53 protein-coding genes, 1 tRNA gene and 2 pseudogenes (2 of these 56 running past the window's edge) are annotated in these 57,671 nt (G+C 49.1%); 23 read left to right on the top strand and 33 right to left on the bottom strand.

Annotated elements, in window-relative coordinates; all coding sequences use genetic code 11:
- The 6 genes from tyrR to pspA all read right to left on the bottom strand — a co-directional run.
- Positions 1 to 27 carry the 5' portion of a transcriptional regulator TyrR gene (gene tyrR / locus AYY17_RS01525; RefSeq protein ID WP_067420712.1) on the bottom strand. It extends 1,569 nt beyond the left edge of the window, so only the first 27 of its 1,596 coding nucleotides appear in the window; the start codon lies at positions 25 to 27; the stop codon falls past the left edge of the window.
- Positions 28 to 448: 421 nt separating this feature from the next.
- The gene (locus tag AYY17_RS01530; RefSeq protein WP_067420714.1) at positions 449 to 1,516 is read right to left on the bottom strand and encodes a YcjF family protein; all 1,068 of its coding nucleotides are present in this window, start codon (positions 1,514 to 1,516) and stop codon (positions 449 to 451) included.
- Complete coding sequence (locus AYY17_RS01535) at positions 1,513 to 2,910, bottom strand: YcjX family GTP-binding protein (protein WP_067420716.1); 1,398 nt, start codon at positions 2,908 to 2,910, stop codon at positions 1,513 to 1,515. Before AYY17_RS01535 ends, AYY17_RS01530 begins: the two co-directional genes overlap by 4 nt.
- 265 nt (positions 2,911 to 3,175) lie before the next feature.
- Positions 3,176 to 3,529, bottom strand: a complete 354-nt coding sequence (gene pspC, locus AYY17_RS01540; RefSeq protein WP_067420718.1) for an envelope stress response membrane protein PspC — start codon at positions 3,527 to 3,529, stop codon at positions 3,176 to 3,178.
- Entirely contained in the window at positions 3,529 to 3,750 is a 222-nt protein-coding gene (gene pspB, locus AYY17_RS01545; RefSeq protein ID WP_067398078.1) for an envelope stress response membrane protein PspB, read from the bottom strand. Before pspB ends, pspC begins: the two co-directional genes overlap by 1 nt.
- A gap of 46 nt (positions 3,751 to 3,796) precedes the next feature.
- Positions 3,797 to 4,471, bottom strand: a complete 675-nt coding sequence (gene pspA / locus AYY17_RS01550; protein ID WP_067420720.1) for a phage shock protein PspA — start codon at positions 4,469 to 4,471, stop codon at positions 3,797 to 3,799.
- Positions 4,472 to 4,705: 234 nt separating this feature from the next.
- Here pspA and pspF point away from each other — a divergent pair, with 234 nt between their 5' ends.
- The 7 genes from pspF (at position 4,706) to fabI (ending at position 12,076) form a co-directional block, all read left to right on the top strand.
- A complete protein-coding gene (gene pspF, locus AYY17_RS01555; RefSeq protein ID WP_067420722.1) occupies positions 4,706 to 5,722 on the top strand; it encodes a phage shock protein operon transcriptional activator in 1,017 nt (338 codons plus the stop codon).
- A gap of 71 nt (positions 5,723 to 5,793) precedes the next feature.
- Positions 5,794 to 7,506, top strand: coding sequence for an ABC transporter substrate-binding protein SapA (gene sapA, locus AYY17_RS01560; RefSeq protein WP_067420724.1), 1,713 nt, complete (start codon positions 5,794 to 5,796; stop codon positions 7,504 to 7,506).
- Positions 7,503 to 8,468, top strand: a complete 966-nt coding sequence (gene sapB / locus AYY17_RS01565; protein ID WP_067420728.1) for a putrescine export ABC transporter permease SapB — start codon at positions 7,503 to 7,505, stop codon at positions 8,466 to 8,468. The genes sapA and sapB overlap by 4 nt, the downstream gene beginning before the upstream one ends.
- Complete coding sequence (gene sapC, locus AYY17_RS01570) at positions 8,455 to 9,345, top strand: putrescine export ABC transporter permease SapC (protein ID WP_067420734.1); 891 nt, start codon at positions 8,455 to 8,457, stop codon at positions 9,343 to 9,345. The genes sapB and sapC overlap by 14 nt, the downstream gene beginning before the upstream one ends.
- Positions 9,345 to 10,337, top strand: coding sequence for a putrescine export ABC transporter ATP-binding protein SapD (sapD, locus tag AYY17_RS01575; RefSeq protein WP_067420736.1), 993 nt, complete (start codon positions 9,345 to 9,347; stop codon positions 10,335 to 10,337). Before sapC ends, sapD begins: the two co-directional genes overlap by 1 nt.
- On the top strand, positions 10,338 to 11,147 hold the full coding sequence (gene sapF, locus AYY17_RS01580; RefSeq protein WP_067398092.1) for a putrescine export ABC transporter ATP-binding protein SapF: 810 nt from the start codon (positions 10,338 to 10,340) through the stop codon (positions 11,145 to 11,147).
- A 140-nt stretch (positions 11,148 to 11,287) separates the two neighbouring features.
- Positions 11,288 to 12,076 (top strand): enoyl-ACP reductase FabI, encoded by a 789-nt coding sequence (gene fabI / locus AYY17_RS01585; RefSeq protein WP_067398687.1) that lies wholly within the window; start codon positions 11,288 to 11,290, stop codon positions 12,074 to 12,076.
- A gap of 218 nt (positions 12,077 to 12,294) precedes the next feature.
- On the opposite strand, the gene AYY17_RS01590 is transcribed toward fabI, so the two are convergent.
- The gene (locus tag AYY17_RS01590; RefSeq protein ID WP_067420738.1) at positions 12,295 to 13,215 is read right to left on the bottom strand and encodes a Gfo/Idh/MocA family protein; all 921 of its coding nucleotides are present in this window, start codon (positions 13,213 to 13,215) and stop codon (positions 12,295 to 12,297) included.
- Between the two features lie 196 nt (positions 13,216 to 13,411).
- On the opposite strand from AYY17_RS01590, the gene gstA reads away from it, so the two are divergent.
- A complete protein-coding gene (gstA, locus tag AYY17_RS01595; RefSeq protein WP_067420739.1) occupies positions 13,412 to 14,017 on the top strand; it encodes a glutathione transferase GstA in 606 nt (201 codons plus the stop codon).
- A 75-nt stretch (positions 14,018 to 14,092) separates the two neighbouring features.
- Here the strand turns inward: gstA and pdxY are convergent, their stop codons facing one another.
- The 4 genes from pdxY to anmK form a co-directional block, all read right to left on the bottom strand.
- On the bottom strand, positions 14,093 to 14,959 hold the full coding sequence (pdxY, locus tag AYY17_RS01600; protein ID WP_067363018.1) for a pyridoxal kinase PdxY: 867 nt from the start codon (positions 14,957 to 14,959) through the stop codon (positions 14,093 to 14,095).
- Positions 14,960 to 15,130: 171 nt separating this feature from the next.
- Entirely contained in the window at positions 15,131 to 16,405 is a 1,275-nt protein-coding gene (tyrS, locus tag AYY17_RS01605; RefSeq protein WP_067420741.1) for a tyrosine--tRNA ligase, read from the bottom strand.
- A gap of 145 nt (positions 16,406 to 16,550) precedes the next feature.
- Positions 16,551 to 17,201, bottom strand: coding sequence for a pyridoxamine 5'-phosphate oxidase (pdxH, locus tag AYY17_RS01610; protein ID WP_067420743.1), 651 nt, complete (start codon positions 17,199 to 17,201; stop codon positions 16,551 to 16,553).
- Between the two features lie 183 nt (positions 17,202 to 17,384).
- Positions 17,385 to 18,500, bottom strand: a complete 1,116-nt coding sequence (anmK, locus tag AYY17_RS01615) for an anhydro-N-acetylmuramic acid kinase (RefSeq protein ID WP_067420744.1) — start codon at positions 18,498 to 18,500, stop codon at positions 17,385 to 17,387.
- Positions 18,501 to 18,826: 326 nt separating this feature from the next.
- Between anmK and AYY17_RS01620 the strand changes: the two genes are divergently transcribed.
- A complete protein-coding gene (locus AYY17_RS01620) occupies positions 18,827 to 19,297 on the top strand; it encodes an outer membrane lipoprotein (protein ID WP_067420746.1) in 471 nt (156 codons plus the stop codon).
- A 60-nt stretch (positions 19,298 to 19,357) separates the two neighbouring features.
- Here AYY17_RS01620 and slyA read toward each other — a convergent pair whose 3' ends face one another.
- Positions 19,358 to 19,792 carry a transcriptional regulator SlyA gene (gene slyA, locus AYY17_RS01625; RefSeq protein WP_067363030.1) on the bottom strand — a complete coding sequence of 145 codons (435 nt, stop codon included), beginning with the start codon at positions 19,790 to 19,792 and terminating at the stop codon, positions 19,358 to 19,360.
- 521 nt (positions 19,793 to 20,313) lie between these two features.
- Positions 20,314 to 20,550, bottom strand: a complete 237-nt coding sequence (locus AYY17_RS01630; protein ID WP_067421293.1) for a DUF1289 domain-containing protein — start codon at positions 20,548 to 20,550, stop codon at positions 20,314 to 20,316.
- A 277-nt stretch (positions 20,551 to 20,827) separates the two neighbouring features.
- Here AYY17_RS01630 and gloA point away from each other — a divergent pair, with 277 nt between their 5' ends.
- A complete protein-coding gene (gene gloA, locus AYY17_RS01635; RefSeq protein WP_067398690.1) occupies positions 20,828 to 21,235 on the top strand; it encodes a lactoylglutathione lyase in 408 nt (135 codons plus the stop codon).
- Positions 21,236 to 21,356: 121 nt separating this feature from the next.
- Positions 21,357 to 21,998, top strand: coding sequence for a ribonuclease T (rnt, locus tag AYY17_RS01640; RefSeq protein ID WP_067398106.1), 642 nt, complete (start codon positions 21,357 to 21,359; stop codon positions 21,996 to 21,998).
- Positions 21,999 to 22,030: 32 nt separating this feature from the next.
- Here rnt and AYY17_RS21415 read toward each other — a convergent pair whose 3' ends face one another.
- The 3 genes from AYY17_RS21415 to AYY17_RS01655 form a co-directional block, all read right to left on the bottom strand.
- Positions 22,031 to 22,423 (bottom strand): hypothetical protein, encoded by a 393-nt coding sequence (locus AYY17_RS21415; protein ID WP_156656606.1) that lies wholly within the window; start codon positions 22,421 to 22,423, stop codon positions 22,031 to 22,033.
- Positions 22,424 to 22,905: 482 nt separating this feature from the next.
- Positions 22,906 to 23,244, bottom strand: coding sequence for a Grx4 family monothiol glutaredoxin (locus AYY17_RS01650; RefSeq protein ID WP_067398110.1), 339 nt, complete (start codon positions 23,242 to 23,244; stop codon positions 22,906 to 22,908).
- Between the two features lie 84 nt (positions 23,245 to 23,328).
- Positions 23,329 to 23,592, bottom strand: coding sequence for a hypothetical protein (locus AYY17_RS01655; protein WP_235845245.1), 264 nt, complete (start codon positions 23,590 to 23,592; stop codon positions 23,329 to 23,331).
- A gap of 222 nt (positions 23,593 to 23,814) precedes the next feature.
- On the opposite strand from AYY17_RS01655, the gene sodB reads away from it, so the two are divergent.
- A complete protein-coding gene (sodB, locus tag AYY17_RS01660) occupies positions 23,815 to 24,393 on the top strand; it encodes a superoxide dismutase [Fe] (protein ID WP_067398114.1) in 579 nt (192 codons plus the stop codon).
- A 73-nt stretch (positions 24,394 to 24,466) separates the two neighbouring features.
- Here sodB and cydH read toward each other — a convergent pair whose 3' ends face one another.
- Complete coding sequence (gene cydH / locus AYY17_RS22665; protein ID WP_412779003.1) at positions 24,467 to 24,550, bottom strand: cytochrome bd-I oxidase subunit CydH; 84 nt, start codon at positions 24,548 to 24,550, stop codon at positions 24,467 to 24,469.
- Between the two features lie 276 nt (positions 24,551 to 24,826).
- Between cydH and purR the strand changes: the two genes are divergently transcribed.
- Complete coding sequence (gene purR / locus AYY17_RS01665) at positions 24,827 to 25,852, top strand: HTH-type transcriptional repressor PurR (RefSeq protein ID WP_067420752.1); 1,026 nt, start codon at positions 24,827 to 24,829, stop codon at positions 25,850 to 25,852.
- Positions 25,853 to 25,854: 2 nt separating this feature from the next.
- Here the strand turns inward: purR and punR are convergent, their stop codons facing one another.
- Entirely contained in the window at positions 25,855 to 26,757 is a 903-nt protein-coding gene (gene punR / locus AYY17_RS01670) for a DNA-binding transcriptional activator PunR (RefSeq protein ID WP_067420754.1), read from the bottom strand.
- 134 nt (positions 26,758 to 26,891) lie between these two features.
- On the opposite strand from punR, the gene punC reads away from it, so the two are divergent.
- Together punC and cfa are read left to right on the top strand one after the other, a co-directional pair.
- Positions 26,892 to 28,106 carry a purine nucleoside transporter PunC gene (gene punC, locus AYY17_RS01675; protein ID WP_082981218.1) on the top strand — a complete coding sequence of 405 codons (1,215 nt, stop codon included), beginning with the start codon at positions 26,892 to 26,894 and terminating at the stop codon, positions 28,104 to 28,106.
- A 268-nt stretch (positions 28,107 to 28,374) separates the two neighbouring features.
- On the top strand, positions 28,375 to 29,538 hold the full coding sequence (cfa, locus tag AYY17_RS01680) for a cyclopropane fatty acyl phospholipid synthase (protein WP_067420756.1): 1,164 nt from the start codon (positions 28,375 to 28,377) through the stop codon (positions 29,536 to 29,538).
- 174 nt (positions 29,539 to 29,712) lie between these two features.
- Here the strand turns inward: cfa and AYY17_RS01685 are convergent, their stop codons facing one another.
- Positions 29,713 to 30,372 (bottom strand): riboflavin synthase, encoded by a 660-nt coding sequence (locus tag AYY17_RS01685; RefSeq protein ID WP_067420759.1) that lies wholly within the window; start codon positions 30,370 to 30,372, stop codon positions 29,713 to 29,715.
- Positions 30,373 to 30,581: 209 nt separating this feature from the next.
- On the opposite strand from AYY17_RS01685, the gene AYY17_RS01690 reads away from it, so the two are divergent.
- The 4 genes from AYY17_RS01690 (at position 30,582) to AYY17_RS01705 (ending at position 34,574) form a co-directional block, all read left to right on the top strand.
- On the top strand, positions 30,582 to 31,955 hold the full coding sequence (locus AYY17_RS01690; RefSeq protein ID WP_067420761.1) for an MATE family efflux transporter: 1,374 nt from the start codon (positions 30,582 to 30,584) through the stop codon (positions 31,953 to 31,955).
- 155 nt (positions 31,956 to 32,110) lie between these two features.
- Positions 32,111 to 32,187: transfer RNA gene (locus AYY17_RS01695), tRNA-Val, on the top strand.
- Positions 32,188 to 32,600: 413 nt separating this feature from the next.
- On the top strand, positions 32,601 to 34,013 hold the full coding sequence (gene pykF / locus AYY17_RS01700) for a pyruvate kinase PykF (protein ID WP_067420763.1): 1,413 nt from the start codon (positions 32,601 to 32,603) through the stop codon (positions 34,011 to 34,013).
- Positions 34,014 to 34,337: 324 nt separating this feature from the next.
- Positions 34,338 to 34,574: a major outer membrane lipoprotein gene (locus tag AYY17_RS01705; protein WP_067398128.1), complete on the top strand. Its 237-nt coding sequence runs from the start codon at positions 34,338 to 34,340 to the stop codon at positions 34,572 to 34,574.
- A gap of 171 nt (positions 34,575 to 34,745) precedes the next feature.
- On the opposite strand, the gene AYY17_RS01710 is transcribed toward AYY17_RS01705, so the two are convergent.
- The 9 genes from AYY17_RS01710 to ydiJ form a co-directional block, all read right to left on the bottom strand.
- Positions 34,746 to 35,831, bottom strand: a complete 1,086-nt coding sequence (locus tag AYY17_RS01710) for a L,D-transpeptidase family protein (RefSeq protein WP_067420765.1) — start codon at positions 35,829 to 35,831, stop codon at positions 34,746 to 34,748.
- A gap of 101 nt (positions 35,832 to 35,932) precedes the next feature.
- Positions 35,933 to 36,352 (bottom strand): cysteine desulfuration protein SufE, encoded by a 420-nt coding sequence (gene sufE, locus AYY17_RS01715; protein WP_067420767.1) that lies wholly within the window; start codon positions 36,350 to 36,352, stop codon positions 35,933 to 35,935.
- Positions 36,353 to 36,364: 12 nt separating this feature from the next.
- Positions 36,365 to 37,603, bottom strand: a complete 1,239-nt coding sequence (gene sufS, locus AYY17_RS01720) for a cysteine desulfurase SufS (RefSeq protein WP_067420769.1) — start codon at positions 37,601 to 37,603, stop codon at positions 36,365 to 36,367.
- Positions 37,600 to 38,916, bottom strand: a complete 1,317-nt coding sequence (gene sufD, locus AYY17_RS01725; RefSeq protein WP_067420771.1) for a Fe-S cluster assembly protein SufD — start codon at positions 38,914 to 38,916, stop codon at positions 37,600 to 37,602. The genes sufS and sufD overlap by 4 nt, the downstream gene beginning before the upstream one ends.
- Positions 38,891 to 39,637 (bottom strand): Fe-S cluster assembly ATPase SufC, encoded by a 747-nt coding sequence (gene sufC / locus AYY17_RS01730; protein WP_067420774.1) that lies wholly within the window; start codon positions 39,635 to 39,637, stop codon positions 38,891 to 38,893. Before sufC ends, sufD begins: the two co-directional genes overlap by 26 nt.
- Positions 39,638 to 39,689: 52 nt before the next feature.
- Entirely contained in the window at positions 39,690 to 41,174 is a 1,485-nt protein-coding gene (gene sufB, locus AYY17_RS01735) for a Fe-S cluster assembly protein SufB (RefSeq protein ID WP_067420776.1), read from the bottom strand.
- Positions 41,175 to 41,189: 15 nt separating this feature from the next.
- On the bottom strand, positions 41,190 to 41,570 hold the full coding sequence (gene sufA, locus AYY17_RS01740; RefSeq protein ID WP_067364760.1) for a Fe-S cluster assembly scaffold SufA: 381 nt from the start codon (positions 41,568 to 41,570) through the stop codon (positions 41,190 to 41,192).
- A 405-nt stretch (positions 41,571 to 41,975) separates the two neighbouring features.
- Positions 41,976 to 42,401 carry a hotdog fold thioesterase gene (locus tag AYY17_RS01750; protein ID WP_067420780.1) on the bottom strand — a complete coding sequence of 142 codons (426 nt, stop codon included), beginning with the start codon at positions 42,399 to 42,401 and terminating at the stop codon, positions 41,976 to 41,978.
- A gap of 47 nt (positions 42,402 to 42,448) precedes the next feature.
- A complete protein-coding gene (ydiJ, locus tag AYY17_RS01755) occupies positions 42,449 to 45,517 on the bottom strand; it encodes a D-2-hydroxyglutarate dehydrogenase YdiJ (protein ID WP_067421295.1) in 3,069 nt (1,022 codons plus the stop codon).
- Positions 45,518 to 45,725: 208 nt separating this feature from the next.
- Here ydiJ and ydiK point away from each other — a divergent pair, with 208 nt between their 5' ends.
- Positions 45,726 to 46,850, top strand: coding sequence for an AI-2E family transporter YdiK (ydiK, locus tag AYY17_RS01760; RefSeq protein WP_067420782.1), 1,125 nt, complete (start codon positions 45,726 to 45,728; stop codon positions 46,848 to 46,850).
- A gap of 512 nt (positions 46,851 to 47,362) precedes the next feature.
- Here the strand turns inward: ydiK and ppsA are convergent.
- Positions 47,363 to 49,761, bottom strand: a pseudogene (gene ppsA / locus AYY17_RS01765) (phosphoenolpyruvate synthase).
- Positions 49,762 to 49,960: 199 nt separating this feature from the next.
- Between ppsA and ppsR the strand changes: the two are divergent.
- The 3 genes and pseudogenes from ppsR to AYY17_RS01785 all read left to right on the top strand — a co-directional run bounded on the left by ppsR (position 49,961) and on the right by AYY17_RS01785 (position 52,844).
- Positions 49,961 to 50,824 carry a posphoenolpyruvate synthetase regulatory kinase/phosphorylase PpsR gene (gene ppsR, locus AYY17_RS01770; protein WP_067398142.1) on the top strand — a complete coding sequence of 288 codons (864 nt, stop codon included), beginning with the start codon at positions 49,961 to 49,963 and terminating at the stop codon, positions 50,822 to 50,824.
- Between the two features lie 183 nt (positions 50,825 to 51,007).
- Positions 51,008 to 52,056: pseudogene (locus tag AYY17_RS01780) on the top strand (3-deoxy-7-phosphoheptulonate synthase).
- A gap of 542 nt (positions 52,057 to 52,598) precedes the next feature.
- On the top strand, positions 52,599 to 52,844 hold the full coding sequence (locus AYY17_RS01785; protein ID WP_082981219.1) for a DinI-like family protein: 246 nt from the start codon (positions 52,599 to 52,601) through the stop codon (positions 52,842 to 52,844).
- Between the two features lie 77 nt (positions 52,845 to 52,921).
- On the opposite strand, the gene AYY17_RS22030 is transcribed toward AYY17_RS01785, so the two are convergent.
- The 4 genes in view from AYY17_RS22030 to AYY17_RS01805 are tightly spaced (at most 52 nt apart) and all read right to left on the bottom strand, a layout consistent with a single transcriptional unit that may run on beyond the window.
- The gene (locus AYY17_RS22030) at positions 52,922 to 54,340 is read right to left on the bottom strand and encodes a phage tail fiber protein (RefSeq protein ID WP_067420785.1); all 1,419 of its coding nucleotides are present in this window, start codon (positions 54,338 to 54,340) and stop codon (positions 52,922 to 52,924) included.
- 52 nt (positions 54,341 to 54,392) lie between these two features.
- Positions 54,393 to 55,061, bottom strand: coding sequence for a hypothetical protein (locus AYY17_RS01795; RefSeq protein WP_067420787.1), 669 nt, complete (start codon positions 55,059 to 55,061; stop codon positions 54,393 to 54,395).
- Positions 55,062 to 55,063: 2 nt separating this feature from the next.
- Positions 55,064 to 55,387, bottom strand: a complete 324-nt coding sequence (locus tag AYY17_RS01800) for a hypothetical protein (RefSeq protein WP_067420789.1) — start codon at positions 55,385 to 55,387, stop codon at positions 55,064 to 55,066.
- A gap of 19 nt (positions 55,388 to 55,406) precedes the next feature.
- Positions 55,407 to 57,671, bottom strand: partial view of a TipJ family phage tail tip protein gene (locus tag AYY17_RS01805; protein WP_067421296.1) — the 3' portion only. It continues 906 nt past the right edge of the window; 2,265 of the gene's 3,171 nt are visible here — the last part of the coding sequence; the start codon falls outside the window, past its right edge; the stop codon is at positions 55,407 to 55,409.

Below are 57,671 nucleotides of genomic sequence, written 5' to 3' on the forward strand. Positions count from 1 at the left end.
GTCCTGGCAAATTACTTCCAATCGCATCATTACGATCCTATTTATACCCAACGTCATTCAAGATGCAGGAAGGCGGCAAGGGAAAACAGACGGGGAGCATACATTGGTATGTGACCCGGCTGGTTGAGTGCAGCCAACACACCTGCAGTTTGAATGAATAGGGGTATACACTTAAGTTATTATTTTCCGGCTAATTGAAACCGATTTTACGGTATAAAATGAAAACTGTCACGATTAGTTGACACAATTAACGCGCCTCTGTGATCGCAGTTCCATATACGTACATACGCTTATACCCAACGTCATTCAAGATGCAGGCAAGCGGCAAGGAAAGATAGACGGGGAGCATAGTGAGGTCACAGTAAAAAAAACAGTGACAGAGCACGGATTTCTGCATAATAAGACCGGATGACATCACAAAATGCACATCCGGTCTGTAAACCTGCGGTCAGATAGTTTTTTCCGGTGTTTTACCTTTCGGAATTGCCTGTTTAAGCTGTTGCAACAACTGTTTGCGAAAATCGGTCAGTTTCGGTTTATCATTTTCAATCCAGGGAAGCGGGCGGCACAATTCCATCGCTTTGATGCCCAGGCGCGCAGTCAGTAACCCTGCCCCCATGCCTTGCGCCGCGCGGGCAGAGAGCCGTGCGGTAATATCCTGGGAGAGCCAGTCCATGCCCACTTCGCGGATAAGCTCTGACGCACCCGCAAAGGCAATATTCAGTAACACCAGTTTAAACAAACGTAAGCGGCTGTAATAACCCAGTTCGATGCCGTAAATCGCCGCGACCCGGTTTATCAGACGGATATTACGCCAGGCAATAAACGCCATATCCACCAGCGCCAGAGGACTGACCGCGATCATCAGCGCAGATTCTGCCGCAAACCGGCTGATTGCCCGGCGTGCCTGTTCATCTAATACCGGCTGGACAATCTGACTGTACAATGTCACCACTTCGCGATCGTTATGAGTGCTCTGTAACAGACTCTGCCACTGCTGCAATGCCGGATGATGCGCCGGAATATTCGCCTGCTCAGCCAGTTTCTCACAAAATGCACGCCCCTCTCCGATACGGTGACTTTGTAGCAACGCGCAAGCGGCTTCCCGCTCGCTGGCGCGCTGACGCAAACGGTACAGGCGCCGCCATTCTGTCAGCACCGAGCCGACCCCCGCAATCAGGATCAAAAATGTTGCCGCAATACCGCCGAGGGCGGTCCAGTCATTACCTGTCCATGCATCATTCACCCACTGAATAAGTTGTGCGACCGCACTGATCCCCAGCAATCCGCCTGCCACAAAAATCAGTTTACGCCAGAGACTGCGGCGCGGTTTCAGAACCTGATTCAGCAAGGCTTCCGCATCCCCTTCCGCGTCCTGTTCTGACTGCATCGCAATTGATTGCTCAAAGATAACATCAGAGGCCTCAAACTGACGGGCAGGTTTGAGTTCTTCCTGTACCTCTGTTGACAACGGGGCTTCATCAAAGTCTATCCGTGATTTTACCGGCTCATTCATGACAATTTATCTCCCAGTAAAAATTCCATCGCACTGTCCATACGGATATGCGGCAATGGTGTATCCATCCGCATCGGCAGCGGGCGGAACGATTCAAACTGAAATCCCTGCTGCTGCCAGAACTGCGCATCCGGCAGGCGTTTAGGGACTTCGCCCGGATAGAATGTCAGCGGCGTGTTATCCGCCAGGCGCATGCCTTTCAGGGCCGGTATTTTTTCCCCCTGATGCATCACCATGCCGTTTTCTGTCGCCTGCACAGACGCCAGCCCGATACAATCCATTTTGATCCCTTCAAATGCGGCCTGCTGCCAGGCGGACTGCGTCAGTTGCTGCAGCAGTGCGACCAGATTGGCATGCTGATCTGCCGTGATATGGTCAGCTTTACTTGCCGCAAACAGCAGTTTGTCGATGCAGGGCGAAAACAGGCGGCGCAACAGTGTGCGCTTGCCATAGTGAAAGCTCTGCATCAGTTGTGTCAGCGCAAGGCGCATATCATTAAACGCCTGCGGCCCGCTGTTCAGCGGAGTCAGGCAATCCACCAGCACTATCTGGCGATCAAAATGCTGAAAATAGTGCTTATAAAATCCTTTGACCACATGGTCACAATAGTATTGATAGCGGTCACGCAGCATGCCTAGCACACTGTTTTTTGCCGCTTTATTCAGCCGGGTCTGATCCGGCATCTGCTCGGTGATAAACGGGAAAAACTGTAAACCGGGGGCTCCCGCCATATCACCGGGCAGCACAAAGCGTCCGGGCTGGATAAAATGAAACCCCGCCGCTTTGCAGCGGTGCAGATAATCCGTATACGCCTGCGCTATCGCGGCAAGTGCCTGTTCATCTGCCGGTGCATAAGGATCCAACTGACGGCACAGCGCCAGCCAGGGCTCTGCCCACTGTCCCCGCTCCCCTTTGAGCAGCGTTTTCATCTGTGCAGACCAGGTCAGATAATCCTGCTCCAGCATCGGTAAATCCAGCAACCATTCGCCCGGGTAATCCACAATCTCCAGATAGAGCGTGGAGGTCTCTTTAAAATGGCGCAGCAGACTGTCTTGTGTGCGGTAGCGCAGTTTCAGACGGATTTCGCTGACACCGCGCGTCGGCACCGGCCAGTCCGGTGGTGAGCCATACAGTGATGCCAGCCCTTCGTCATAGGCAAAACGCGGCACACCGAGATCCCGCTGCGGGATCCGTTTTACACCGTGAATACGTCCGTCACGGGCGGCAGAGAACAGCGGCAGCCGCGCACCGCTCTGAACATTGAGCAACTGATTAACAAACGAGGTAATAAATGCGGTTTTCCCGCTGCGGCTCAGCCCGGTAACCGCCAGACGCAGATGACGATCCAACCCCCGGTTTACCAGGGCGTTCAGCTCATTTTGCAGTCGTTTCATGTTTCTCCCACGGTAAGTGACGGGTCTTTTTGTTCTTTAATTTCATAGCATTATCACTTTGATAAGTACCCTGAATAATTCCGGATACCGGCGGGCTGAGCGCAGTCAACACCCAGGCATCCTGAAGTATGACGAGTATATACCCAACGTCATTCAGGGTGCAGGAAGGCGGCAAGGGAAGACAGACGGAGAGCATACATTAGTATGTGACCCGGCTGGCTGAGTGCAGCCAACGCACCTGCAGTTTGAATGAATAAGGGTATAATTAAAGATCACGAAAGCGGCGGTTAAGCGTAAACCTCTCCGACGTCACATAGCGCTCAATATCGCGGATCCGCTTTTCTGTCCGCACCTGACTGCGCTCCACCTGCTCCAGAAGCTCTGCGGCACGTTGTCCGCCCGAATCGCGGTTACTACCCTGCGGGGCAACCGGTAATACCATGCCGAACAGGATATACATAGTGATGGTCAGCCAGAAAAACCCGGTAAAGGTGGCGACAACCGCGATAACACGGATAAGCCAGACCGGTACATCAAAATAGTTAGCAATACCGGCACAGACTCCCCGAAACATACCCTCATCCGGATACCGGTACAGTTTACGTGACTGAAATTCCATTATGATTGCCTCCAGCCCGGATTTTCCGCATCCAGAATCGCTTCCAGTGTTTTGATCCGCGCTTCCATTTGCTGTGAATTTTCAGCCAGCGCCGTGAGACGCCGGGTTTCAAATGCATCGGGCCGGCTTCCCCGCTGACTGTTGTAGTGCAGCCATAACCAGATCGGCAGCACAAACAATACAAAGATAGTCAGTGGTATACCTAAAAATACAAATGCCATGTTGTTGTCCTTAATGGTATTAATTCAGGAAAGCCTTTTACTGACCTTATTCGCCCTTTTCGTCTTTTTCAAGTCGTGCTTTGATAGCGGCTATCTGCGCGCTTATCTCATCTTCCGCTTTCAGCTCGGCAAACTGCTGCTCCAGGGATTTTTCTTTTCCCAGACCATAACTTGCCGCTTCGCCTTCCATATGGTCGATGCGGGCTTCAAATTGATCAAAACGCGCCATTGCCTGATCCATCTTGCCGCTGTCCAGTTGGCGGCGTACCGCGCGGGAGGATTTAGCCGCATCATGGCGTACTACCATAGATTGCTGTTTGGCGCGGGTTTCGGTCAGTTTCTGCTCCAGCTCGTTAATTTCAGTTTTCAGTCGTGCAATTGTTTCATCAAGAATAATCAATTCGTGACGTAATGTATCCACATGCCCTGCAACACGCTGTTTTTCCAGCAGTGCAGCGCGTGCCAAATCTTCTTTGCCTTTGGTTATCGCCAGCTCTGCTTTTTCCTGCCACTCATTAACCTGACGATCACCGTTTTCTATCTGACGCGACAGGTTTTTGCGCTCCGCCAGGGTACGGGCAGAGGTTGAGCGGATTTCCACCAGCATATCTTCCATTTCCTGGATCATCAGGCGGATCATTTTCTGCGGATCTTCGGCTTTATCCAGCAGTGATGCGACGTTAGCATTAATGATATCGGCAAAACGTGAAAAAATTCCCATAATGTGTATCCTTTTTTATCCGTAATAACTGCCCCGCAGGGCTGAATGTTGTTGTCATGATTAATTGACTAACTAAATTAATTGACAAACTAAGTATTACAAGATGCGTGCCAACTCTGAGATTTTTTTAATCTGCTGTTTTTACTAAATTTTATTAATTTCACTTTTGTCACGACCTGCGTTAAAGTGGTCTTATTCACTACTAAGTGGTCAGATTAACCATGAAAAAATACGATGAATGAGACCCCTGATACGCTGATTGGTATTGATAATACCTTTATAGATGCACTTGAGAGCATCTCGCGGCTGGCAAAAATTGCCCGCCCGGTGCTGATTTGCGGCGAACGCGGCACCGGCAAAGAGTTGTTCGCGCATCGTCTGCATTATCTCTCTCCCCGCTGGAATGAGCCATTTATTACCCTCAATTGTGCGGCACTGAACGATAATCTGCTCGATTCCGAACTGTTCGGACACGAGTCCGGGGCGTTTACCGGGGCTCAGCGCCGTCATCGGGGGCGTTTTGAACGTGCGGACGGCGGCACACTGTTTCTCGATGAATTAGGCACCGCGCCGCTGAATGTGCAGGAAAAATTACTGCGCGTCATTGAGTACGGCGAGTATGAACGGGTCGGCGGGCAACAGACACTGAAGGCGGATGTGCGGATAGTGTGTGCGACCAATGCCGATTTACCGGCACTCGCGGCAGAGGGACACTTTCGCGCGGACTTGCTCGACCGGCTGGCGTTTGATGTGGTGACTATTCCGCCACTGCGCTGCCGTCCGCGTGATTTGTCAGAACTGGCAAACCACTTTGCCGTGCAGATGTGTCAGGAAATGGGCACGTCGTTTTTTGCCGGGTTTTCACCGCACGCTGTGCAACAGATGCAGAATTATGCCTGGCCGGGCAATATCCGCGAGCTGAAAAATGTGGTAGAGCGCTCACTTTATCGTCAGGGCGATACCACAGTGCCGCTGGCGGCACTTATTATTAATCCGTTTATCACCACTGTTACTGCACAAAGCGGGCAGTCCGGCGCAGAAAATCCCCTGCCGTCGCTGCCGTTTTCCCTGAAGCAGTGGCAACATACACAGGAGACTGATGCGCTGAATGCCGCATTGCATCAGGCGCAGTTTAATCAGCGGGAGGCTGCCCGGCTGCTGGATCTGACTTATCATCAGTTCCGCGGATTGCTGAAAAAACACGCATTGACCGGGACGGATCGCAGTGAAAATGCCCTTTTGCCCGATTAAATGCTTCCGTTTTTGGTTAGTCGCACAAATTGCGATATAATACAGCGTTCATTATTAACGGTAATTTATTTATGCGCCATTGGATTATCCGGGCATGCGCGGTGCTGTTGCCCGTAACAGGTTTTGCCGCCGCACCTGCGCAGCATACGCCCCGCCCGGCTGAACCGGCAGTGGTGAAGACCGCACCACTGACACCTGTCCGGGATACCGGCTTTGTCTATTGTGTCAATGGTAACATCAGTACCTTTAACCCGCAGCTGGTCAGCAGCGGGCTGATTGTCGAGCCGCTGGCAGCACAGTTATATGACCGCCTGCTGGATGTTGACCCTTATACTTACCGGCTGATCCCCGAACTCGCCGCCCGCTGGACAGTGTTTGATAACGGTGCGACTTACCGCTTTTACCTGCGCCGCGATGTGGAGTTTCAGACCACAGACTGGTTTACCCCGACACGGAAATTAACCGCCGATGATGTGGTGTTCAGTTTTTCCCGCATAGTCGATAAGCAAAATCCGTATCATTATGTGAACGGCGGGCGCTATCCCTATTTTGACAGTCTCCGGTTTGCCTCCAATGTGAAATCTATCCGCAAAATTAATAACCATACGGTGGAAATCAAACTGAATACGCCGGATGCCTCTTTTCTGTGGCATTTAGCTACCCATTACGCCCCGGTGCTTTCAAAAGAGTATGCGGATAATCTGCAAAAAGTGCGGCGTCAGGAGCAGATTGACTGGAAACCGGTCGGCTCCGGGCCATACTATCTGGATGATTATCAGAGCGGACAATTTGTCCGGATGCAGCGCCATGAAAATTACTGGAAAGGTAAGCCGCGTATGCAGGAAGTGGTGGTGGATGTCGGCGCCGGCGGTGCCGGTCGAATGTCAAAGCTTATCACCGGCGAGTGCGATGTGCTGGCGTATCCCGCTGCCAGCCAGTTACAGGTGCTGCGTGATGATCCGCGCCTGCGTCTTATGCTGCGCCCGGGCATGAATATCGCCTATCTGGCGTTTAATACCAGTAAACCGCCGTTTAATAAACTGGAAGCGCGCCAGGCAATTGCTTATGCCATCAATAATGAACGGCTGATGAAATCTATTTATTACGGCACGGCAGAAACGGCAGCATCCATTCTGCCCCGTGTGTCCTGGGCCTATGATAATCAGGCGCGGGTGACGGAGTACAATCCGGAAAAATCAAAAGCCATGCTGGAACAGCTTGGTCTGAGTGGTATTACACTGAATTTGTGGGTACCGACCGCCTCGCAATCTTATAATCCCAGCCCGCTGAAAATGGCAGAGCTTATTCAGGCGGATCTGGCGCAGGTTGGTATTACGATGAATATCCGCCCGGTCGAGGGACGCTTTCAGGAGAATACCCTGATGGATCGCAGCCATGATATTACACTCGCCGGCTGGTCAACCGACAGTAATGACCCGGACAGTTTTTTCCGCCCTTTACTCAGTTGTGCCGCGATTGGCTCGCAGACCAACCTCAGCCACTGGTGTTCACCTGAATTTGATGATGTTATCCATCAGGCACTGCTGGCACAGCAGCTGGGCAGCCGGATTGAGTATTATCATCAGGCGCAGCAGATACTGGCGCAGGATCTGCCGGTGCTGCCGCTGGCGTATTCCCTGCGCTTACAGGCATTCCGCTATGATATCAAAGGGCTGGTGCTCAGTACTTTCGGAAATACCTCGTTTGCGGGTGTCTACCGGGAAGAGTCAAAACCTGAACCGGTGAGCACAGATAAACCTGTGACGCAGAAGGAAACACCATGATCATCTTTATTCTGCGCCGCCTGTTGCTGATGCTGATAACGCTTTTCTTTCTGTCGATGCTCAGTTTCAGCCTGAGCTATTTACCGGCGAATGCGCCCCTGAGCGGAGCCACACTGACAGATGCACTGGTATTTTATTACAACGGGCTATTGTCCTGGGATTTCGGTAGTTCGGTGATTAACGGCGAGCCGGTCAGTCAGCAGTTATGGTCCGCCCTGCCGCCGACTCTGGAGTTGTGCGGTCTGGCTTTTCTGCTGGCGCTGGTGATCGGCATTCCTGCCGGTATTATTGCCGGTGTCTGGCGTAATAAAGCCGCCGATGTTGTTATCAGTACCTTTGCGCTGGTCGGGTTTTCAATCCCGGTGTTTGGTCTGGCGCTGCTGCTTACCCTGCTTTTCTCACTGAGACTGGATTGGCTGCCGGTCTCAGGACGGATTGATTTATTGTATGATTTAACACCGGTTACCGGTTTTGCTATTGTCGATGCCTGGCTGTCTGATTCACCTTACCGTCAGGAGATGATAGTTAATGTCCTGTCCCACATGGTGCTGCCGGTGCTGACGCTTTCTATCGCGCCGATGACTGAAGTTATCCGCCTGATGCGCACCAGTACCGAAGATGTTATCAATGAAAACTATATCAAAGCCGCCGCTATCCGCGGATTATCCCGCCTGACCATTATCCGCCGTCATCTGCTGCACAATGCGCTGCCTCCGGTTATCCCTAAACTCGGGCTGCAATTTTCCACCATGCTGACACTGGCGATGGTAACAGAAGTGGTGTTTAACTGGCCGGGTATCGGGCGCTGGCTGATAACCGCTATCCGCCAGCAGGATTTTTCCGCGATTTCAGCCGGTGTGATGCTGGTAGGATCAATGGTCATTATTATCAATATGTTATCGGATATCCTGGGTGCTATATCCAACCCGCTGAAACATAAGGAATGGTATGCATTCAGATAAACTCTACCGCGAAGATCAGATGCCGTCGCCGGGACGGGTTATCTGGCAAAAATTTACGGCGGATATTCCGGCTATGATCGGGTTTTACGGCGTACTGTTTCTTCTGGCGCTGACTATCAGCGGCCCCTATATCGCACCGTATGCGCTCGACCAGCAGTTTATCGGCTATCAGTTGCTGCCGCCGTCCTGGTCACACTATGGTAATGTCGCCTTTTTCCTGGGGACTGACGACCTCGGGCGCGATATTTTAAGTCGCATACTGATAGGAACTCAGTCCACGTTCGGCGGTGCGCTGCTCGTCACCATTACCGCAGCGGTGTCCGGTATCATTATCGGCTGTCTGGCGGGGATGACCCACGGCCTGCGCTCCGCGGTATTTAATCACATGTTTGATACTCTGCTCGCTCTTCCGTCGCTGCTGCTGGCGATTATTGTGGTGGCTTTTTTCGGTGCGAGCCTGGGTAATGCGATGATTGCTGTGGCGCTGGCACTGTTGCCGCGTATTGTGCGCATGATCTATATTGCAGTGCATGATGAACTGGATAAAGAGTATGTGATTGCCGCGCGCCTGGATGGTGCATCCAATCTGAATATTTTTATCCGTACTGTCCTGCCGAATATCAGTGCGGTCACAGTAACGGAACTGACGCGCGCCCTCTCCATTGCTATCCTGGATATTGCCGCACTCGGTTTTCTGGAGCTGGGAGCACAACTGCCGTCGCCGGAATGGGGAGCTATGCTCGGGGATTCGCTGGAGCTTATCTATGTTGCGCCCTGGTCAGTGATCCTGCCGGGAACGGCAATCCTCGTCAGTGTGCTGCTGGTCAATCTGCTCGGCACCGGGTTACAGCGCGCGATTAATGCGGGGGTGGAATAATGCCGTTACTGGATATCCGCAATTTAACCATCGAATTTATGACTGCCGCCGGTCCGGTAAAAGCGGTGGATCGCGTGACATTATCCCTGACCGAGGGCGAATTCCGCGGGCTGGCGGGTGAATCCGGATCAGGTAAAAGCCTGATTGCCAAAGCAATTTCCGGTGTTACTAAAGATAACCTGCGCGTCACGGCAGATCGTTTCCGTTTTAATGATATTGACCTGCTTAAATTATCGCCCCGCCAGCGCCGCAAGGTGATAGGACACAATGTGTCGATGATTTTTCAGGAGCCGCAGTCTTGTCTTGATCCGTCCGAAAATATCGGCAAACAGCTGATTCAGGCAATTCCGGGCTGGACTTACAAAGGCCGCTGGTGGCAGCGGTTTAACTGGCGTAAGCGCCGTGCCATTGAGTTGCTGCACCGCGTCGGCATTAAAGATCATAAAGATGTCATGGGCAGTTATCCCTATGAACTGACGGAAGGTGAATGTCAGAAAGTGATGATTGCCATCGCGCTGGCAAATCAGCCACGCCTGTTGATCGCCGATGAGCCGACCAACGCCATGGAGCCGGATACCCAGGCACAGATTTTCCGCCTGCTCACCCGCCTGAATCAGAATAATAATATGACCATTTTGCTTATCAGCCATGATTTACAGATGATGAGCCAGCTGGTTGATCGTATCAATGTACTCTATTGCGGACAAACAGTGGAAAGCGCCGAGCCGAAAGATTTACTGCTCAAGCCACACCATCCGTATACCCAGGCACTGATGCGGGCAATTCCTGATTTTGAAAAAGCCCTCGCGCACAAATGCCGGCTGAATACATTACCCGGCGCTATTCCGTCACTGGAACATCTGCCGGTCGGCTGCCGTCTGGGGCCGCGCTGTCCGTATGCACAAAAAGTGTGCATTGAAGCGCCGCGTCTGCGCACCATAAAAAACCGCAGCTTTGCCTGCCACTTCCCGCTGAATATGGAGGATGTGTAAATGCCTGGTCCTCTGCTGGAAGTCAAAAATCTGAGTAAAACCTTTCATTATCGCGACGGACTTTTCCGCCGCCATTACCGGCAGGCCGTCAAACCTGTCAGTTTTACCCTGCAACCGGGGCAGACACTTGCTATCACCGGTGCGAATGGTTCGGGTAAATCAACACTCGCGCGGATGTTATCCGGCATGATAGAACCGAGCGGCGGGGAGATCCTGATAGACAAACACAAGCTGACTTACGGTGATTACAGCTACCGGAGCCAGCGTATCCGTATGATTTTTCAGGATCCGGCCACCTCGCTGAATCCGCGTCAGCGTACCGGGAAGATACTGGAACTGCCGCTGATCCTTAATACTGACCTTGATGCCGCCCAGCGCCGTCTGCGTATTCACGCCACACTGCGTCAGGTGGGTCTGTTGCCTGATCATGCTGATTATTATCCGCATATGCTGGCGTCCGGGCAAAAACAGCGCGTGGCACTCGCCCGTGCGCTTATCCTGCAACCGGAAGTGATTGTTGCCGATGAAGCGCTGGCCTCTCTGGATATGTCATTGCGCTCGCAGATAATCAATCTGATCCTGGAACTTCAGGAAACACAAAAAATTGCCTATATTTATGTGACACAACATCTGGGCATGGCGAAACACATCAGTGACCAAATCATGGTGATGCATAACGGGGAAGTGGTTGAGCGCGGAAATACCGCCGAAGTACTGGCCTCGCCGCTGCATGATGTGACGCGTAAACTTATTACCAGCCATTTCGGTGAGGCGTTGTCTGCCGAAGCCTGGCGCCGGGACGTGGAGTAATCACCACTGCTCTGATGAGTCAGGCAAAATACACCACAATTTCCGGTTACGTGATAGAATCACCCGGATTTTTAACAACCTCATCACCTGCCCGGTTTCCGGAGACAGCGGATGACATGAAAAAACACAAGGAAACTGCTATGGGTTTTATGACCGGTAAACGCATCCTGATCACAGGTGTTGCGAGCAAATTATCAATTGCTTACGGTATTGCCAAAGCGATGCACGACCAGGGCGCAGAGCTTGCGTTCACCTACCAGAATGACAAGCTGAAAACCCGCGTTGAAGAGTTCGCGCAATCCCTGGATTCCTCCATCATCCTGCCTTGTGATGTTGCTGAAGATGAAAGCATTGACAGCCTGTTCACTGAGTTAGCCAAAGTCTGGCCGAAATTTGATGGCTTTGTTCACTCTATTGGTTTCGCGCCTGCTGACCAGTTAGACGGCGACTATGTGGATGCGGTCACCCGTGAAGGTTTCCGTATTGCACACGACATCAGCGCTTACAGCTTTGTGGCAATGGCAAAAGCCTGCCGCAGCATGCTGAACCCGCATTCTGCTCTGCTGACCCTCTCTTACCTGGGTGCTGAGCGCGCAATTCCTAACTACAATACTATGGGTCTGGCAAAAGCCTCTCTGGAAGCTAACGTCCGTTATATGGCAAATGCGATGGGTAAAGAAACTATCCGCGTTAACGCCGTATCTGCCGGTCCTATCCGTACTCTGGCCGCATCCGGTATCAAAGATTTCCGTAAAATGCTGTCCCACTGTGAAGCCGTGACACCACTGCGCCGCACTGTAACCACTGAAGATGTGGGTAATGCTGCGGCATTCCTGTGCTCTGATCTGGCGGGCGGGATCACCGGTGAAGTTCTGCACGTTGACGGCGGTTTCAGTATCGCGGCAATGAATGAGCTGGAACTGAAATAAGATAACCGGCCTCTGCAATGCAGAGGCTGTGTTTTCTGAGCGTTCCGTGCCACAGCGGTCACATGCAAAACGAAAAGACGCTGTAAATACATCCGTGTACGCTCAGGCGCGTCATCCATGACGCGCATGCTTTTCGTTTATTTGCCTGCTTCCCGCTGACGCCTGCTGATATCGGTATCATCTGTCTTAAAAATCACTGAATTTCAGCCTTCAGAGTTCTATTCTGCCAATAATTTCTCTGTCAGCCGCTGAGCATAAAGCGCTTCTTCGCCACACACTGACGGCATTGTCTGATTAGCCACTGAATCAATAAAATGGCGTACCGCTCCATCAAAACCACGCTGAACCAGTACCGGCTCCCATGCCGCCGGGTGCTGCTCCTGAATGCCTGCCGCTGTTTCACTGCGAAAGTGGTTCATATCTGTCACCTGATAGCAACCGTCACGCCCGGTTACACTCACCTGCTCCCGCTGACTTGCAGCGCACCGGTGCATTGATGCTGTCAGCCAGGCACCTTCTGCGGTCTGCAAATGATGTTCTGCATACAGCAGCTGATTTTGTTCATTAACCTGCATGCTCCCGCTCTTCAGGCGGGCCTGTCCGTCGCGCCCCAGCCAGAGCAGGGTATCGGCAATATGCAGATAATCATCCGTCACTGTAAAATTCACATCATGCGGGCCGACGCTGTTGCTGCGGTGCTTATCCATACGGACAGAGGCTGCTTTTCCGGCAGTGCACTCTCTGAGTTGCAGATAAAAAGGCGAAAATCGCCGGTTGAACCCCACCATCAGCGCCCGCTGCTTTTTGTCTGCCAGACTGACCAGGGCTTCTGATTGCTCATAAGTTGCGGCAAGTGGTTTATCAACATACACATGACAACCTGCATTGAGTAACTCACTGACAACAGCAAAGTGACTGTCGGTGCTGCTGTGAACAAAGACGGCATCACATTGTTCTGCCAGTGCATGCAGTGTCGGAAACAAGGAAAACCGGTAAGCATCACACACCGGGCGGGCTTTCTCCTGATTTGGCGAAAAACCGCCGGACAGGATCCAGTTATCTGTTTTGGTTAACACCGGCAAATACGCTTTTTGTGCTATCCCACCCAGTCCGGCTATCCCGATACGGATTTTTTTCATATGTTTTTCACCTTTTATCGTTTTGTAACAGTGAATTATAAAATATTTCCGGATATTGAATCCGCTGTGATTATATGGAAAGATAGCGTTAACCGGTAAGGAATTTGCCTGCTAAATTTATATGCCCCGCGAATACCGGTCTATACTTTATTCATACCACCATATCCGTTCTTTCATTTTGACTGAGGAGCAATCAATGCAACTATTTTATACCCCGGGAAGTTGTGCGTTATCTCCGCATATTATTTTGCGTGAAACAGGGCTGGATTTTTCACTGGTCCGTGTCGATCTGAAAGCTAAAAAAACAGAAAATGGTGATGATTATCTGAAAATTAACCCGAAAGGACAGGTGCCCGCACTGTGTATCGGTGATAACCAGCTGTTAACGGAAGGCGTGGCGATTGTGCAGTATCTTGCCGATCAAAAACCGGATCGCAAACTTATTGCCCCGGCGGGGACAATGGAGCGCTACCATCAGATTGAGTGGCTCAATTATATCGCCAGCGAAGTACATAAAAGTTTCGGCCCGCTCTTTTCAAAAGAGACGCCTGAAGATTACCGCCCGATTGCCATCCGTAATCTGATGAGCAAGTTTGCGTATGTTGATAGTGTACTGGCGAAAAGTCCGTATATCACCGGTAACAATTTTACGGTGGCGGATGCCTATCTGTTTACTGTCTCCGGCTGGGTGCCGCACCTGAATCTCTCACTGGAGCCCTATCCACATTTGCAGGCTTATCTGGCGAAAATTGCTCACCGCCCGCATGTGCAGGATGCGATGGAAGCGGAAGGTCTGATTTAAGATTTTTATGCACAGAGACAAAAAAACGCCGGATATCCGGCGTTTTTTTTATCTTGATACTAAATTCAGGCCGATTCAGTCGATTTGCTCAGCGCAGAATTTATGTGTCGGGACAACCATTTCATCCTGTGCTGCCACCAACTGTAATTCGTATTCATTCATGGTTTTGGTTTTCAGCATCACTTCATACACAGCAGCCGCAACGTGCTCCAGTGCTTTCGGTAATTCTTCGCCTTTGAGCAGGTTCACCAGCATCAGACCACTGGTTAAATCACCCACACCCACCGGCTGACGCTCGCCAAAATCCACCAGCGGACGACTGATATGCCAGGCGTGCTCTGCGGTAACCAAAATCATCTCAAAACGATCGGCACGGTAACCGGCACGGGAAAGATGCTTGACCAGCACCAGGCGCGGGCCTTTTTTACACAGGCTGCGGGCAGCGGCAACCGCTTCATCCACATTGTGAATGGTTTGTCCGCTGAGTGTTTCCAGCTCCAGCAGATTCGGGGCGACCATATCACTGACCGCCAGGGCTTCCTGACACAGGAAATCCGCCACACCGGGGGCAACAATACAGCCTTTCTCCGGATGACCCATTACCGGATCACAGAAGTACCATGCCTGCGGATTGCGGGCTTTAACTTTCTTCACCACATCCACAATGCGTTGTCCCTGCTCTGCCGAGCCGAGATAACCACTGAGTACCGCATCACAGCGGGTCAGTTGATCAATCTTATCGATGCCGTCCACGATGTCAGTGATGTGCTCTGCGCTCATCACGCAGCCGGTCCAGCCTTGAGCATACTGTGTGTGATTCGAAAACTGAACTGTGTTCAGTGGCCAGACGTTGACTCCCATGCGGCGCATCGGAAATTCGGCCGCACTGTTACCGGCGTGACCATAAACAACATGTGACTGGATAGAGAGAATATTTTTCATTGATACAACCTGATTTTTATTATTAGCGCGCATATACCGTTATTCATTCAAACTGCAGGTACGTTGGCTGCCGCCTGAATGACGTTGGACATATCATATTCTGTGAAACGAAAAAGATCTTGCTGGCAGATCAAAAAGGGCAACTTTCGTTGCCCTTTTGCGCGTAAAGTTTTATTTCCAGCAGATCAGGCAGTAATATTTTTTCCCGCGACGCAATAATGTGTAACGTCCAAATAATTTATCACTGTCGGTAAAACGGTATTCAGCATCGGACTGTTTTTCACCATTCAGTGAAACCGCGTTGGAACCAATCATGGTACGCGCCTGACCGCGTGACGGTACCAGTTCAGCCAGTACCAGCGCCTGCTGCAAGTCTGCATCGCTTTCCGGCTCAATGTGCGGCATACCGTCCTGCGCTAACTGTGCAAAATCATCTTCCGTCAGGTTGCTGATATCACCGTTAAACAGGCTGTCAGTAATACGCTGTGCGGCAATCAGGCCCGCTTCGCCGTGAACCAGTTTGGTAACCAGTTCAGCCAGAACATACTGAGCGCGCGGTGCTTTACCGCTGGCTTTGTCTTCAGCTTCGAGCGCGTCAATCTCATCAAGGCTCATAAAGGTGAAGAATTTCAGGAAGCGATAGACATCGGCATCCGCTGTATTAATCCAGAACTGATAGAATTTGTACGGACTGGTTTTCTTCGGATCCAGCCATACTGCGCCGCCTTCGGTTTTCCCGAATTTAGTGCCGTCAGATTTGGTGATAAGCGGTACGGTCATACCCCAGACCTGCTGCTGATTCATGCGGCGGGTTAAATCGATACCGGAGGTAATATTGCCCCACTGGTCAGATCCACCGATTTGCAGCTCCACACCGTAATCTTTGTTCAGACGGACAAAGTCATAGCCCTGTAACAGGTTATAAGAGAATTCAGTAAATGAAATACCAACATCATCCCGGTTCAGGCGCTGTTTTACGGCTTCTTTGTTGATCATCTGGTTCACAGAGAAGTGTTTGCCGATATCGCGCAGGAAGGTCAGCACATCCATAGAGCCGAACCAGTCATAGTTGTTTGCGGCGACGGCACTGTTGTCACCACAATTGAAATCAAGGAACGGCGACGCCTGCTGACGGATTTTTTCCACCCAGTCATGAACCGTGTCCTGTGTATTGAGTTTGCGCTCCGTCGCTTTAAAGCTCGGGTCGCCAATCAGCCCCGTTGCACCACCAACCAGCGCGACCGGACGATGACCGGCTAACTGGAAACGCTTTAAGCACAGCAACGGAACCAGATGGCCCAAATGCAAGCTGTCAGCGGTAGGATCGAAACCACAATAGAGGGAAACCGGGCCTTGCGCCAGTCTCTCTGCTAACGCTTTTTCGTCCGTTACCTGGGCAATAAGGCCCCGCTCTTGCAGTTGTTTAATCAGGTTCGTACCAGACATCAATGACTCCATCAGTTCTGTTTTGTCTATGCAAAAATTGTGGATGAATAAAATGAGGTTACAGCATAAAGCGGCACTCCGTGAAGTGCCAGCAATAAAGTCGTTTTTTAGTGTAGATTAGTGCAGAAATTCGTTTCCTTCCCGCTTATGGTGCGAGACGGTCTATCTCCCAGCCATCCGCGGTGCGGGTATACAGGAAGCGGTCGTGCAGACGGTGTTCACCGCCCTGCCAGAATTCCACTGAGCTGAATTTTACGCGATACCCGCCCCAGAAACTTGGCAGCGGGACTTCCCCCTGCTTAAATTTTTGTTTCAGTTCAAGGAATTTACCTTCCAGAATCCCTCTTGCCGAGATACGGGAGGATTGCTGTGATGCCCATGCCGCAATCTGACTGTCTTTCGGGCGGCTGTTAAAGTACTTCACCACCTCAAGTGTGGATAAACGTTCAACTTCGCCCAGGAAACAGACCTGGCGGTCAAGTGTATGCCACGGAAAATGAAGGCTGATTTTCGGATTTTTTGCCAGATGCTGTGCTTTACGGCTGCCTGTATTGGTATAAAAAATCAGTCCGTTTTTATCGAAATGCTTGAGTAACACAATGCGCTGATACGGCTGGCCGGTTTCATCCACCGTCGCCACACTCATGGCGGTCGGGTCTGACAATTTAGCTTCACACGCCTGTTTCAGCCAGCGCTCGAACATTTCCAGCGGATCATCGCTGAGATCATGGCGGCGTAATCCGCCTTTGGTATATTCGCGCCGTAGTGAAGCAACGTCCGCAGATTCATCTGACATGCTTTTTTCCTCTTAATTTTTCTTTTAATCACAATTACTTGCTGTGTATTTGTGCCTATACCCAACGTCATTCAAGATGCAGGCAGGCGGCAAGGGAAGACAGACGGGGAGCATACATCAGTATGTGACCCGGCGGGCTGAGTGCGGCCAACGAACCTGCAGTTTGAATGAATAAGGGTATATTTATTTATGGCGGATAACCGGATAAACCGCACCTAATACGGTTTCTCTGTCTGCGCCGGTGACAGACGGCAGATTGCCGGACTCTCCCGCCAGTGTGCGTGCCGCCAGCCAGGCAAACGCCAGTGCTTCCAGGTCATCCCCGCTCAGACCAAACGTGTCGGTCGGGCTGACTTCTGTGCCCGGCAGTAACGCGGATAAACGGGACATTATCTGCGGATTCTGCGCCCCGCCGCCGCATACCAGAAGCCGTTCGCATCCGCCGCAAAGTGCCACCTGGTCACTGATACTGATAACCGTCAGTTCCAACAGTGTGGCCTGTACATTCTCCGGTAATATATCCGGGAATGCCGCCAGGTGCGTGGTCAGCCACTGCATATTAAAATATTCACGTCCGGTACTTTTTGGTGCCGGGCGGCTGAAATACGGATCACGGAGCATCTGAGTTAACAATTTTCCGTGAACCTGCCCGCTTTTTGCCCAGGCTCCGTCTTTGTCATAAGGCTGTGCGCGGTGACGCCATGTCCAGCTGTCCATCAGCATATTACCGGGCCCGGTATCATAGCCTCTGACCGGCGCGCCCGGAATAAGGGTGGTGATATTCGCGATCCCGCCGATATTAAGAATAATACGTTTCTCTTGCGGCGCGCCGAGAACGGCCTGATGAAATGCCGGCACCAGTGGTGCGCCCTGCCCGCCATAAGCCATATCACGACGGCGGAAATCCCCGACAGTTGTGATATCAGTCAGTGCCGCGACCCGGTTGTTGTCCCCGAGCTGCATAGTGAAAGGCGTATCGCTGTCCGGTTCGTGCCAGACCGTCTGCCCGTGGCAACCGATCGCGGTAATGTCCTGCGGTGTCAGTCGTGCTTTCACCAGCAGTCCGTTTACCGCCTGCGCAAATAATGTACCCAGGTCATAATCCAGCCTGCCGATTTCCGACAATGTCGTCTGTTGCCCCTGACATACTGCCAATATGCGTGTTTTCAGTGCATGGGGAAACGGATGCGAATAACTCACCTGCTGCGCCACCACTGCATCATTAATCACAGCCAGAACGACATCCACGCCATCCATGCTGGTTCCTGACATCACTCCGATATAACGCCCCGGGCGCATAGCCAATTCCTTTTAATCAATAACCGTTTGATAAAAATAGTATATTCATAATCAGATATAACTACTATAATTAGGCCTGCCGGCAGATCCATCCCTTTCTGTCGCGTGGCATCACTTAATCCTGAATCTGATGCACGCCTCACAATTGTGAAATAAGAGGATTTACCTTGCCTGGTGGCCATTTAACTTTAAGCTGTTCCTAATCATGGCGGAAATAAAACATTTTTAATGCAAAATTATTCTGCGATAATGGGTTAAGATACAACACGACACCACAGATAATGAACCGATTCCCCGTCTGTGAACATAATAATCAGGAGTTAAGTATGTATAAGCGTTTTCTCGCCGGTGCATTCGCCGTTGTCGCATTATCCGGCTGTGTGAATATGGATACACTGAGTGGTGACACTTATAGTGCAGAGCAGGCGAAAAGTGTTCAGACAGTCACTTATGCTACTATTATGAGTGCCCGTCCTGTCACAATCCAGGCCGGAGGTAAGGAAAATGTTCTCGGCGCCGTGGGTGGTGCTGTTCTGGGCGGTATCTTAGGCAGCACTATCGGCGGCGGAACAGGTCAGACCCTGGCAACCGCAGCAGGTGCTATCGCCGGCGGTGTTGCAGGTCAGAGCGTTCAGGGTGCCATGAACAATACAGCCGGTGTTGAGCTGGAACTCAAACAAGACAATGGCGAGATCATTGTTGTTGTACAGAAACAGGGCAAAACACCGTTCTCTGTTGGTCAGCGCGTACGCATCGCAAAATCAGGTTCAACGTATACCGTATCTCCGCGTTCCTGATAACTGCATTATCCGGCAAAAGGCGAAACAACTCTGTTTCGCCTTTTTTGTTTGCCCGGGTTAGTTGCGGCTGTGTAACTGAACAATATTGTTTTCTAGTTTGCGGACAATATCAGCCAGTGCGTATAACTCATCCTGTGTTATCCCCCCCAAAATCTCCTGTCGGGTCTTTTCGATTACGGCATCCACCTCCCGGATAAAAGGTTCAGATTCTTCCGTGAGCTTTATCCGTTTTGCTCTGCGATCGTTAATACAGATATGGCGTGTAATTAACTTTTTTTCTTCCAGTTGATCCAGCGTACGAACCAGTGAAGGTTGTTCAATACCAATCGCTTTTGCTAACTGGATCTGGGATTGGTCAGGGGGTAACAAACTGATATTGTAGAGTGTTATCCAGTGTGTCTGAGTTAATTTTAACGGCTTGAGCCGATGGTCGATAAGTGACCGCCATATCCGTACTAACCTCGCTAAATCTGATCCCAATGTTAACTCCACAAATTTCTCCTTATGTGAATACTATACAGAGGCATGTGACGCCATAATGTCTTTCAATCACCCAATAAAAAGAAACGCTGCGCTATTGTGCTCATTAATATCAGACGCAATATTGCGGCGTAATAAAAAAACAGTTCACATTTATCCCGTACCCTGCCATTTAGATGACAATGAAATAGTTAGCTTTTTATACAAATTTAATTGATTAAGCGAGTGAAGTTGTTTCGTAGTAAGAATAGCGATCATCACGAATGGGATCTATATTTTTTTACATAACCATGTTCTTATTTTTAACAATGAAATGTTTAAATTGCAAAAAATACATTATAATACAATGAGATGGTTGATGTTTCGCCTATTTACAAACAGTGATATTTATTGCATTATATTTATATAATTACCTTCCTAATAATAAACACAAATGCACCAAATTAGATTATTTATATAATATACAAACAAGATATACTAAATAACATTTGATAATTAATTCGTGGCTAATATATAGAAAACTAACCGTTGACTTAAAATAAATCTATTTGAGATGAAGGTTCATCAGGCAATATATCGCTTTTCTGCGCCCTGTAACGACGCTGACGGCATAAACGCAGCACATTCTCCTTTTGGGCATTATTTAGTGACAACCACTGAAACCGCTCATCACGGCTCCGGTAGCAACCTTTGCAGTAACCTTTCTCACTTAGCTCACAAATACCCACACAAGGCGAAGGGATATCGAAAAGGTGAAGTTGTTCTGCCATCTGATAATGTCCTTTCGTCTGATGCCCCTGCGGGCGGCTTCCGGTTATCCTGTAACCATCAGCATCCTGATAATTTGAATTGTAGTCAATTCTCACGTTATAGTGTGAGTTATTACTGATATACCCAACGTCATTCAGGATGCAGGCAGGCGGCAAGCGCTGACCGCCGGGGAGCATAGATAAGCTATGTGACCCGTCGGGCGGTGTGAAGCCAACGAACCTGCAGTTTGAATGAATAAGGGTATAAATAATGAAAGCCAATCAGGGAGATTACTTAATGCGCGTACTCCATACCATGCTCCGCGTAGGTGATATGCAGCGTTCCGTCGATTTTTACACCAAAGTACTCGGTATGCGCTTACTGCGTACCAGTGAAAATCCGGAATATAAATACTCACTGGCCTTTGTGGGTTACTCTGATGAGAGCGAAGGCTCGGTCATTGAATTAACCTACAACTGGGGTGTTGATTCTTACGATCAGGGCAGTGCTTTCGGACATATCGCACTGGGTGTTGATGATGTTGCCGCCACCTGTGAGTCTATCCGTCAGGCCGGCGGAAAAATCAGCCGTGAAGCAGGTCCGGTAAAAGGCGGTTCCACCATTATTGCCTTTGTTGAAGATCCGGATGGTTATAAGATTGAATTAATTGAAAATAAAAGTGCCGGTGCTGCCCTGGGCAACTAACCGGTCTGTGAAGAAGGGTCAGAACGATCCTTCTTTTTAGTGTCTGAGGCAATCTGTACTTTCGCCCGCAGGCTCGCCGCGCTAGAATGATGCGTTTTGTTCGTTACAACCAAAGAGTCCCATGTCTGATAATCAAAATCACAATACCCTGAGCGCTCGTTTCCGCGGATACTATCCTGTTGTTATTGATGTTGAAACAGGCGGATTTAATGCAAAAACCGATGCGATGCTGGAAATTGCCGCCATCACCGTTAAAATGGATGATAATGGCTGGCTGATGCCGGATCAGCGGATTGAATTCAACGTGCAACCTTTCGAGGGTGCAAATCTGGATCCTGCCGCACTCGCCTTTACCGGAATCAATCCTGCTGACCCGGAACGCAAAGCCGTCCGCGAGTATGACGCCTTACATGAAATTTTCAAAATGGTACGTAAAGGCATGAAAAATGCTGACTGCAAGCGCGCCATTATCGTGGCACACAATGCGAACTTTGATCACAATTTTGTGATGACAGCCGCAGAGCGCTGCGGCCTGAAACGTAATCCGTTTCATCCGTTTGCCACCTTTGATACCGCCGCATTAAGTGGCTTGTCTCTGGGGCAGACTATCCTGGCAAAAGCCTGTATTACCGCCGGTATTCCATTCGACAGCAAAAAAGCCCATGGCGCGGCGTATGATACAGACCGCACATCCCTGCTGTTCTGTGAAATTGTCAATCGCTGGAAGAAATTGGGTGGTTGGCCGCTGCCCGCTGATGCCTGAATAAACGCCACCTTTAAGGTGGCGCTTTTATATTATTTATCCGGTAGATACTGCCAACTTCCGGTTCCGGCTCCTGTCATTACAGACGGACTGATAATATCCGCAGACTGAAGTTTCATCAGTTTCGGCAGGATTGTTTGTTCTGTGTCTTTAATCAGTTGTTCAATCCGGGCTTTAAAGCATGATTCAAAATCTTTTTGTGCCAGATACGGTTTGGCCTGATCCACTGAACTTATCGATCCCAGTTGTGTAACACTATCAGACGCTTTCTCACCAAAACCGACCGGTGCAGAGAGTAATTCTGCTGCTTTCAGACGGATATCCCGAGTACCGGGGCCTGCTATTTTATGCTCGATTGCACTAAGTTGGGTAATGGTACTTCTCAGCGGTCCCGATGATAAACTGACCAGAGAATTCGCCGTCAACGGTTCGCCTTTGTTCAATATGTTTTTTAATATATTCAAATGTTCCGGCAGGCATTTTTGTGTTGATTCGAACGTTCCCTGCGCGAGCAGAAGCACCATTGTTTCAGATTGATCCTGTCTGACAGAAAGCGTATTTATCCGCCCGGTCAACTGGTGAAACGTGTTATTAATCTTATCTTTAGCTGATATGAAAAACTCAGCCATACTATTTTTAATACCACTGAGTCTCTCAGACAATCCGGAATATCTTGGTAATGCATTCTCAGGGGTATTCCCCGTAATCTCATTTGCTATTTTGATATGTGAGGTGAATACAATATTTTGCGTTGCTATGTTTAATGACATCATTTTCCCTTTTGAGTTATTGACGCATTCACTTTAAAAAATAACACACATAACAACTTTCATTTCACCACCATCAGAAAAACAAAAGCCCCGCCGGGAACACCGGCAGGGCTTTTCTGTTCATTCTGACTGTATAATTATTCTTCGTTTTCAGCCGGGTTTTTAGCGGCTGTTTCTTTAATCAGCGTTTGCAATTCGCCGCTGCGCATCATTTCCATAATAATGTCACAACCACCGACTAATTCCCCGCCAACCCAGAGCTGCGGAAATGTCGGCCAGTTTGCGTATTTTGGTAATTCGGCACGAATATCCGGGTTTTGCAGGATATCAACATAGGCAAAACGCTCTTCACAAGATGCCAGTGCCTGAACAGCCTGGGCTGAAAAACCGCAGCTCGGCAGTTTCGGAGAGCCTTTCATATACAGCAGAATCGGGTTTTCTTTGATCTGGCGTTCAATTTTTTCAATAGTCGTCATTTAAAATATCCTTTACATCTGCCCGGTCAGTACCGGTGTTAACTTTCATGCAGAATACCACTTTCCGTTACAAAACGGTAATAATCATTCACATCCCGCCTGCATTTTCAGCCAGAAATTTTGCTGACAGATACTGAAAAATTCCTTCCGCTGCGGTGATATGCTTTCATTACTAAATTCAATTAATTCCCAGACTATCCATTGTTCCGGACACTGGCTGTCACCATCATAAACGGCGGTTTCAATTTCTTCGGTGCACATCAGAATGACACCATCACGAAACTGCCATGTTCTTGTGCGGGTGATCACCTCTGATAAAGGGTCATGGCCGTTATTATCAGAAATCATAATGCACTGCGCACTGTTGTTTATCACTGCAGAAAGGTACCGGGCCAGCATAGTTACGTATTTATGATGTTAAGAGGTTCCGCAATAATATACCAATACCACTCTCCTTTCCTCATCTGTCACTGTTTTTTGTGGCAAAACTTGTTAAGATAATTCGCAGAATAATAACAGTAACCCATCAGTGATGAGGTTACTGATTTAACCTTAAAAAAGGAGAATGCAATGTCGTTTGAATTACCTGCACTGCCTTATGCAAAAAATGCATTAGCGCCATATATTTCTGAAGAAACACTGGAATACCACTATGGTAAGCACCATAACACCTATGTGGTTAATCTGAATAACCTGATTAAAGGTACTGCTTTTGAAGGGAAATCGCTGGAAGAGATAATCAAAACCTCTGACGCCGGGATCTTTAATAATGCGGCTCAGGTCTGGAACCATACGTTTTACTGGCACTGCCTGGCACCAAACGCAGGCGGGGAACCAACCGGGAAAATTGCTGAAGCAATCAATAAAGCATTCGGTTCATTTGCTGAGTTCAAACAGCAGTTTACTGATTCAGCAATCAAAAACTTCGGTGCCGGCTGGACGTGGCTGGTGAAAAAAGCAGACGGCAGCCTGGCTATCGTCAATACCTCAAATGCGGGCACACCAATCAGCGGTAATGACAAACCACTGTTAACCGTCGATATCTGGGAGCACGCGTATTACATTGATTATCGTAATGCACGACCTAAATATCTGGAGAATTTCTGGGCATTAGTGAACTGGAAATTTGCGGAAGAAAATCTGGCGTAAATCACTCAGATAACAGATGTTTTATATTAAAAAAGGGCGGATTTTCCGCCCTTTCCTACAACAGGACAATACATCAGAAAAGCATAAAGGAAAATGCAACGATCATTGCCAGTGCTGCAAACGTCATTGACAAACTATATTTCAGATCTGTATCCATTCTTATCTCCAAAATAGCGGCTAATCAGGAAGTGATAACCGGCAGAACACCCTGGTCATCAAAATAAATAAAACTGATGGTCTGACTAAAAAAGAAAAATAACCGACCATATCAATAACCATAACACAGGTTATATCTTTTACTTTTGACCCGGATCAGACAATAAAGACTGTTTTTACAGAAATTTTTCTATTGTTACCGCATAATGGCACTATAATAGCAATCGATTAACCTAATAATAAAATACAGACCAGCAGGTCAGGAGTTGTTTTCATCATGGCAACGATTAAAGATGTGGCTAAGCGCTCGGGCGTCTCCACCACAACCGTCTCCCATGTCATTAATAATACCCGTTTCGTTGCAGAAGAAACGAAAGCGGCTGTCTGGGCTGCCATCAAAGAATTACATTATTCACCCAGCGCTGTGGCGCGCAGTCTGAAGGTGAATAATACAAAATCTATCGGATTACTGGCAACTTCCAGTGAAGCACCCTATTTTGCTGAAGTGATTGAAGCTGTTGAAAACAGCTGTTACAGCAAAGGATACACCTTAATACTGTGTAACTCGCATAATAACCCTGATAAACAGAAAGCCTATCTGGCGATGCTGGCACAGAAAAGGGTCGATGGTCTGCTGGTGATGTGTTCTGAGTATCCCGATCAGCTGATTTCCATGCTGGAAGGCTACCGCAACATTCCGATGGTGGTTATGGACTGGGGCAAAGCCCGCGGTGATTTTACCGATGCTATTATTGATAATGCCCTGCACGGCGGCTATCTCGCCGGGCGCTACCTGATTGAACGCGGACACCGTGATATTGCGGTAATCCCGGGACCACTGGAGCGCAACACCGGTGGCAACCGTCTGGAAGGTTTTCAGAAAGCGATGAAAGAAGCCGGGATCACCGTGCGTGATGAATGGATTGTCCAGGGTGATTTTGAACCGGACTCCGGTTATCAGGCGATGACTCAAATTCTTAACGGAAAACAACGTCCGACGGCTGTTTTCTGTGGCGGTGATTCAATGGCGATGGGTGCGATTTGTGCCGCTGACGAAATGGGTCTGCGCGTGCCGCAGGATATTTCGGTGATCGGGTACGATAATATCCGCAATGCCCGCTATTTCACCCCGGCGCTGACAACCGTTCATCAGCCGAAAGAGCGACTGGGACAGATGGCTCTGACCATGTTACTCGATCGCATTGTCAATAAACGCGAAGATGCACAGACAATTGAAGTGCATCCGCGTCTGGTTGAACGCCGTTCCGTGGCAGATGGTCCGTTTATCGATTACCGTCGCTGATATCAGCGCAACCACTCGGCATTGAGGGTTTCGCTGTCACCGAGGTAATCAAGCAGCCAGCTCAGGGCCGGTGAGGTGTTTTTATCCACCCAGGTGATGCAGCACGGGCTGTCCGGTAACGGTTGTTCAATCTTCAGTGCCGCCAACCTGCCCGCCGCAATCAGCGGGTCAGCACGGTGCGCCGGCATCATGGCCACACACAGCCCCGCCTCCACACACGCAATTCCGCTGTCCCAGTCAGGGACTATCAGGCGGCGCTGGTTATCCAGCGCCCAGGTGTCGCGTTTGGGCAGCGAACGGGACGTATCTTCCAGACACAAACTCGGGTACAGCACTATTTCTTCATTGCTCAGAAGACTGCCCGACGATGCCAGCGGGTGTGTTGTACTGACCACCGCCCGCCACGGCATAAATCCCATATCACGGAAATTATAGCGCTCACCGATGGGCGATGCCCGGGTTGCGCCAATTGCCACATCCACCCGCCTGTCCACCAGTGCATCCCATACCCCGTTAAACACTTCCGGATAAATAAACAGCTCAATATCCGGGAAATGATGGTAAAAATCCAACAGAAGTCGCGTTATTCGTGCCGGTTTCACGATACAGTCAACCGCAATACTGAATTCGCCACGCCATCCGTTGGCTATCATCTGACATTGATGCCGTGTGGATTTCATTTTTTTGATAACAGTCCGTGCTTCCCTGACGAACAATACACCTGCAGGGGTCAGTTCCACATCTCTGTGGCGTCGTTCAAACAGCGGTACTGCCAGCCACTCTTCCAGTTGGCGGACACTGTAGCTTATCGCAGAGGGCACGCGGTGAAGTTCTTCTGCCGCCGCACTGAAGCTGCCTGTCCGTGCTACTGCATCAACCACATCCAGCGTATATTCTGACCACATAACCCCTCCTTTCAAATTTTTTCACAGCAATGTGCAAATAATAACGTTTTACAAAGAAAATTTCGAATGGTTAAAATAACCACTTACGAATTATACTTTCGCACAACATTTATTTAACATTCAGGTATTCATTTGTGACTGTCCAAAAATCGCCTTCCCGCGGCTTCCTTTTTTATCTCGCCGGACTCAGCATGCTGGGTTATCTCGCGATTGATATGTATCTCCCTGCTTTCGGTATGATGCAGGCATCTTTAAACTCAAGTGCCAGTGCCATCAGCGCCAGCCTGAGTATCTTCCTGGTCGGTTTTGCTATTGGTCAGCTGTTATGGGGCCCGCTTTCCGATAAAATCGGGCGCAAGCCGGTTCTGCTGATGGGATTAGGGCTGTTTGCCCTGAGCTGTCTGGCGATGGTCTGGGTATCCACCCCTGCACAACTTTTATTACTGCGCTTTGTACAGGCGGTCAGTGTCTGTTCTGCTGCGGTTACCTGGCAGGCTCTGGTAATTGACCGCTATGACAGCCACCGCGCACAGCGTGTTTTCGCAGCGATTATGCCGCTGGTTGCCCTCTCTCCGGCGCTTGCCCCTCTGCTCGGTGCCTGGCTGCTCAACCATGGCGGCTGGCATGAGATTTTCCTGTTACTCGGCGGCATTACGGTTCTGATCCTTATTCCGACGTTAGTTCTGAAAGAAAAACACGCTCTTGCCGCACCGGACAGTATCAAACCCAAAAAACAGGCGATCTCGTTCTTCCGCCTGCTGAAATCACCGGTATACAGCGGTAATGTGCTGATTTATGCCGCGTGCAGTGCCGGGTTCTTTGCCTGGCTGACCGGCTCACCGTTTATCCTGCGTGATATGGGATATAATCCGAATGATATCGGATTGAGCTATATTCCTCAGACCATTGCCTTTATGGTCGGCGGATACGGCTGCCGTGCCCTATTGTCCCATGTGAAAGGAAAAACGCTGCTGCCGTTCCTGCTGGCAGGCTATGCCGTCAGCATGATAAGCCTGTATGCGATGGCCAAATTCGGTAATCCGTCGCTGCTTGAGATCCTGATCCCGTTCTGCTTTATGGCGGCAATGAACGGCGCATCATATCCGATCGCGGTATCAAATGCCCTGGCCGTTTATCCGGCACACAGTGGTAAAGCGGCGGCGTTACAAAATGCAATCCAGTTGGGATTATGTTCTGCCATCAGTTTCCTTGTCTCTGCCCTGATGGATAATCCGCTGCTCTCAACAACCGCAGTCATGGCAGCAACGGTGATCCTGGCGGCCGGCGGCTATATTATGCAGCACCGCTCATCCCGGACAACCGTGACTATTGCGGAACAAAATCAATAGATTGCAACCATATTAAGAATATTCCTAATTATAAGCCGTACTCTGTTACGGCTTTTTTTGTCATTGAAATTTACTCTCAGCCTCCTATACTTTTCAGACAATTAGTCTTAAATCCGGATTTTGAACTTTATTTTTGTCTTAAAGATAACATTAATATGACAACTGTCACCAGGTGACGGATTTCATGCCTTGTTCTGTTATTCCTGCACAACATAACTGATATTAATAAAGTCCTCAAAATCCCGTTTTGATAAAAATTGGAGATAACATGAGTTCTGATTGTATCGAAAATCAAAAAACGCCGGCTGATGCCTGGCAGCGGATTGCCTCCGACCTTTTAAATGAAGCCGGTATTGAAATTAACGGCACCCGCCCTTTTGATATACAGGTGCACAATAACCATTTTTTTAAACGGGTATTGCAGCAGGGATCGATGGGACTGGGTGAGAGTTACATGGACGGTTGGTGGGACTGTGAGCGTTTGGATCTTTTTTTCCAACGTGTGCTGCGTGCCGGGCTGGAAGACAAACTTCCGAAAAATATCAATGATGTGGTTAAAATTGCTATGGCGCGCCTGCGTAATCTTCAGACCCGTAAGCGGGCGAGGATTGTGGGTGAAGAGCATTATGATCTGGGCAATGATCTGTTTGAGCGCATGCTCGACCCATATATGCAATACTCCTGCGGCTACTGGAAAGACCTGAGCAATACCCCGGAAAACCTGCCTCTGGCGCAGGAACAAAAGCTGCATCTTATCTGTGAAAAATTACAGCTCAAACCCGGTATGCGGCTTCTGGATATCGGTTGCGGATGGGGTGGACTGGCGGCTTATGCGGCAAAACATTTTTCCGTATCTGTTACCGGGGTAACTATTTCAGCCGAACAACAAAAATATGCACAAACACGCTGTGCTGATCTTGATGTCAATATTATCCTGGAAGATTACCGCGATTTAAATGAACAATTTGACCGGATAGTGTCGGTCGGGATGTTTGAGCATGTCGGGCCGAAAAATTACGCGACGTATTTTGATGTGGTAAAACGCAATCTGAAGCCGGATGGTCTTTTCTTATTACACACTATCGGCTCAAACCGGAATAAAGTGAATGTTGATGCCTGGATAGGGAAGTATATTTTCCCGAATGGCTGTCTGCCCTCTGTACAAAATATCGGTGACAGCAGTGAAAATAAATTAGTCATGGAAGACTGGCATAATTTCGGTGCGGATTATGACCGGACACTGATGGCGTGGCATGCCCGTTTTCTGGATGCATGGCCTGAGCTGGAGCAGAATTACACTCCCCGCTTCAAACGGATGTTTACCTACTATCTGAATGCCTGTGCCGGAGCTTTCCGTGCCCGTGATATTCAGTTATGGCAGATATTATGGAGTCCGCAGGGCTGTGAAGGTGGTTTGCGCGTTGCCCGCTGAACGCGTCAGACATAAAAAAATCCGGACTGATACCAAACCAGTGCCGGATTTTTTTTATATCTGTAGTCAGGACTATTGATCAATCAGGACTATTGATCAATCAGGACTATTGATCAATCAGGACTATTGATCAATCAGGACTATTGATCAATCAGGACTATTGATCAATCAGGACTATGCCGGCTCTGTTGTCGCAGGCGGTGTCTGTGATCCCTGTGACTGCTGTTCTTTTTGCATCAGTACGCGCTCAACCGTATCAACAATCGCCTGTGTCTGTGGATCAAGCTCAATATTCACTTTATCCCCCAACCGTTTTTTACCCAGCGTTGTGCGGGTGCAGGTCTCCGGGATCAGATGCACGCAAAAGCGATTATTGACCACATCACCGATAGTCAGGCTGATGCCGTCAATACCGACAAATCCTTTATGCAGGATATATTTCATCAGCAATTTATCTTCAATACGCAGCCAGATCTGGTAATTATTTTCCGATACAAAAATTTTGGCAATTTCTGCCGTGGTAACAATATGGCCTGACATAATATGCCCGCCGATTTCATCACCATATTTTGCAGCTCTTTCCAGATTAACATTATCACCGGTTTTCAGGCTGCCGAGGTTTGTCAGTCTTAACGTTTCCTTAACCAGATCAAAGCTGACTAAATCGCCGTCAATTTTTGTGACCGTCAGACAGCAACCGTTGTGTGCAACCGAGGCGCCCGTTTCGATTCCGCCCAGTAATTCCGGCGGAAATTTTACAGTATGAACACGAAAGTTCTCTTTTTCTTCAATGGCGACGACGGGGCCTTTGCCTTGTACAATCCCGGTAAACATGCGGATCTCCAGTCAGTAAATAAGTAGATTTATTGAGTTTATCCTACAATACAGAATTAAACAGCCCTCCTCCCGTCATCCCGCACATTTAATTGTATTGGTTTGTGTTGGCTTAGTCGTTAGAATAACCAATCGTATGCTCCGGTAAATTATCAACGTATTCCGGAATCTCTTTCCTTACTCTTCTCTCTGTATAAAAGGTGTTTTACGTGCAGAAGTATTTAAAAGAAGCGCGTACTTTGCTCGCTCTTGGTATTCCCGTTATTATCGCTCAGTTTTCCCAGACCGCGATGGGTGTGGTTGATACCGTGATGGCCGGCAGAGTCAGCGCGACAGATATGTCCGCCGTTGCCGTCGGCACCTCTATCTGGCTGCCCGCAATATTATTCGGTCATGGACTGTTAATGGCGCTGACCCCGATTGTGGCACAAATGAACGGCTCCGGCCGCCGTCCCCTGATAGCAAATCAGATACAGCAGGGAATGTGGCTGGCAACATTTTTATCCGTTCTGGTCATTGCCGTGCTCTATAACAGCCGGTTTGTTATTGAAAACATGCCGCATATTGACCCTTTGCTGGCTGAAAAAGCCGTCGGATTCACCCATGCCATTATGTGGGGCGCACCCGGCTACCTTTATTATCAGGTGCTGCGTAGTCAGTGTGAGGGATTGTCCAAAACCAAGCCCGGAATGGTCATTGGTTTTCTGGGGCTGCTGGTAAATATCCCGATTAACTATATCTTTATTTACGGGAAATTCGGCATGCCCGCACTCGGTGGCGTGGGTTGCGGTGTGGCAACCGCCTCCGTGTTCTGGGCAATGTTCTTGTTTATGCGCTGGTATGTCAAACGCGCCCGCTCTCAGCGGGATGTGCGTCCGAAACAGCGTTTTGCAGCACCCGACTGGGCAATCATGAAGCGGATAACCTTGCTGGGCCTGCCTATCGCGTTAGCCTTATTCTTTGAAGTGACGCTGTTCGCGGTTGTTGCTCTGCTGGTCGCACCTTTGGGCGTCACGGCAGTCGCCGGGCATCAGATAGCGCTGAATTTCAGCTCTATGATGTTTATGTTCCCGATTTCACTCGGTATCGCCACCACTATCCGGATTGGCTTTAATCTCGGGAAAGATTCCCCGGAGAAAGCGAAGGTATCCTCCTATACCGGGCTTGGCGTCGGTCTGATGATCGCGGCAATGACGGCACTCTTTACCGTGCTGCTGCGTGAACCTATCGCCCTGCTGTATAACGATAACCCGGAAGTGGTACTGATGGCATCCGGTCTGATGCTGCTGGCGGGCGTCTATCAGCTGTCTGACTCTGTTCAGGTGATTGGTGCAGGTGTCCTGCGCGGATATAAAGATACCCGCGCCATCTTCTTTATTACCTTTGTTGCTTACTGGGTTCTGGGGCTGCCAATCGGCTATATCTTAGGATTAACGGATTGGATAGTACCGGCGATGGGACCACAAGGTTTCTGGGTTGGTTTTATCATCGGCTTAACCTCTGCGGCAATCGGAATGGCCTGCCGGATCCTGTGGTTACAGAAACAGCCGGACAGTTTTATTCTGCAACGCGCGGGGCGTTAATCCTTTTTCCCGCCGGGTAACACAGGGGAATGCACATATTTCAATCCGATAGCGTTAAATACGAGCAGTCGGACACGAAAATGTGTTTTTCCCCTTGCAAGAGTCGGTTCTGATCGTTAATATTCGTCTCCGTTGTCAGCGGAATTATAAATAATGCGTCCATAGCTCAGTTGGTTAGAGCACCACCTTGACATGGTGGGGGTCGGTGGTTCGAGTCCACTTGGACGCACCATTTCTTGCAGTATCCGGTTTCATCCCCTCTTTAATATTAATTCATTTGGTTACTTTTATTCTGACCGTCGGATTACGTGTTTTCGTCTGAAACTAAACCCCTTTCCTTGCGTTAACTCAATGATGTTAATTTATTTTTGATTTTATGATTCAAATCACACTAATAACCCTCTATAATGCCCGCACAGTTGTTGAATGGATTCAGCTTATTGATTTATCGGCAATGAAACAGAGTGAACCTTAGCGGATCTCTGTATACTGAATCTGTTCTTTTACAAAAACGACTTATTTTAATAACCCGGGAACCCTGACAATCGCCTATCCTTAAAGATATGATGTGAGACGTTTGTTAACGCTCATGTCAGATACCAGCGGTTGTTCACTATTTACTCTCATAACTGTAGATGGGCTGTCATGAAAAAGACGAAAATTGTTTGTACTATCGGACCTAAAACCGAATCAGAAGAGAAACTGGAAGCACTGTTAGATGCCGGCATGAACGTGATGCGACTGAACTTCTCCCACGGCGATTATGAAGAACACGGCCAGCGCATCAAAAACCTGCGTGCTGTCTGTGAACGTACCGGTAAGAAAGCAGCCATTTTACTTGATACCAAAGGTCCTGAAATCCGGACCATCAAACTGGAAGGCGGTAATGATTTCGCCCTGGTTGCGGGTCAGACCTTTACCTTTACCACTGATAAATCTGTCATCGGTAACAGCGAACGTGTTGCTGTCACCTATCCGGGCTTCGCCAAAGATCTGAAACCGGGCAATATTGTACTGGTCGATGATGGTCTTATCGGCATGCGTGTTAAAGAAACCACCGCAACAGAAGTCATTTGTGATGTGCTCAACAGCGGTGACCTCGGTGAAAACAAAGGTGTAAACCTGCCGAATGTGTCAATTGGTCTGCCTGCACTGGCTGAGAAAGACAAACAGGATCTTATTTTCGGCTGTCAGCAGAATGTTGACTTCGTTGCCGCCTCTTTCATCCGTAAACGTTCAGACGTTGATGAAATCCGCGCTCATCTGCAGGCCAACGGTGGCGCGCACATCCAGATTATTTCTAAAATCGAAAATCAGGAAGGGATGAACAACTTCGATGAAATCCTCGAAGCATCCGACGGGATCATGGTTGCCCGTGGTGACCTCGGTGTTGAAATTCCGGTTGAAGAAGTCATTTTTGCACAAAAACTGATGATCGAAAAATGTAATACCGCACGTAAAGTCGTTATTACTGCCACACAAATGCTTGATTCCATGATCAAAAACCCGCGCCCTACCCGTGCAGAAGCCGGTGACGTTGCGAACGCCATCCTCGACGGTACAGATGCCGTGATGCTGTCCGGTGAAAGTGCAAAAGGGAAATACCCGGTTGAAGCCGTAACGATTATGGCGACCATCTGTGAGCGTACTGATCGCGTGATGCACAGCCGTCTGGGTGAGTTACGCGCGGGTCATAAACTGCGTGTAACAGAAGCAGTCTGCCGTGGCGCAGTTGAAATGTCAGAAAACCTGGATGCACCACTGATTGTTGTTGCAACCGTCGGCGGAAAATCAGCAAAATCTGTCCGCAAATACTTCCCGAAAGCCCCTATTCTGGCGCTGACCACCAATCCGACCACTGCCCGTCAGCTTCTGCTGGTAAAAGGTGTGACCACAAAACTGGTCAGTGAAATATCATCAACGGATGATTTCTACCGCATCGGACGTGAAACCGCATTAGAAAGTGGTCTGGCTGTAAACGGCGAAATTGTGGTAATGGTTTCCGGTGCATTAGTTCCGAGTGGCACCACTAATACCTCGTCTGTCCAGTTACTGTAGTTTTTCTGCTATTATCTGAATAATCAGCGCACCCGCTTTACGGGTGCGTTTTTTATTCTAAACTGTAAAAGAACATAACAGAAATCCGTATCAGCTCAGGATAATCATCACTTTCCGAATATAAAATGACAGAAAACTGTCCTGTTTATTTCACCATCGGGATATTTGATTGAAAATCGTGTCGATTATGGTTTTTTTTGATTTTCTTTGCGGTTTTGATAAGATTATCGTTGTAAACGCTGAATTTCTATTCTCTTTCTGTATTGAAATGTGTAATATCATAAGTGCTACTTGGCGATTAACTTTAATCTAGAGGGTATAAAAATGAGTCGTTCTAAAATTGTTTTAGGTGCTGTAATTTTAGCTTCTGCCTTATTAGCAGGTTGTTCTTCTAACGCTAAATTTGACCAACTGGACAACGACGTTAAAACGCTGAATGCCAAAGTTGATCAGCTGAGCAATGACGTTAACGCAATCCGCTCTGATGTTCAGCAGGCTAAAGATGAAGCAGCACGCGCTAACCAACGCTTAGATAACCAGGTTCGTTCTTACAAAAAATAATTTGTAACCACGAGCTTAAGAACAGATGGCGTAACATGAAATATGTTACGCCATTTTTTATGTCTGCAATCCGTCATCATAGCGACAAAAAAGCCACATCCGGTAAATAGCGATGTGGCTTTTATATTATCTTAACAGCCCGGGTTATTACTTTTCTTATTACTTTTCTTATTACTCTTCGCCGCTGTTCTCACTGATAATCGGACCCGGCTGAGTTAACTGTCCGGGAGCAAAATCTGCCGGTTTCAGATTCAATGCTTTCACTTCAGCTTCTTCATCCATTTCTACCGGGGCAAAATTAGTATTACTGCCCGATGCGGCCTCTTCCTGCTGATATTGTGCGTCACGGCTCACATCCACCGGCATTCCTGAACGACGGATAATCGCCTGTTCAACAATGTCGCTGTTGGTATCCGGTGACTGTATAAAGCTTATCAGCCCCGCTGAGCGGGCAATCGGCATAGTCTGCGGATCGTCATTTTTATTTTTCGATAACGGCTGGTGAACTTCCACATAGCGCTTACCATCCGGTTCAATGGCATATTTTACCGGCTCATTGAGGATCTGCACACGGGTTCCTTTCGGAATGGTGTTAAACAGTGCTTTGATATCATCAGGCCGCAAACGGATACAGCCGGAGCTGACCCGCATGCCTATCCCGAAATCCGCATTGGTTCCGTGGATAAGATATTCACCCCGTCCGTGTGCCAGACGCAGTGCAAACAGCCCCATCGGGTTTTCCGGTCCGGCAGGTACAACACCGGGTAAGGTAATTCCCTGAGCAGCATAGGCTTTGCGGATATTGACCGTCGGGGTCCAGGTCGGGTCTTTAATCAATTGCGATACGGATGTGGTCATAACCGGCGTATCACGCCCTAACTGACCAATCCCTATCGGATAGACCTTCACTGTATTTGTTCCCTGCGGATAATAATACAGACGCAGTTCTGCCAGATTAATTACAATTCCCTGATGTGGTGTGTCCGGCAGGATAAGCTGTGACGGGATAATAAGCTCACTGCCGGCTTGCGGCAGATACGGATCGGTCCCCGGGTTGGCTTCCAGCATCGCTAATAACCCGATGCCATACTCTGCGGCAATCGCTTCCAGTGAACGTCCGTCATCCGGCACGATATAGGTTGTGTTCTCACCGATGACCCGTCCCTTATTCGCAGGGAGTTCATATTCTGTTGCCTGAGCGGTTAACGCAGTAATGGTTAATAAAAGCCCGCCCATCAACGAGAGCATTCGTTTCATACCAGATCCTCAGCTGACGTTATAAAATACGTGGCGGCTTTAAGCCGCCACGACAACAAGTATTTATATTATTAGCAGAGTAAGAAAAAGGGAACGATGTTTTATCTCATTTGCTGCGTGTTTTGTAAGATTGTTCTGACCATTGCATTCAAACCCTGAGTACGGGAGGGTGTCAGATGAACAGACAGGGCCAGCTGATTAAAAATATCCGCGATATCCAGCGCCCGGATTTCGTCCGGCAATTTGCCCTGATATAAGGCGATAACCAGCGCCACCAGCCCTTTCACGATAGCTGCATCACTGTCTCCGGCGAACCAGACCCGCCCTTCATCATCCTGTTGCATGGCTATCCATACCTGACTCTGACAGCCCGATATTTTATGCTGTGCTATCCGTTGAGTTTCTGTCAGTGCCGGTAATTTTTCACCCAGCTCAATCAGATACAGATAACGCTCTTCCCAGTCATGGCAGCGGGCAAAATTGCGCAGTAATTTTGCCTGATCCGGCAGATTAATCTTCATGTCCATCCTTACTTAACCCAGCAGTTTTGCAGTTCGTTGCAGTGCGCTTATCAGTATATCAATGTCCGCCTCTGTGGTGTAGAGCGCAAATGAGGCGCGGCACATAGCGCTGACACCATAGTGCGCCAGCAGCGGCTGTGCGCAGTGATGCCCGGTACGGACTGCCACGCCGTAGCGGTCAAGAAAAGCACCAACATCAAACGCATGATGAACACCGAGGTTAAACGCAATCACGCCTTCGCGCTGCGAATTACCGTACAGAATAATACCCGGAACGTCATTCATACGCGCAACCGCATATTGCATCAGTGCATGCTCATGTGCGGCAATCGCGTTCATACCAATACGGTTCAGATAATCAAGCGCGGCACCCAGCCCGATAATCCCCTGAATATTCGGGGTTCCGGCTTCAAAACGCCAGGGAACTCCCGCATAGGTAATGCCGTTGGTTAAACTGACTTCAGCAATCATCGCACCACCGCCTTCACGCGGCGGCATATCGTCCAGCAGGGATTTTCGTCCCCATAACACACCTGTTCCTGTCGGGCCATATAGTTTATGACCGGAAAAGGCGTAAAAATCGCAATCCAGCGCCTGTACATCGACCGGCAGGTGCATTGCACCCTGTGCGCCGTCTACCAGCACTGCAAGTTCTCCGCCCGCGTTACGGCTCAGTTCACGCGCCTGTGCGATAATTTCCCGCACCGGGTTCACTGTGCCGAGCACATTAGACAGATGCGTAAAACTCAGCAAACGCGTCCGGTTATCAATAAGTTCCGGTAATTTACTGAGGATCAGCGTGCCGTCATCCGCCATCGGGATAACGCGGATCTCAATTCCGGCGCTCTCTGCCAGCATATACCAGGGAACAATATTAGCGTGATGCTCCATTTCAGTAATAATGATATTGTCACCATCGTTACAAAACGCCCGCCCGAAACTGTCTGCAACCAGATTGATTGCCTCCGTCGTGCCCTTAACGAAAATGATTTCTTCAGTCTGCGGCGCATTAATAAAGTCAGCTGCTTTTTTCCGCACCGCTTCTGTGGCAGCGGTCGCCTGCGCACTCAATGTGTGAATACCGCGGTGAACCGCGGCATAATGGTGAGCTGTAAAATCACTGACCGCATCAATAACCTGCTGCGGTTTTTGTGCGCTGGCAGCGCTGTCGAGATAGACCAGCGGTTTATCATTCACAATAGCGGACAGAACCGGAAAATCTGCCCGCAACTGCTGTACCGGATAACTCATGCCCGCTCCTTATCACCCTGATCAAGTGCTCCGCGAATGCGCGTCATCACCACATCATTAAGAACGCTGTCACTGATGCTGTCCGTCAGTTCTGCGGCAAACGCGAGGATAATCATCTGCTTCGCTTCTTTTTCCGGGATCCCGCGCGCGCGCAGATAAAAAAGCTGCTCTTCATCAATCCGCCCGATGGTCGCGCCATGGCTGCACTTCACATCATCAGCATAGATTTCCAGCTGTGGCTTGGTATCCACTTCCGCTTTTTTGCCCAGTAACAGATTGTTGTTGGTCATCTGTCCGTCTGTCTTCAGCGCGTGCGGGGCAACTTTAATCATGCCGTTGAATACGGCTTTGCTGTTATCCATCACAATAACTTTATGGCGCTGACGGCTTTCACAATAACCTTTGTTATGCTCCAGATATGTCCGCGTATCGGCAACCTCACCATTTTTCGGCAGTACCAGGCTGTTCATGGAAAGCATCACGCCTTCACCGTTAAGCTGTGTGCTGGTGTGATGGCGGGTCAGTTTGCCGCCGAGCAGAAAACTGGTGCTTTCCACCCGGGCATTGGCATCAATCACTAAATCATTGTGAGCGAAATGATAAGCCTGTGCATTTTCAAAACCCAGTTTCAGATGGCGAAAATCACTGTTTTCACCAATCGCTGCGGTCAGTCGTGTACCGGTAAAATGTGCGGATGTGCTGTCAGAACTGATAAAATGTTCAATCACCGAGGCGGCTGCATTTGCCCCTATCTCAAGATGATAACGGCTGTGATTCATATTCAGCGCATCATTACCGGCAATTGAAATATTCACGATATACAGTGGTTTTTCTGCCTGTACACCCGGTTTCACACGGATAATCAACGGGCTTTGCGCGAGGCTTTCCGTCAGGTGCAGGAAGATCTCGCCGTTCACTGCCGCCGGAAACTCACGTCTGTCATCAGCAATGCGCAGTTCATAAGCACCAAAATCGGTATCACTCCACTGTGGCGCAAACACACCGTCCACCAGCACCACGCGGTAAGCATCGAGTGTTGTCATCACGCCCGCAGGCAGTGCATCAATTGTACCGGTCCGTTGCTGATACTCAGCCGCAAGCAGATTATCCAGTGATGTATAATGCCAGTCTTCCTGACGAAACGCCGGAAAGCCGGTTTTTTGTGCCAGTTGCCAGTGATGCCGGGCATTGTCAGAGAGCGGGCTTTGGCGTTGTGCAATCAGCGCGTCAATCTGTGCCATTGCCGCTGCATTGCGCTCACTGACCTGACTGCGTTTCAGCGCGCGTTCACTGTTGGTCAATAAGCCAGCCATATCCCTGTTCCTCCAGTTTTTTAGCCAGTGAGAAATCACCGGATTTGATAATTTTGCCCTGATACAGCACATGAACAAAATCCGGTTTCACATAATCGAGGATGCGCTGATAGTGCGTGACAATAATAAAAGCGCGCTCCGGGCTGCGCAGTTGGTTCACACCATTTGCCACGGTTTTCAGGGCATCAATATCCAGCCCGGAATCGGTTTCATCCAGGATGCACAGTGACGGCTCAAGCGCTGCCATTTGCAGGATATCATTACGCTTTTTCTCACCGCCGGAGAACCCGACATTCACCGCGCGCGTCAGCAGATCCTGCGGCATATTGAGCAGCTCAATTTTATCTTCAATAAAATCAGCAAAATCAAACCGATCTAACTCAGGTTGGCTACGGTACTTGCGCACCGCATTCACTGCGGTTTGCAGGAAGAACTGATTGCTGACACCGGGAATTTCCACCGGATACTGAAACGCCAGGAAAATCCCCTCACCGGCGCGATCTTCCGGTGCCAGCTCCAGCAGGTCTTTACCTTTAAAACTGACGGTGCCACCATCGATTTCGTAATCTTCCCGTCCCGCCAGAGTTGCGGATAAGGTACTTTTTCCGGAGCCGTTCGGTCCCATAATGGCGTGAATTTCACCCGGTTTCACCTCAAGGGATAAGCCTTTGAGGATCTCGTTACCTTCCACGCTGACATGCAAATCTTTTACACTTAACATAATGTACTACTCCGTCCCGCCGGTTAGTCCGCGGGCGCTGATTCTGATGTAATTAACCCACGCTGTGCTCAAGGCTTATCGCCAGCAGCTTCTGTGCTTCCACGGCAAATTCCAGTGGTAATTCAGAGAACACGTCTTTACAAAAACCATTCACAATCATAGAGATCGCATCATCTTCGCTGATCCCGCGCTGCAGGCAATAAAACAGCTGATCTTCACCAATACGCGAGGTGGTCGCTTCATGCTCCAGATGCGCACTGTTATTCATCACTTCCACATACGGGAAGGTATGAGCGCCGCATTCTGTGCCGATCAGCATGGAATCACACTGGGTAAAGTTACGGGCGTTTTCCGCACCCGGCAGTATTTTTACCAGCCCGCGATAGCTGTTCTGGCTTTTCCCGGCAGAAATCCCTTTTGAAATGATGGTGGATTTGGTATTTCGCCCGATATGGATCATTTTCGTCCCGGTATCGGCCTGCTGCGAACCATTGGTCAGGGCAACAGAGAAAAATTCACCGACAGAATTGTCCCCTTTGAGAATAACACTCGGGTATTTCCAGGTGATGGCCGAGCCGGTTTCTGATTGTGTCCAGGACATCCGTGAGTTTTCACCCTCACACAGTGCCCGTTTGGTCACAAAATTGAGGATCCCGCCCTGTGTCTCGCCACCGGCAAACCAGTTCTGGACAGTGGAGTATTTCACTTCCGCATCTTTGAGGATAATCACTTCAACAACTGCCGCATGCAGTTGATAAGTATCCCGTACCGGTGCTGAACAACCTTCGATATAACTGACGTAACTGCCTTCATCGGCAATCAGGATCGTCCGCTCAAACTGACCGGTTTTCGCCGCGTTAATGCGAAAATAGGTGGACAGTTCCATCGGGCAGCGCACGCCTTTCGGGATATAGACAAAAGTACCGTCAGAGGCAACTGCGGCATTCAGTGCGGCAAAAAAATTATCATGGCTTGATACCACACTGCCGAGGTATTTCTGTACCAGCTCCGGATAATCATGAATCGCTTCCCCGAATGAGCAGAAGATAACCCCGTGCTGTTTCAGTTCATCACGATAGGTTGTTGATACTGAAACGGAATCAAAAATAGCATCTACCGCAACCGCCTGTCCCTCACGAACCGGAACCCCCAGTTTTTCAAAGGCATCTTCCACTTCACTGGTCAGGAAACTGCCCGCCGGGCTTTGGGTTGCTCCCGGCTGAGAGCCGCAGTTATCATCACAGGCACCACAGGATGGCGCGGAGTAATAGCTGTAATCCTGATAATCAAGGTAAGGATAATTGGCTTTCAGCCAGTGCGGCTCTTCCATGCCCAGCCAGTGCTCAAAGGCTTCCAGGCGGAAATTCAGCATCCACTCCGGTTCATTTCGTTTGGCAGAAATAGCACGGATAACGTTTTCGTTTATTCCTTTCGCCAATTCATCGGTGGCGACGTTGGTAAAGAAGCCCTCTTTATAGCGCCCGTCATTCAGCCAGGTCTGAACTTCTTCACCCATTTCCGGATTGCTCTGAGACATAATATGGCTTCGCTCTTAAACCCCGAAGCTCTCACCACACCCGCAGGCATGTTGTGCTTTCGGATTATTAAATTTAAATATCTGATTCAGTCCTTCGCGGACAAAATCCACTTCTGTGCCGTCAATAAACGGCATCGCTTTGCGCGGAACATACAGGCGGGCGCCATCGCGTTCAAACAGCATATCCCCCGCATCCGCCTGATTAATCATGTCAAAAACATAACCAAACCCGGCACACCCGGATTGTTTGACACCCAGGCAAAGCCCGATGCTGTCCGGCGTGTTATTCATCAGTGTCACAATCTGTTTTGCGGCGGCCGCCGTCAGTGTGACGCCTGTCCAGTCATTGTCATTCAGTGAAAATGTTTCCACCGGGTTTGCAGTATTTGTTGTCATCATTGACCTCATAAAATTTACGGCTTTCGCCGACGGTAGCTCTCCGTAAACACTATGTTAACGATAATGTTTCCCACTTCAACCACTTGCTTTGAAAGGGCATTCCGATATCAGTATAAATAATAGACAAAACAGCGTGAATGCGCGTATCATTTTCGTGTGGGAAGTGAATTAAGCTGTTGTTATAAAGATTAAAACTATTTTTATTGCACGTGTATTTTATAGTACCGAATAGTACAGTATCTATCGCACAAAAGGATCATTATAAATGCAGCTTTAAAGACGGGAACCGGTATTTCATCATTTCTGAAAAAAATAAGAAATACCGGCTGAATATCGGATGTATACCCAACGTCATTCAAGCTGTAGCCAACGAACCTGCGGTTTGAATGAATAAGGGTAATGTTATTTTTTTGATCCATGCAGGATAGCCGTGGTCAGGCGAGATATACAGCACAGCTTTTGCTGTTCATCATAGATTTCTATCGACCAGACCTGCTGGTTACGCCCCAGGTGTATCGCTTTACAGTGACCGGTAACCCGCCCTCCGCGAACCGCCCGCACATGATTGGCGTTAATTTCCACGCCTACCACGGTTTCATCTCCTTCACTGCACAGATAACCGGCCACTGAGCCGAGACTTTCTGCCAGCACCACAGATGCACCGCCGTGCAATAATCCGTGCGGCTGCTTTGTCCGTTCGTCAACCGGCATTGTGCCGATCAGCTGTTCCGGCTCCAGCGCGGTAAATTCAATCCCCAGATGACTGAGCATATTTCCCTGCGCAATCTGATTCAGCTCTGCCAGTGTGGTGGCGCGTTTCCATATCATAGAACTCTCCCGGGTTATCGTGTTTGTCCGGTTTCAGGATATCAGTTTCAGGGCACCAGTGTCAGCAGCGCCTGCAACGGGTGCAGCATTACTTTACCTTCCATCCGCTTAACCTGACTGCGACAGGAGTACCCGGTGGTCAGGCAGCGCTCTGATACCAATGTCTGATACGGCTGCGCCCAGGAGAGCTGATAAATCCCTTTTGAGCGTTCCAGGTTCGGCATTTCATGTCCGTAAGTTCCCGCCATACCGCAACAGCCGACACTGACCGGTTGCAGCGATGCGCCGAAACGGCTGAAAATGGCCTTCCACGCATTGACGCTGTCCGGCAATGCGGTCGATTCAGTACAATGACTGAATAAATACCAGGGACGGTTATCTGTTGGTGCCGCTATTTCAGGGAGCAGATCTGCATATTCAGTCAGCCACTCATGCACCAGCATCACGCGGAACAACTGCTTATCAGGGGACAATACCGTTTTATATTCATCGCGGTAGCACAGCACCAGCGCAGGATCAACGCCCACCATCGGGCAGCCGAGGCGCGCCACGCGATTGAGAAAATCAGCGGTCCGGGTTGCGGTACGGGCAAAACGGGCAAGAAAACCTTTAATATGTTGCGCTTTACCGTTCGGGCTGAACGGCAGCAGTACCGGATGAAAACCGAGTTTTTCTGTCAGTGCGGCAAAGTCAGCCACCACTTTGGCATCAAAATAACTGGTAAAAGGATCTTGTACAATAAAGAGATAACGCCCCGCCTGCCGCTCACTTTCACTCATGCCTTCCAGCATTTCGAGAGTGACGGATGTGGCTTTGCTGCCCGCAAGCTGCTGCTTCAGTGACGGCGCAGACAGCAGCGGCAGGTCTGTCATACCGACTGTTTTTTCACTGAGTGTCTGCACCCAGGCTTGTTTCAGGAAAAAATTAAATACGCGGGGTGCTTTCGCCATCAGCGGCGCACCACTTTCAACATTGGCGACCAGATGGTCGCGCAGCGGACGCAGATAGCGCCCGTGATACAGCGCCAGGAAGCGGGCACGGAATTCCGGCACATCAATTTTGATCGGGCATTGTGTTGAACAGGCTTTGCAGGCCAGACAACCGGACATGGACTCTTTCACTTCATGAGAAAAATCATATTCTCCCCGCGATGCCCGCCAGGTATGCCGGGTTTTTCCGATCAGCCCGCGCAGAGAGACACGGCTGTGCGGGACAGATTCAGCTAACAGTGCCGGGTCCGTTCCCTGCTCTGCCAACAGGCGCAGCCACTCTCTCACCAGTGCCGCTCTGCCTTTCGGGGAGTGAAAACGGGACTGCGTTATTTTCATGGACGGACACATCGGGCTTTTTACATCAAAATTAAAACATAGTCCGTTGCCGTTGCAATTTAGTGCCCCGGCAAATGCATTTCGCACATTTATTGGTATGGCTCTGTCATAAGTGCCGCGTTTTACCGCATCCACCTGCACCAACGGTGCATCACTGTCTGATGGCGTACAAATTTTGCCGGGATTGAGCCGGTTTTCCGGGTCAAATGCGCCTTTTATCCGGCGTAGCTCGCGATAAAGTGTGTCGCCGAAAAACGCCTCACCATATTGTGCGCGAAATCCTCTGCCGTGCTCTCCCCACAGCAATCCGCCATATTTTGCTGTCAGTCCCACAATCTCATCGGAAATCTGTTTCATCAGCACTTCCTGCTCCGGCGAGCACATATCCAGTGCCGGGCGGACATGCAACACACCGGCATCCACATGCCCGAACATACCGTATTCAAGATGATGACTGTCCAGCAAGGCGCGAAATTCAGTAATATAGTCAGCCAGATGCTCCGGCGGCACACAGGTGTCTTCCGCAAACGGGATCGGTTTTGCTGCCCCTTTACTGTTACCCAGTAATCCCACCGCTTTTTTACGCATTGCATAAATACGCTCTATGCCGGTCAGATCCTGACAGACCTGATAGCCAATCACACCCGCTTCATTATTTGCCATCAACCGGTCAAGGCGCTCACAAAGGTCGGCAACCTGACCGTCAATAAGCGCCTGGTCATCGCCGCAAAATTCAACGATGTTCAGCCCGAGCATGATTTTATCCGGAACATCCGTGACCAGTTCACTGACGGAATGCCAGATAATATCTTCCCGCGCCAGGTTCAGCACTTTTGAGTCAACAGTTTCCACAGAGAGTGCCTGCGCCGCCACCATAAACGGGGCATTGCGCAGTGCAGAGTCAAAAGCATCATATTTAACATTCACCAGGCGGCGCACCGCAGGCAATGGCGTGATATTCAGTTTTGCTTCCGCGATAACCGCCAGTGTTCCTTCCGAGCCGGTCAGGATGCGGGTTAAATCAAAGGTCTGTAAATCATCACTGAAGACATGGCGCAGATCATACCCGGTAAGAAAACGGTTCAGTTTCGGGAAGTTATCCAGAATTAACTGCCGGTTTGCTTCACAACTGTCCAGTGTGGTGCGGTACAACTGCCCGGTCACACTGTCCTCTTCTGCATACGCCCGCGCCACACTGACCGGGATCGGTTGCGTATCCAGCAATTCGCCGTTGATCAGTACCGAACGCAGCCCCAGCACATGATTGGATGTTTTCCCGTACACCAGCGAGCCCTGCCCGGACGCATCTGTATTAATCATGCCGCCGAGTGTGGCGCGGTTTGATGTGGAAAGCTCCGGGGCAAAAAAGTAACCGTACGGCTTCAGATACGCATTCAGCTGATCTTTAATCACCCCGGCTTCGACGCGCACCCAACCCTGCTCCGGGTTAATTTCAAGGATACGGTTCATATAGCGGGATAAATCAATCACCACACCGCTGTTCAGCGACTGACCATTGGTGCCGGTTCCGCCGCCGCGCGGGGTAAACTGAACCGAGCGGAATTCATCCCCTGAGGCAATACGCATGATTAAAATCACATCCGCCACCGAGCGCGGAAACACAATCGCCTGCGGCAGAAGCTGATAAATACTGTTGTCCGTGGCGAGCGTCAGGCGCTCACCATAGCGGGTTGTGGTATCACCGGTAAATCCGCTTTCGTTCAGGGCGATGATATACCGTCCGGTTTCCGGGCTTACCTGCGGAGATTGCGTTAATCGTGGGATCATTATCTGCGGCTCTTTATCATAAATGGTCACATTGCGAATTCGACAGTATAATTATGTTGTTAACACGCCATTCTGATGCATAATTCAGGCGGGAATATTCACCTTAACATACAATGTATTCATTTTGTGCGCTCCCTGAAATAACGCAATATTCGCGCTACTTTATTAGGAACATACAGTTTTTTCATTTACAAAGGGAAACTTATCTGTGGAAAAATCGCAGCCTGGTTATGACTTACCTAAATTAATATTCGCCATTGGCGCGATATCAATTCTCATTATTATTAGTTTCTGGGTATTAAGCCCGTTTATTTTAGGCTTCGTCTGGGCAGGTATGATTGTCATTGCAACCTGGCCGGTCTTTAAGCGTATCCAGCGCCGCGTCCGCAACAGCCGCTGGATAGCGGCCTGCATTATGGTTATCCTGATTATTCTTTTATTTGTCTTCCCGCTGGCGTTACTGATTAACAGCATTGTTGAAAACAGTGAGCCACTGATGCGCTGGGTAAAATCCCCCGGACAACTGACCCTGCCGGAACTGTACTGGCTGGACTCTATCCCGGTTATCGGACCTAAGCTGTTTGCCAACTGGACATCGCTTGTTGCCAGCGGCGGCAATGCCATGATGGCAAAAGTACAACCTTACCTCGGGCAGAGTGCCGCCTGGTTCCTGACACAGTTGCTGAGTGCCGGTAAATTTCTGTTCCATCTGGCGATTATGCTGATGTTCAGCGGCCTGCTGTATCTGCAGGGGGAAGAGGCTATGCGCGGATTCCGCCATTTTGCTATCCGTCTTGCCGGAATGCGCGGTGATGCGGCAGTACTGCTGGCAGCAATGTCTGTGCGCGCAGTCGCACTCGGCGTTGTGGTTACCGCACTAACTCAGGCTATTATCGGCGGTATCGGGCTGGGACTTGCCGGTGTGCCGTTTGCCGCTATCCTGACAGTGCTGATTTTTATCTGCTGCGTGGCACAACTCGGCCCGCTGCTGATAATGATCCCGTCCATTATCTTCCTGTTCTGGACCGGTGATACCACCTGGGCAATTATTATGATTGTCTGGGCCGCCGCGGTTGCCACCATGGATGGCGTGCTGCGCCCGTTCCTGATAAAAATGGGCGCTGACCTGCCGATGGTACTGATACTGACCGGTGTTATCGGCGGGATGTTATCCCTTGGGATGATCGGACTCTTTATCGGCCCTGTGGTGCTGGCCGTTTCCTATACCTTACTGAAGGCCTGGATGAATGATGTACCACGTCCGTCCGATGATTTGACCGAGGTCAGAGCGTATATGGAAGAACAACTCTCAGAAAAAAAAATAAGTTTTTAATCAAAGGTGCAGAAATGCACCTTTGCTATATTTAATTAATTATTCAATTAAATTTCATAACTAACATTAATAATTTGAAATATTAATATACATTGAGATACAGGGTCAGTACTTATTCTAAATACATACAGACGTTCTGAATATATTTCACTTATCTTACAATCAGTAAATTATATATTGAGACAATTCTTAATGCAGGGATATCTTAATTATTTTAATATATCCGTCATCAAGTAACGAATTAAAAGGTTCCGTTATTCATTAAAAACGGTATCTTCAGAATACAAAATATTGCTGTGTGTAGTCTTTGCCTGTCAGCCCATGATAGGCTTTTTTTTTGCCTGTTATTCAGGTATTCTTATTTGGTTTTAGTTTGATTTCAGTTTGATTTATGTAAAAACACACATTAGTCATAGCATTTGATTATATATAAATACATTTATTGTGATATTTGATTATAAAAAAAGCCCGGACTAATCCGGGCTTTTTTCTGAGCATTTTAAATGATGCTGTTAATTATTTTCTGCTAATGCGACCCAGGTTTTCACAACAGTATCCGGATTAAGAGAAACACTGTCGATTCCCTCTTCCAGCAGCCATTGTGCAAAATCCTCATGATCTGACGGGCCCTGCCCACAAATTCCCACATATTTGTTATGTGATTTTGCCGCTCTGATAGCCATAGATAACAGTGCTTTCACGGCATCGTTGCGCTCATCAAAGAGTTCTGACACCACACCGGAGTCGCGATCCAGCCCCAGCGTCAGCTGAGTCATGTCGTTTGAACCGATAGAGAAGCCGTCAAAGAACTCAAGGAACTGGTCAGCCAACAGAGCATTCGACGGAATTTCGCACATCATAATCAGGCGCAGGCCATTTTCGCCGCGTTTCAGACCACGTGCTTCCAGTTCATTCACAACCGCTTCTGCCTGAGCAACAGTACGGACAAACGGGATCATGACTTCCACGTTAGTCAGATCCATCTCATTACGCACACGTTTTACCGCTTCACACTCAAGCGCAAAACAGTCACGGAAGCTGTCATGAACATAACGACCGGCTCCGCGGAAGCCCAGCATCGGGTTCTCTTCATCCGGTTCGTAGATATCCCCGCCGACCAGGTTTGCATATTCATTTGATTTAAAATCAGACAGACGCACAATCACTTTCTTCGGATAGAATGCCGCCGCAAGTGTCGCGATCCCTTCAGTCAGACGACCGATATAAAACTCAACCGGATCATCATATCCCGCCATCATACTGCGGATTTCTGCCTGTAACTCAGGGGTTTGCTTATCAAACTCCAGCAATGCACGCGGATGCACGCCAATCATACGGTTGATAATAAACTCCAGGCGGGCAAGACCCACACCTTCATTCGGCAGGCAGGCAAAATCAAATGCACGATCAGGGTTACCGACGTTCATCATGATTTTTGTGCCCACTTCCGGCATTTTATCTATTTCAGATGCGTGGATAGCAAACTCCAGCTCTCCGCTGTAGACATAACCGGTGTCCCCTTCAGCACAGGAGACAGTAACCGCCTGACCTTCTTTCAGCAATTCAGTGGCATCACCACAGCCGACAACAGCCGGAATACCCAGTTCACGCGCAATAATCGCCGCATGACAGGTACGTCCGCCGCGGTTGGTCACAATCGCCGCCGCTTTTTTCATGATAGGTTCCCAGTCAGGATCCGTCATGTCAGTAACTAACACATCACCGGGCTGAATTCGGTCCATCTGGCTGAGGTCATGAATAACTTTAACCTTACCGGCACCAATACGATGACCGATAGCGCGGCCTTCCACCAGCACATTACTCTGTCCGTTCAGCTGGTAACGTTCCATAACCTGCTGGTTGGAGCGCACAGTTTCCGGACGCGCCTGAACGATATACAGCTTGCCGTTGTGCCCGTCTTTCGCCCATTCGATATCCATCGGACGGCCGTAGTGCTTCTCGATGGTTACCGCTTGTCTTGCCAGCTCTTCGGTTTCACTGTCTGTCAGTGAGAAGCGCCCACATTTTTCAGCCGCAACATCTTCGATACGGACCTGTTTGCCGTGGCTCTTATCATCGGCATACACCATCTGAATCTTTTTCGATCCCATTGTGCGGCGCACAATAGCGGGACGGCCTTTTTCCAGGGTTGGTTTATGGACATAAAACTCATCCGGGTTAACCGCGCCCTGAACCACCATTTCACCCAGGCCGTAAGCGGAGGTAATAAAGACAACCTGATCAAAACCGGACTCGGTATCGATAGTAAACATCACACCCGATGACGCGAGGTCTGAACGCACCATGCGCTGAATACCCGCAGACAGTGCAACACCGCGGTGGTCATAGCCCTGGTGAACACGATATGAAATCGCGCGGTCATTAAACAGTGAGGCAAAAACGTGCTTGATGGCTACCATAATGGCATCCATACCCTGCACGTTTAAAAAGGTTTCCTGCTGTCCGGCAAATGAGGCATCCGGCATATCTTCGGCGGTGGCAGATGAACGCACCGCAAATGTCGCCCCTTTTTCCCCTTCAGACAGTTGCTCATAAGCCTGACGAATGTCATTTTCAAACTCAGCGGAGAACGGGGTATCAATCACCCATCCGCGGATTTGAGCACCCGCTTTCGCCAGTTGATTCACATCATCAACATCCGTTTTATCCAGCAATTCATAGATACGCTGGTTAACGCCACTTTGCTCAAGAAAGTCATTAAAGGCCTGTGCGTGGTGGCAAAACCATTGGGAACAGACACACCTAACCCGGAAAGATTGGTTATCATTTCCCCTAAAGACGCATTTTTACCACCAACACGGGGTACGTCATTCATACCTAACTGGTTATACCAAAGTACATTACACGGAGTCTGGCCATTGTTGGACATTGCAAGCAATCCTTTTAACATTCAAAAGAAGGTAAAGTCGGAAATACAGCGCTCTGTTGAGCATCACAAACAGATTATCACAATGTTCAGGTGAATATAGACAGGTGAATCGATCAACCCGATTACAATATTTTTTTTATCCTTTATAATCAGGTTTGAATTTATTTGTGCCGTTGCTCCGGATTATCGATTCAGCAAAAAACATAGGAAAATAAATAACATGTCTATCACAACCGGCTCATCTTCTGATACAAAAAATAAAGAGACACGGAGTGTTTTCTTTATTTCTGACGGAACAGCTATTACGGCGGAAGTATTAGGTCATGCCGTATTGTCACAGTTTCCGATTGATATCATCGCGTATACCCTGCCTTTTGTGGCAACTGTTGATCGTGCACTGGAAATCAAACAAAAGATTGATACCATTTATGACACCACCGGGTTACGCCCGCTGGTGTTCTACTCCATTATTTGTCAGGATGTCCGGGAGGCGATCACCGCCAGTAAAGGCTGTTGCCAGGATATAGTACAAACACTGGTCGCGCCGATACAACAAGAGATTCAGATGGATCCGCAGCCGATTTTTAACCGGACACACGGGTTATCCAAACGCAATCTGAGCCAGTACGATGCCCGTATCGCCGCCATTGATTTTGCGCTGGCGCATGATGACGGCGTCTCTCTGCGTAATATGGACCAGGCGCAGGTGATTTTGCTCGGCGTTTCCCGCTGCGGTAAAACACCGACCAGCCTCTATCTTGCGATGCAGTTTGGTATTCAGGCGGCAAACTATCCGTTTACCGCCGATGATATGGATAATCTTCAGTTACCGGCAGCCCTCAAGCCGCATAACCACAAATTATTCGGATTAACTATCGATCCTGAACGTCTCTCGGCTATCCGTGAAGAGCGCCGCGAAAACAGCCGCTATGCGTCTATCCGCCAGTGCCGTATGGAACTTGCCGAAGTGGAAGCCCTGTACCGTAAACATAAAATCAGCTACCTCAATACCACCAATTACTCTGTTGAGGAAATTTCCACCAAAATCATTGACTCATTAGGCTTAAACCGCCGCATGTTTTAATGTCGTTGTTTCAGATACCGCGGGTCAGAAAAACAGGCTGGCGGAAACGGTTAAGTGGATCAGCACACAGTGTGATCCACTTTATTAAATTCTGTCTTGTAATCATCCTGATTTCGTTTATTGTGATCGGTATCACTGTGATTACACACAGCAACAGACCGATTTCAGAGACAGTATTTACTTATGGAAAAAACGGATGAATTGCGCACACGGGCGGTAGATAAACTCATCACCCCGTCAGCGCTGGCCGGAGAGTTCCCGGTCACCGAGACAATAAATAAAAATGTGACAACGTCACGCACGCGAATTGAACGCATTCTAACCGGCGATGATCCGCGTTTACTGGTTATTATCGGCCCCTGCTCCGTTCATGACACCATCGCCGCGCTGGATTATGCACAGCGCCTGAGTGAATTGCTGCCAAAATACCAGTCCCGGCTGGAAATTGTCATGCGCACCTATTTTGAAAAGCCCCGCACCGTTGTCGGCTGGAAAGGTTTAATCTCTGATCCGCACCTGGATAACTCCTGCCGGGTCAATGACGGGATCCGCCTTGCCCGCAAGCTGCTGATTGATGTTAATGCACTGAATGTCCCGACCGCCACCGAGTTTCTCGACATGGTCACCGGGCAATATATCGCAGACCTTATCAGCTGGGGCGCTATCGGCGCACGCACGACAGAAAGCCAGATCCACCGGGAAATGGCTTCCGCACTCTCCTGCCCGGTCGCTTTAAAAACGGCACCGACGGCAATATTAAAATTGCTATTGATGCGATCCGCGCCGCACAGGCCGGACACATGTTTTTATCGCCGGATAAAGAAGGACAGATGACAATTTACCAGACGCAGGGTAACCCGTTCGGTCACATTATTATGCGCGGCGGTAAAACACCGAACTATGCCGCAGGCGATATAGCACATGCCTGTGACCAGCTCCGCCAGTTTGATTTGCCGGAACACCTGATCATTGATTTCAGCCATGGCAACTGCCAGAAAATTCACCGTCGTCAGTTAGATGTCGCCCGTGATGTCTCACAGCAGATTAAAGATGGCTCCCGCGCGATTGCCGGCGTGATGGCAGAGAGTTTTATTCAGGAAGGCACACAGAAACTTGTCAACAACAAGGCCCCAGTTTACGGACAATCTATCACGGATCCGTGCCTGAGCTGGGCAGATACCGTGACACTGCTGGATATCCTGGCGGATGCGGCCGATGCCCGTTTTTCCTGAGCCTTTCCCGTCTGATACAAAATAAAAACAGGATGCCACGGCATCCTTTTTTTATTCATCACCCGTAGTTATCATTCGGCAGTAATAAAGTTGAGATCCCGCTCACTTTTTTTGCCAAACTCCGCACGACAAATAAAAATCCCTTGAACTCATCCTCTTCCCTGTTAATACTATTTGCGAATGATAACCGATATCAAATAGAATAATTATGACAGAAAGTAATTCTGACGTTTCTGACGTTAAGGGCTTAAGCGTTACCGGGCCCGGCCATCCGGCACCACGAAAATCCAGTATTGCGGTGATCAGCAGCCGGGTACTCCTGGGTCCGCAAAAACGCATTATTATTCAGCATCAGAATAAATACAAATCAAATATACTTCTTTAATATCAATTAAATAAATCAAATATACCGTCATTAAATTATCATTATGTACATGAGCATGTACACATAGATAATGATACAAAGTGACGACCCTTGACAATGCTAGTCCGTAGATTTACATTGCACTGTATATTTAAACAGTGCATTAAGAGGTGATCGCATGCTCCGTATTGATATTATTTTCAGCAGTAACCAAAAAGAGATGATGCCGCTAGGCATATTCGAGGCTCTGGAAAAGGAAATTGACCGAAAGTTGCGGGCTCAGTATCAGGATATGAACGTTCGCATTGCGTGGGGAACCAATGCCTCGATGTCGGCAACCGGCGGGAAAAATGATAAGGACAATAAAAAAGTGAAGGAAATACTGCAGGAGATTATGGAGGATGACGCTGGATGCCGGAAGTAGAAGGTGCTTCTGATGATGTAGAGTATTTTGATAAGTAACTGACAGCCGCGCCGGATCTTCCACCAGTGCGGCTTATTTTATTCCTCTGCTTCCACCGCCTTCTCCGCAGCCTCTTGCACTTCACGCTCTGCCTGCTCACGTTCCATATGCTCCGCCAGCTCACGCTGCTTCACATTCCACACTGAGCCTTGTGGCATTTCTACGCGAACGTCCAGGCGGGTGTATTCCGGCAGGTCGCAGGGTTCGCCGTCCTGATAGAAAACACGGTCGCCGTCAGCAGTGATTTCTTTCAGGCGCCAGTTCTGGAATTTGTCCGGGAGGTGGGTGTGTTGCCGGTGGCAGGTTTCAATGATGATCCCGCCGTCTTCCAGTACGCGGTCAGCGACATAGACCAGCTCAAGACCGTTATTGTCTTTCGGTACTGAAATACCGCCGTTTACACCCCATGCGCCATCTGAGTTATAGCCGAGGATGCCGGTAATATGGTACTGGCCAGTGTCAGTGCGATTAACTTCTGCACCTTCAGATTCGTCGTTGGTTTCAAAACTGCCGTTCGGGTGGACCCGGATAATTGGTGATGATTTTTTCAGAAAACCACTACCGTCAAATGCTACACTGGAGCCTATTAGTGCTATCTCCCCACCAAATTTCCCTCCATTAGACCCTGAATTTAAGAAATACAGGTAACCTTTTCCGTTATACCCTATGTACATCTGCCCCGTGTCACTGTTATTACTTCCCGGATACCCGAAATTAATCCCTTTAGCATAGGATATAGCTTGTGTGCCAGACCATGACCCGCGCACAGTCGTTCCCGGAGGGGCTGCATATACTTCACGCTGAGCGAAGAAAAAATTGTCTCCGACCCACGTTCTGTCGGCACCTATAACTGTACCTGCCGTTTCCGGCAATTGGTACGAAGTTGTATACCCTGAGCCGGCTTCATTTGGTCGCGAATAAATTGTGATGACTCCGGCCTTCGTCCTGTACACGCGCCCCATGTTACCCGCAAAGTTGACCGACCCGTTTCCGGATGAATCTGTTGCACCGGTATTCACATGAGGTGAGTATTTTAGTACACCACTTAAAGCCTCATTCATCGCCTTAACACTATCCAGCGTCACTTTCTGCCCGTTTGGTAGCTCAACTTCTACTTTACCGGTGTCTGTCATCCATTGCTGCATTGCCTGGAGGAAATACACGATATAGCCCTGATTCGCTGACATGGTGCGGGCGGCGTCAGAAATGGTATCCGGCACTGTGGTGGCAATAGAATACTTAGCGCCGCTGCGCGCCACCGGGGCATTGAATGACAACGCTAGCTCTGTGTCGCTGTTCACTGCGCGGATCATCATATTTATCGGGTTAGTGCCGTTTTCAATGCTTACCATTTGCCCCGGCGCCACGCCGTGAATGTTCTTTTTCCACTGTGTTCCGGTGCCGGTGACAATCGGTGATCCGGCTTTTATGGCAATTGTGCCGTCTGTGTAAATCATGGGGTTCCCCTGAATTTTGGACGAAAAAAAACCGCCGGAGCGGTTGAGTTATTTACTTCCAGCGCGGATAAGCATCCGGGGCATAAGCAACAATGCATCCGATATCATTCACATACGCACCTCCGCCACCCAACCCGACAAGATTCGATGCCCGCGTCACATAACCATCTTTTGTTACACCAAACCCGAAAACAAAACCACCAAAGCTCATTTCGAATGATGTGGAAATATAACTTAACACCATGCAGCCCGCATACCCGCTCCGGTAATCTAATGGTTTCTGTATATCCAATATCGTTCCGCCATAAGTTAAGTCTGATATAATTGTTTTTATTCTTAATGGGAACTTACCTGATGAATAGAATAGTTTATTATCATCATTAAACATATTAACCTTTATTTTTGTATCTATGTCTGACGCTACAATCGGTCTATAAATATAAATATTCACGGTATTCGTAGTTAAAAACCGCAAACTTTTATTATTCCACCCATGGCGAAGCATATTTGAACCAATTCCGTCCATCCTTGCATCACGGTGAAAAACAATATATTTATCCCACATGGATGGATATAAAACGGCATAATCTCCACGAACAAAGTCATACATCCCGGGTTCTTTTATTCCGTCTTTACTCATGTCCAGTATTTTTTCTAAAACATAGGTAATTGAGGACAAAATTCCTAATTCAGCTCCATTTACTGATATAACAGGTTTCATCGCTACTTCCCCATCAGCTTAAATATATGAATAATAGGGATTGTGGCACTTGCCATTCCGCTGTCGTGTTCATATTTCCATGTCACCTTATTACCGGAAATATTTATATTTGTTACTGTCGGGTAGTTGCCCTGCATTTCTGATCTATGGGTAACTATTGGGACAGCTATTATTTTCTCGCCCCCTTTCAGATACCGGCTGTCGAATGTCATGCTTGTTTTTGAAAAATCAACTTGTTCAGAGTGAATGACAAACGCAAGAGAATCTATAATATTATCTATTTCACCAGTATCATGATAGACATTAAAAACCGGATTTTTAGCCATATAATTTCCTGTAATTTCACTATTTTAATGCTATTTCAATTTTGAGATTCCCACGCTCATCCCGTAAATAAAGGCCGGTTCCATCAAATGTAAGCCCCCCGCCGGTTTCATTCGAGTTCATTTCAAATTTATTTTTTTTCGCATCAAGAATAAATCCTTGCTTACCCGGTACATAATTCTCAGACTGAATTTTGTCCATAACGATAAGGCTCTTTATCCAGGCTTCACTAATGAACGCCTCTTTAACAAAAAGCTTCCCGTCTTTCATATACATAAACAGGTCCATCGACTTATTGACCGGGTTATAAAACGCAAACTGCTGTGCGCTGAAGCCGATAAGCGTTGTCACCTGTCCGTTTTTCAGCTCTGCGCCAATTACCATGCCTGCGGAATAATCGGTGCCCTGATAGTTGATCCTTACTTTCATATCGTGAATGACGGATGCCTGATTGGATTCCATATCCCACTTAGCGCGGATGGAATTTTCAGCCATGGCAAAGCTGCCGTCGGCAGTAACTTTAACCGCGTCGATTTTCTCAGCAAGTGCCGTTGTCTCAGTTACTGTGTAGTTGCGGACTTCAATGATTTCTGCTTTCATCACGCCACTTTCGCGCTGCCAGTAATTCCATTGTCCGTAAGCGTTGTTGGCGTTGTTGATGATGGCTTCGAAATTGTCATCTGCCTGAGACTGCAGGTCTTTGATGATGGCTGAATCACCCAGCCCGGCGGCAACTTCATCAATAATGGTTGAGGCGTCAAACTCCGCCACGCCGCGCACAAACTCGGTCCATGGTGACTGATTACCGGTTTTGTCCACCAGCCGCGCGCGGAAATAAAATGCGGTACCGGCGGCAAGCCCTGCGAGTTCGTGAGAGCGGGACGGGTACGGCACGTCTGCCAGCAGTAACAGATTTTCGCCGTCATTGGTTTTGCTGTACTGAATTTCGGTTTTCAGGGTGTCCTCTGTGAACTGCCCGAATTCCCAGTTCAGTTTGATGCCAAAAACCAGTGTGGATGCACGGAAATTAAGTGGCACCGGCGGATCCCCGACTTTGCCGGTCAGCCGGGTTTCCTCTGAATACCCCCATCCGCTGGATATCTCAGCCGCATTAATTGCCCGGACGCGCACCAGATAGCGCCCTGAATACACGCCCTGCACTTCAAATGATGTCGTTGAGTTACGTAATACGTTTATCCAGTTGCCATCGTCACGCCGCCACTGCGCTTCATAGGCGATGGCGTTATCTGCCGGTTGCCAGGTTGCCCGCATGGTTTCCACGCTGATCCCCTGCCGGATGACAGAGTAAGAATCAATAATGATGTCTTTCGGCGGGAACTGGTTGCCGGGAGGGATCACGCTTATCGGGCGCTCGTCGAGTACCGCGCCGGTATCAATCCGGTCGTATTTATCAGGATCGTGCGCGGTGGCCGAGATAGTAAATGTGCCGTCGTCATTCTCTGTCACGCTGATAACGCGGTATTGCTGAGCGTACAGCTCGTCAGATTCAACCACCCACACGCATTCCGCCTCAGGCACTTCACTGTACGCGGTGGTCACCGTAATAACGTTATCAGTGACCATCTGAATAGTGCGGGCCTGAGACTTACCGGACGGCAGGTTGAGCATCAGCCGATCCCCCGCTGCAGCATCTGCTTTGCGGTCGAGGGTGATACTCCGCCCGTCTGCGGCACTGACGCGTCCGCCGGTTACTTTTCCGGACACCCGTTCATCAGCAACTGCAATGATGTACCCCGGCTGCGGGATATTGCCGTCCATGCCGACACTGAAGGTCACCATGCGATCTTTATTATTGGTCAGAATACCCCATCGGCCCTTACGGTTGGCTTCTGATTGCCGGCTGCAACCAATGGCGGTCATTTCCAGCTGATTAAAGCCGAACCGGGATACCAGCTCTGTTTCAAATACCGGCTCCATGGCATCCGAATAACCATTGAGCGGGTCGGAATACGATACCAGCGCAGAGGAATAACGGGCTTTGCTGCTGCTCCCGGAGTATCCGAAATTACCGTCAATGACATTAGCTTTTGTATAGCTGTAGTCGATATCGCGCGGCATATCCGCCAGGGTGACAATCTGATTACCGCCCCAGTAGGTCATGCCCCGGAAGATAGCGGCAAAGTCCCGCAGTACGGTGTATGCCTCGTTTCTGTCCTGCACGTAGACATCACACACATAGCGCGGCTCGGTACCGCTGCCGCCCCTGCCGTCCGGCACCAGCTGGTCGCAGTATTGTGCAACGCGGTACAGCTCCCATTTGTCGAT

The sequence above is a fragment of the Morganella psychrotolerans genome (assembly GCF_001676055.1).
GTDB classification, from domain to species: Bacteria; Pseudomonadota; Gammaproteobacteria; order Enterobacterales; family Enterobacteriaceae; genus Morganella; species Morganella psychrotolerans_B.

Bases quoted from the DNA above. Each gene is read 5' to 3' on its own strand.
- cfa (WP_067420756.1), top strand. From the start codon at position 28,375: ATGAGTTCTGATTGTATCGAAAATCAAAAAACGCCGGCTGATGCCTGG.
- sufB (WP_067420776.1), bottom strand. From the start codon at position 41,174: ATGTCTCAGAGCAATCCGGAAATGGGTGAAGAAGTTCAGACCTGGCTG.
- gstA (WP_067420739.1), top strand. From the start codon at position 13,412: ATGCAACTATTTTATACCCCGGGAAGTTGTGCGTTATCTCCGCATATT.
- pspC (WP_067420718.1), bottom strand. From the start codon at position 3,529: ATGGAATTTCAGTCACGTAAACTGTACCGGTATCCGGATGAGGGTATG.
- purR (WP_067420752.1), top strand. From the start codon at position 24,827: ATGGCAACGATTAAAGATGTGGCTAAGCGCTCGGGCGTCTCCACCACA.
- AYY17_RS01630 (WP_067421293.1), bottom strand. From the start codon at position 20,550: ATGGCAGAACAACTTCACCTTTTCGATATCCCTTCGCCTTGTGTGGGT.
- pykF (WP_067420763.1), top strand. From the start codon at position 32,601: ATGAAAAAGACGAAAATTGTTTGTACTATCGGACCTAAAACCGAATCA.
- pspF (WP_067420722.1), top strand. From the start codon at position 4,706: ATGAATGAGACCCCTGATACGCTGATTGGTATTGATAATACCTTTATA.
- AYY17_RS01795 (WP_067420787.1), bottom strand. From the start codon at position 55,061: ATGAAACCTGTTATATCAGTAAATGGAGCTGAATTAGGAATTTTGTCC.
- gloA (WP_067398690.1), top strand. From the start codon at position 20,828: ATGCGCGTACTCCATACCATGCTCCGCGTAGGTGATATGCAGCGTTCC.
- AYY17_RS01685 (WP_067420759.1), bottom strand. From the start codon at position 30,372: ATGTTTACCGGGATTGTACAAGGCAAAGGCCCCGTCGTCGCCATTGAA.
- sufA (WP_067364760.1), bottom strand. From the start codon at position 41,570: ATGACAACAAATACTGCAAACCCGGTGGAAACATTTTCACTGAATGAC.
- cydH (WP_412779003.1), bottom strand. From the start codon at position 24,550: ATGGATACAGATCTGAAATATAGTTTGTCAATGACGTTTGCAGCACTG.
- punR (WP_067420754.1), bottom strand. From the start codon at position 26,757: ATGTGGTCAGAATATACGCTGGATGTGGTTGATGCAGTAGCACGGACA.
- fabI (WP_067398687.1), top strand. From the start codon at position 11,288: ATGGGTTTTATGACCGGTAAACGCATCCTGATCACAGGTGTTGCGAGC.
- pspB (WP_067398078.1), bottom strand. From the start codon at position 3,750: ATGGCATTTGTATTTTTAGGTATACCACTGACTATCTTTGTATTGTTT.
- AYY17_RS01650 (WP_067398110.1), bottom strand. From the start codon at position 23,244: ATGACGACTATTGAAAAAATTGAACGCCAGATCAAAGAAAACCCGATT.
- AYY17_RS22030 (WP_067420785.1), bottom strand. From the start codon at position 54,340: ATGATTTACACAGACGGCACAATTGCCATAAAAGCCGGATCACCGATT.
- AYY17_RS01800 (WP_067420789.1), bottom strand. From the start codon at position 55,387: ATGGCTAAAAATCCGGTTTTTAATGTCTATCATGATACTGGTGAAATA.
- AYY17_RS01590 (WP_067420738.1), bottom strand. From the start codon at position 13,215: ATGAAAAAAATCCGTATCGGGATAGCCGGACTGGGTGGGATAGCACAA.
- AYY17_RS01705 (WP_067398128.1), top strand. From the start codon at position 34,338: ATGAGTCGTTCTAAAATTGTTTTAGGTGCTGTAATTTTAGCTTCTGCC.
- AYY17_RS01750 (WP_067420780.1), bottom strand. From the start codon at position 42,401: ATGATATGGAAACGCGCCACCACACTGGCAGAGCTGAATCAGATTGCG.
- pdxH (WP_067420743.1), bottom strand. From the start codon at position 17,201: ATGTCAGATGAATCTGCGGACGTTGCTTCACTACGGCGCGAATATACC.
- ppsR (WP_067398142.1), top strand. From the start codon at position 49,961: ATGTCTATCACAACCGGCTCATCTTCTGATACAAAAAATAAAGAGACA.
- sapA (WP_067420724.1), top strand. From the start codon at position 5,794: ATGCGCCATTGGATTATCCGGGCATGCGCGGTGCTGTTGCCCGTAACA.
- sufC (WP_067420774.1), bottom strand. From the start codon at position 39,637: ATGTTAAGTGTAAAAGATTTGCATGTCAGCGTGGAAGGTAACGAGATC.
- pdxY (WP_067363018.1), bottom strand. From the start codon at position 14,959: ATGAAAAATATTCTCTCTATCCAGTCACATGTTGTTTATGGTCACGCC.
- sufS (WP_067420769.1), bottom strand. From the start codon at position 37,603: ATGAGTTATCCGGTACAGCAGTTGCGGGCAGATTTTCCGGTTCTGTCC.
- tyrS (WP_067420741.1), bottom strand. From the start codon at position 16,405: ATGTCTGGTACGAACCTGATTAAACAACTGCAAGAGCGGGGCCTTATT.
- AYY17_RS01620 (WP_067420746.1), top strand. From the start codon at position 18,827: ATGTATAAGCGTTTTCTCGCCGGTGCATTCGCCGTTGTCGCATTATCC.
- AYY17_RS01785 (WP_082981219.1), top strand. From the start codon at position 52,599: ATGCTCCGTATTGATATTATTTTCAGCAGTAACCAAAAAGAGATGATG.
- sapF (WP_067398092.1), top strand. From the start codon at position 10,338: ATGCCTGGTCCTCTGCTGGAAGTCAAAAATCTGAGTAAAACCTTTCAT.
- sodB (WP_067398114.1), top strand. From the start codon at position 23,815: ATGTCGTTTGAATTACCTGCACTGCCTTATGCAAAAAATGCATTAGCG.
- rnt (WP_067398106.1), top strand. From the start codon at position 21,357: ATGTCTGATAATCAAAATCACAATACCCTGAGCGCTCGTTTCCGCGGA.
- AYY17_RS01655 (WP_235845245.1), bottom strand. From the start codon at position 23,592: ATGATTTCTGATAATAACGGCCATGACCCTTTATCAGAGGTGATCACC.
- sapC (WP_067420734.1), top strand. From the start codon at position 8,455: ATGCATTCAGATAAACTCTACCGCGAAGATCAGATGCCGTCGCCGGGA.
- sapD (WP_067420736.1), top strand. From the start codon at position 9,345: ATGCCGTTACTGGATATCCGCAATTTAACCATCGAATTTATGACTGCC.
- sufE (WP_067420767.1), bottom strand. From the start codon at position 36,352: ATGAAGATTAATCTGCCGGATCAGGCAAAATTACTGCGCAATTTTGCC.
- sapB (WP_067420728.1), top strand. From the start codon at position 7,503: ATGATCATCTTTATTCTGCGCCGCCTGTTGCTGATGCTGATAACGCTT.
- AYY17_RS01535 (WP_067420716.1), bottom strand. From the start codon at position 2,910: ATGAAACGACTGCAAAATGAGCTGAACGCCCTGGTAAACCGGGGGTTG.
- pspA (WP_067420720.1), bottom strand. From the start codon at position 4,471: ATGGGAATTTTTTCACGTTTTGCCGATATCATTAATGCTAACGTCGCA.
- AYY17_RS01530 (WP_067420714.1), bottom strand. From the start codon at position 1,516: ATGAATGAGCCGGTAAAATCACGGATAGACTTTGATGAAGCCCCGTTG.
- anmK (WP_067420744.1), bottom strand. From the start codon at position 18,500: ATGCGCCCGGGGCGTTATATCGGAGTGATGTCAGGAACCAGCATGGAT.
- ydiJ (WP_067421295.1), bottom strand. From the start codon at position 45,517: ATGATCCCACGATTAACGCAATCTCCGCAGGTAAGCCCGGAAACCGGA.
- AYY17_RS01710 (WP_067420765.1), bottom strand. From the start codon at position 35,831: ATGAAACGAATGCTCTCGTTGATGGGCGGGCTTTTATTAACCATTACT.
- sufD (WP_067420771.1), bottom strand. From the start codon at position 38,916: ATGGCTGGCTTATTGACCAACAGTGAACGCGCGCTGAAACGCAGTCAG.